The organism is Paenibacillus sp. LRG-1 (assembly GCF_057220305.1).
On record NZ_CM170126.1, the window covers coordinates 5438015 to 5495685 of the forward strand.

Below are 57671 nucleotides of genomic sequence, written 5' to 3' on the forward strand. Positions count from 1 at the left end.
TTGTTCCAAATCTGTAGACCAACCCATTTTAGTTCGATGCTCGTTAGAATAGTAGACATTGTTATAAAACCAGTCTAAATAGCCCTCTGTCGGTTGAGGATTCATAAACACTGTGCAGCATTCAGCACAGCGGTGCAGATTTGTCTCAAACCCATCATGACCTTGAATAGAATATAACTGAGAGAAATTAGATCCACTACAAACAGGACATTGTTTCATTAATTCCTTACTTTTATCTGCTTTGTAGGAATTGAGTTCTTTTTCTCTCGCATAATTTAGTTTTGAAGCAGTTACGATCTCGATTACTTCCATAGCTCTTTCCTTATAGGTATGTTTTGTAATAACATGCTCATAAAGTTCTTCCACAAGCTCTATCCTTTCCTTGGGATGGGTTAAGAAGTAATCACCTTTAATAACAAGCTCTTCAAGACTACCAAACGAGATTTCGCTCCATACATTAGGAAATATGAGTTTCATATCATCTTTATAGTCACTTAGAACAAAGGATTTAGAAGCAAAAACATCAAAAATTCTGTTATTAACTGAAGTCTCTAGCTGTATAGAAGAGATATTAAGATTTACCGCATAACTTTGATATAAGGAACTAAGCTCACTATAAGGTACTGACGGATGAAGAATAAGATGGTCACTTGCTATTTCCTTAGAACCATACACATGAATGTCAATTCCACTAATACTATTCAAAACATGCTGACGCAAAACAGCACTTCCACGGGCATGAATCGGCATATAAATATTTCTCCAAAATGCATATGGATGTTTTTCATATAGATATCGAATCGTTTCAAATTCTTTTAATAAAAAGGCTTCCCTGCATAGATCATAAGTAGGGATATTTATATGTTTTACTTTTTCATTAATAATAAAATTAACGAATCTTTGTTCCAGATTTTCTTCTAAAATCTTATGGTCAACTTTGGCTATATTACCAACGAACGCGATTTCGCCTTCTTTAGCCTTAATTTGAGGATTAGGATAAAACTTTAGCGGGTTAGTAGCAAGCATTATTGGATGTACATTCTTAATATTTCGTTCAATGAGCAACTGCAAGCAATATTTATCCCATACAAAATGGTAATAATACGAAGTATGCTCTTGAAATTCTGCTTCTAACCCTTCATCTATTGAAAAAAAAGGATTATCATAATGCAAAGAAACAAGGGGAATACCCATTTGGCGCAAAAGAAATTGTTTTCCATCTTGAAAGATCCCAACACTTCCATATGCAACAGCTATATCAGGCTTAAAATCCTTTATATTTTGAATTTCTGAAAGCCCGAATCCCTCTTCTAATCTAACATACAGTATTTCATGCCCCAATTGTTCAAATGCAACAGCATAATCGTCGGTGACATGAGGAGCAATAACACCGTTTCTCCTGAAAAGTACAATTTTCATGCCTTCTATCTCCCATCTGTATCAACTGGATAATATTATCCAATAAGTATCTTTAAGCTCTGCTACTGATTATTTTTAGTATCTGTTCAATGACAAACTTTTGACCTTCGACAGTCATATTCGTATCCGACGGTAAACAAATTCCATTCAAAAACAATTCTTTACTCACGTCTTTTTCTACATGATGTTTAAAGTAATTTGCCTCTGTAAACAAAGGCTGTATATGCAGTGGTTTCCAAACCGGACGCGATTCAATGTTGAACTTTTCCAGTTCATCAATAATCTCAGTAATGGTTGTCTTAATTTTTTTTGAATCGATCAACATTGTAGTTAACCATCGAGTTGATTCTCCAAATGTTGCTTCTGGCATAAACTCTATACCATCCACAACAGATAAAGCATCATAGTAGTTTTTAAATATTTCTCTCTTTTGAGAAATCCTTTTATCCAAAACCTGTAGTTGCCCACGCCCAATTCCTGCTAAGACGTTACTCAAACGATAGTTATATCCGATCTGACTATGCTGATAATGCTTGGCACGGTCTCTGGCTTGTGTGGCATAAAACCTTGCTTTCTCTAACAGAATTAGATCTTCTGAAACCAGCATACCTCCGCCAGAAGTAGTAATAATTTTATTTCCGTTAAATGAAAGAATGCCGAATTTCCCAAGCGTTCCACTCATTTGCTTGCCGTAAGTTGCTCCGAGTGATTCCGCAGCATCTTCTACAATTGGCACCTCGTAATAATCACATATTTTTTTCAACCGATCGTAGTCTGCACTCTGCCCATACAAATTGACTATAACTACAGCTTTAGGTTTCTTTCCCTTATCTGCATAAGTCTTGAATGCTCGCTCTAGTGCCTCAGGGGACATATTCCAGCTGTCTGGTTCCGAATCGATAAAGACAGGAATTGCACCTTGATATAAGATCGGATTAGCACTGGCAACAAAGGTAAGAGAAGAACAAAAAACAATATCATCCTTCTCCACACCAAGCAATATCAAAGACAAGTGAATTGCTGCTGTTCCAGAACTTAGGGCAACTGCGCCTCCACATCCTAAGTAATTTGCCACCTCTGATTCAAAAGCGTCTACATTTTTACCTAGTGGAGCAATCCAATTCGTTTCAAAGGCCTCTGCGATATATTGCTGTTCAAGCCCGCCCATATGCGGTGAAGATAAATAAATTCTATCTCGATTGGACATTTTGTTTCATCCCTTATCCTTATAGGTTTTTTATTACTTTGGCCGGACAACCCACAGCTATAACGTTTTCTGGCAAATCGCGGATGACACAAGAAGCAGCACCAACGATGGTATCGCACCCTACACGAACACCAGGTATAAGACTTGCACCTATTCCGATATGAGCACAGTATCCGATCTGAACTCCACCTGCCATATGTACACCTGGGGAAATATGCACGAAGTCTTCTATTCGGCAATCATGATCTATAGTAGCCGCCGTATTAACAATGACATGCTCTCCAACATACGCATCAGCGTTAATTACAGCATTAGGCATGACAACCGTCCCCTCGCTAATGAATGCGCTGGGTGCGACTACAGCGCTTGGGTGAACAGCAGTACCAAATTTGACTGAAGCAACTTTTAATTGACTTACAATCTTCCTTCTGGTTGTATTATCTCCGATTGCCACAACGAACAGCGCCTCTGGATACAGAGATAATAGTTGAGCAATCTGATTACGGCCCCCCAAGATCGGCAATCCGTTCCATGCTTCTTCTTTACAATGGTCATCCAGAATACCAATGATTTTTTCACCACAGGACCGTAAAATATCCACAATAACCTTGGCATGTCCTCCTGCTCCAAAAACAATATAGCTCAAGGCCGATCCTCCTTAATAGGTAATTGTCTTTTGTATAAGCTGCTCTGACTTGGATGTTCGGTTCAATATATCTACGATGCGAGAGCTTGTGTTATCTCTACTGTAAATATTGTCGGCTGCTTTAACAATTTGTTGGAAAGGCTCAGACATTGCGTACTCTATTGCAGAAGTCAATTCGAGCTCGTCATCTGCAATATCTATTGTGTTCACAGAACGCTCTCTGCCTGTCTGACGAGTTCCGATATTAATGACTGGAACATGAAAGGAGGCTGCCTCAATAATCCCCGATGAAGAATTTCCAATTAAAATTTTTGCATTTTTCAACATCGTCAGATAATCAAGTTGCTCAAAACTGGTTACAAGATGCATCCCTTTTCTTGTAGAAAAACGATTATATACATCAACGATCGCATCAGCTCCAGCATCCGAATTGGGCATCACACAAATTACCTCATTCTCCCCAGCCAAGAGAACTTCCATCATCTTACCAAGGATGTGCATATCCGCTTCTTCCGTGGTGACAGGATGATAAGCAAACAGCACATAATCTTTATCTATATTCAGATCGTATTTACGTTTCGTCCTCTCTAGCTCAGGCAGGGAAGTGTTCATCATCGTTTCAATTCTCGGAGCACCGACTACATGAATTCTCCAAGGTTCTTCGCCAAGCCTAATTAGGCGCTCTCTGCTTCCATTTGTAGCCACAAAGTGAATGTGGGCCAACTTACTAATCGCATGCCGTACAGACTCATCAATCGTGCCGGAGACTTCTCCACCATGCAAATGAACAAGCGGAATGTTCATGTGAGAGGACACAATCGCAGCTGCAAGCATTTCTCCCCGATCTCCTAATACAACAACGAAATCTGGTTCCAAAGCCTCTACGGCTTGTGTCATGCCCATGATTGCTATTCCAATAGAGCGAGACATATTAGCATGAGTAGATCCTTGCAGCAGACAGTCTACCTTAGCAGATACACGAAATCCGTCCTTTTGGATAGCGTCCAATGTATACCCATGCTGTGGAGATAAATGCATGCCTGTAACCAACAGGTGGAGCTCCAGAGCATGTTCTTCCTCAAGAGCCCGCAAAACCGGGTAATATATCCCATAATCAGCTCGTGTTCCGGTAATCACCAATACTTTTTTCATTGCACATCATCCCATGATAACAAATAGTCTTCATGTACATCCTTTAAAAGCTGCTTACCAACCAAGTCATCAAAATATTTAGGCTCTATTCCAGTGCCCGGACGCTTGATAACTAGATCTTCTAGTGTTAGCAACTGGCCTGTTTTTTTAGATGTTGCCACCACAATACTTTTTCTTGCAACAGCTCTTGTGCTTTCCTCAGAAGGCATACACCTTTTAACACCATCCCCTAGGGCCTGCTCCACATTACGAATCGCGAGAACCATTTTTGAGAAATCAGCAGGCTCCAGTGAAGCCTTATGGTCAGGACCTGGAAGATTTCGATCCAATGTAAAATGCTTTTCAATAATTCTAGCTCCCAGTGCTGAAGCCGCTATAGCGATCTCAATCCCAGCCGTATGATCTGAGTAACCTGTGACCTTATTAAAAGCTGTAGATATTGTCTTCATGGCCAGCAGATTTACATCTTCCAAAGGTGCCGGATAGTCGGAAGTACAGTGTAGCAATAGTACTTCACTTTTTTTAAATGCTTGTAACGATTCTCCAATTTCATCTAAATTAGACATCCCGGTCGATAGAATAATCGGACGCCCATAGCTATCAAGCTTCTGAAGAAAGGGGATATTGTTCATATCTCCTGATCCAACCTTGAATGCGTCAATATGAATTGAATTCAGAAACTCAGCACTTTCTTCATCAAAGGGTGTGGAAAGGAAATCTATCCCTTTATCCTCACAGTACTTTTTCAATAGAACAAAATCCTCAAAGCTCAATTCCAGCTGTTTTAACATATCTAGTTGGCTTTCAGCTGAATTGGTATTTTCCGTCTGGTAATTAGCCTTCTGGGCATACTTGGTTACCAGCTTTTCGCTTTTAAAGGTTTGGAATTTCACCGCATCTGCACCACATAAAATCGCTTGGTCAATACACTCGAATGCCAGCTCCAATGATCCATTATGATTGACTCCTACCTCCGCGATAATATAGATAGGGTGGTTTTCATTATTTGATAAGAGGTTTTTCATGTTATATTCCTCCCTCCTACTGCAAGGATTCCTTGTGATTGGATTGTCTCCAAAAAAGCTCTGCCATTTTTAAATCAAATTCGTCATCTATGTCAACAGATCGTTCTTTAGGCATAATATAGCCACAATTATTAGGCCCAACCAGAGTGTCACTATTCATCAACAGATCTCTTTTTACGATATAGATGGCTCCGTTTAGAGCATGTAGTTCTTTCAGATCTTGTCTCCTCAAATGCTCCCTTTCACCTTTCAGGTAGGGCGTAAGCCGCCCGTTATCCATTTCCCTTAGTAAATAGGGTTGCACTCCAGACAAAGTGACACTTTGAAGTGAATCAGCCTGATGATCTAAAAATATTTTATATGCTTCTTTAATGTCCATAGCATTTCGCAGTGGAGATGTGGGCTGCAGCAGCATAATAACATCAAAAAATTGATTTTGCGTCTGCTCATAAAATTCAACTGCATGCTTCAATACATCAATGCTTTTGGCCTCATCGGTAGCCAGTTCATCGGGCCTTATAAACGGAACAGCCGCTCCGGCTTGGCCCGACACACGAGCAATCTCTTTACAATCCGTTGAAACTATAACTTCGTCCACACAACCACTATTTAGGGCAGCTTCAATGCTATATTGAATGAGCGGTTTATCATGTAACAATCTTATGTTTTTACCGGGTAAACCTTTTGATCCACCCCGCGCAGGAATAATCGCCAAACATTTGTGATTGCTCATCATACAATACCTTTTGTGAATCCCAATCCGTTCAGTTCAATAAGCTCCCGAATGGCTTTCGGGAAAATCTGTGGTGCAGTCATCGAAGAATATTCTTGACGAATTGCCCTTTGAAAACCTTCATATTCTTGCTCTGCGGTATGAAATAACGAAGGAATGATATACATCTGTCCATTCTCCAACGCTCTTTCAGATTCCTCAAGCGTCATGAGTTCCTCATATAGCTTCTCACCCGGCCGGATTCCAGTCTCAATGATTTCTCCACGATAGGGTTTACCAACCGCCTCTTCATATGAATCAACCAAGCATTGGGCCAAATCCGTAATTTTGAGAATCGGCATTTTCAGTACAAATACTTCTCCACCTTGCGAATAATGCGCCGCATCTATGACCAATTGAGCGGCTTGAGGAATAGACATCATAAACCGAGTCATCTCTGCATGTGTGACCGTCACTGGTTTCCCTTTAGCAATCTGATCACGGAATAATGGAATAACAGAGCCCCTGGATCCCATAACATTTCCAAAGCGGACACAAGAGAAAATGGTACGTTTGCTCCCTTTATACAAGTTGGCGGCAGAAATTAAACGTTCTGATAGCAGCTTCGTGGCCCCCATCGTATTCGTTGGGTTTACCACTTTATCTGTGCTGATGGCTACTACTTTTTCTACATTATGCTCAATAGCCGTCTCTATCAGATTTTGTACGCCAATAACATTCGTTTTCACTGCTTCCATAGGGTTATACTCGCATGCTGGCACATGTTTGAGAGCAGCAGCATGAAAGATATAATCCACATCCTCCATAGCATAACTCAGTCTTTGCTTGTCCCTGATATCACCGATCAGATAACGGATATTCGTATATTCTTTTAATTCCTGCTGTAGATCAAACTGCTTGCTCTCATCCCTACTAAAAATCCGTAAGGCTTTAGGGTTATACGATAAAATATTACGTACAATCTCGCTTCCAATTGAACCTGTGCCGCCTGTAACCAGTACGATCTTGTTGGTAAACATAATGACCTCCGGAGTGTAAAACGAATAATTTATATATCTTTACGGATCACTGCATCGCTATCTGTTTTTTTATCTAAACGGTGAATCGATTCCGAAAACATTTCTTGGAGTATTGGGATTTGTGCTGTGATATCCTGTAGCAGCTTACCTAGATGCTCATAGATTAGATCAGACTTACGAGTCAACTGATGTTCTGTCACAATCACAGGGAGCACCTGATCAAAGCGCGCAATTTCGATAGGCATAATGGACTCGAAAATTGGCGAGAACCATTCCCTGTTGGCAATCAATCCCCACATTTGCTCTATGGATTCCACCATATTTTGAGCCTTTGCTGGTTTAGTCCTGCTAAACTCGCGTAGCTTATTCATAAGCTTCTGAATGGCTGCAATCTCAGAACGTACATTGGAAAGATCTCCGAGTGTCGCTATCAGCTTATCTCTGACATCCAGCACCTTATTCATATCAACAGCAATATTTATTTTGTTTATCAAATCGGCAATTGCATCATGATCAACAGATTCTGGTGCTAACAATTTATACATCTCTTCCATGGGCTTGAAAGGAGCCCCCTCAATCACTGCACCATTGCGGCTTGAATTGACGAATTCGATTCTTGGAAGTGCCATAATGAGATTTTCGAGTCCATTCTTCATCAAAGAGAAACTCTCGTCTGTAGTGTTGTATGTTCCCTTTACATTCAGTACTTTCTTAGGCGCTTCTTGCACTGTCTTATCAGTAGCTTCGGCTGCAAAATGTTCAATTCCATCTGCGTAAAATTTGTTATCAGGGAACGACAAATCCTGACCTGCAAGTATGATCCGTTTAGCCCCTAAACATGCTGCTGCTTGAATAGCCGTTCCTGCAACCGTTTCTGTGGGGGATATAAATAGTTCCTCTTTACTGAGCCCAAAGAAATACTGAGATACAGCATCACTTTTCATAATACTATGAATTTTCTCTGCGCAGTTCTGATCAGAGATTTCATAATAAGATGAGGAGGTAAACAATAAAGGCTGCTCCCTTGTTACAGAAGAAGCGAAGATTTTCTTATTGACAGGATGCCCATCCATAATGACAGCAAGGTGAGGCTGTATTCCATGCTTTACTAAAGCCTGAATGCTGGAGCCTGCTGAAATAATCAGTACATGAGGACGTAATTTTTTCAGCCATTCGATATCTTCTTGTAAAGATGGACCTGATGATACAACAACTACTGTTGCACCCTCAAAAGCATAAAAAAGTCGCTCAATGGAAGGAGTGTATAACACATCAGAAAGGTGATATAGATAATTCCGAGTCCATTCTTCTCGAAAACGATTCTCTGTATGTTTATCTACCAGGAAGCTCTGACGATATTCCTGAAATTGTTCCTTTACTTCACGCAATAAATTCATATCATCTGATAGATACTTGCGCAGTGCGATAAACCCCAAATCTTCCAGCATATAACTACTTAACATGTGAAACATCATATTGAGCTGAGACTCACCAACAGATAGCCAGTACAAATTAGGATGCCCCAGTAAAAGCCTAAGGTCATAGTCCGTTACTGCCTTCCGAAAGAGCTGCTCATCCGGCTCGTATACAAACAACCAGTGATTTGGGTACAATTCGAGGAGATCAACAATGCTAAGACCTCTTTCAAAACCATATACAAAAATAACTTTCCCGTTTCCAATAGCCCCTTCAACAGCATTTAGCCAAGCGATATCCCTTTCAAAGGACTCAGTAAACAAAGGTATAGATAAGTCATCATTCGGCAAGCTATTGATTTTGGTTGCAACATGAGGAAACCTCTGCTTTAGAATTGTATGGTTTATTTGTAGTTGAGACAAGGTAATACCACCGTTTCGCATTAATATTTGTTAATTAGTATATCGGATTTACTCTTAATGGAATGAACCTTTTCACAAAAATCCCCCCATTCTAAATCGAATAGGGGGTACGCTCCATAAAGCATTTTTTATTTGCGATGATCAATAAACAAACTGTCTACAGAATAAGCTTGCTGGTATGCATGCTGCTGCATACGAATGGCTCCGCGTTTCTCCATCCAGTGACCAGCCTCATCCTTTAGTACATGCATACGCTGCAAAATTACAGAATCGTTACTTAGTATGTCACGAATTTTCTGCTTATCATGTTCCGTTAACGATAATTGATAGGACTGCATCTGTTCTACAATGCGCTGCCTTTGATCTGCAAAGTGTTCAAACTCTTCCTCACTTATATTCAGAAGGTTAGATAACACTGCTTCTGTCCTATGTTGCAGCTCTTCAAGGAGTACTTGCATATTAGGATCTTCCATCACACACTACCAACTACACCAGGCATTTTCGCGGCTTCCAACCAAGCTTCCCGTAGGTCAGTCAAATGTTCCAGCACCTCTTGTGCCGGAGCGGCTATTTTGTGAACATTCGCCTCAATCAGCTCATGCAGCATATATTCATACAATCGCAATAAATCATGGGATATTGGATACTCAAAATTCAACGCAGATATCAACTCGTGTACAATCGCTTGCGCTTTACACAAATTATTATTTGCCTTCTCATTATCCTTATTCTCTATCCCCTCAATTCCCGCACGAAGGAAACGAATAGCCCCATCGTACAACATAATTAGCAGTTTAGGCTTGGAAGCAGTTTGCGCTTGAGTCTGCCGGTATTTCTGATAGGGTGTATTGATCAATTGTAAAACCTCCTTTATGACGACATGCCTGTAAGACTCGAAGATGTACTATTATACTTGCTGATTGCCGTCTCCATCGCAGTGAATTTTTTGTAATAGTTAGTTTCAATCATCGTTAGTCGACTAGTCATGTCACTAATTCGACGGTCCAGGCTCGACAATTGCTCTCCCATTGTGCTCGTAGTAATAAATGAAGCTGTTAGATCCTTACTCACTTTTGAAGTACCAGCTGTATCGGCCATTCTTTGAAGTGAGGTATTCGAAATCTTTTTAAGTTTAGCAAGAATACCGTCTTGCTGTGTATATTTATTAGTTAGCGCCGTGCTTGGATCCTGTTTCCCAAAAAAATTCGAGATAACATCTGGATCTTTTTCTACCGCTGCGCGCAATTTGTCTGCATCTAGAATAAGCTTACCTTTCGTATCATAAGTGCCTGTAGTAATTCCAAGTTCAGACATCATTAAGGGCATATTCTTACCATTTGCATCAACTCTGCCGATGTCTACACCTTGAATCATAGCACTACGCATTTCAGATAATGTATCCTGCAGGATAGGATCGTTTCTAAGCATGCCACTCTTGGCCTTGGTTGTCCAGAGCTTGGCTTCATCATCACTCATAGCGGCTCTTTGTTCCGTCGTAAGCGGGGCGTATTTTTTATATCTCTCCTCACCAACCTTGCCATTGAGTGTAGCGAGAACATCATTATATGCATCGACAAAGCTTTGAATATTTTCGACAATCTTATCGGTATCTTTGGTAGCTTCGATTCTTGTCGCAGCACCACCGGCTGTCTTCAGTGTAATATCAATGCCATTAATGGTAAAATTATTTGATGACTTTTTGACTTCAAGTCCATTTACCTTTAGCACAGCATCCGTTCCGTTTGTTGAAGACAATTTAAATTCACTACTAATTTGAGAATCAATATTGAATGTTTGCGACCCCGTAGTCTTACTAGTTAATGACAAACCAGATTTGGGATCGTACAGGGCAGTTACTCCTGTCTTACTGTTATCATTAATTTTTTTAACAAACGATTCAATGGTTTCGTTTGCATCCACATCAATGGTGTCCCCACCAACCTGAACCGTACGAGCTGCCCCATCGGCAAAGGCAAGCTCTGTGCTTGCCTTTTCAGACCATGAGCTGTCTGAGACAGATCTTGCGGCAGTAGCGAGATTGGTTACCGAGATATCCAATACTCCACTGGCAGACGATGAAGCCGATGCAGTCAACGCGTCACTATTTCCCGATACTGTTACTTTCTGCGGATTCATTGAAGCAGTACGGCTTAATGTCGTCAGTTTATCTTGTAGAAATGAAACAATTTTAGTACTGGACTCACGATAGTTTTCTCGTTTCCATTCCATTAGCTGCTTTTGTTGAGTCAGCTTATCGAGCGGTACACGCTCAGCAGTCATCAGCTTTTTTACTACTGCATCAATATCCATGCCAGAGGCAAGACCGCTTATTCTAGTTACCATAATTGTATATCCCCCTATACTTTTTTATCGATAATGATTCCTGCAATCTCCATCATTCTAGCCGCTATATCCAAAATTTTTTCTGGAGGTACTTCACGAATCAAATCACCCGTTTCCTTGTTCATCACTTTTATCATGATTGCATGCGTCTTCTCATGCACAGATATTTCAAACGTCTTCTGTGGACCTTGTATAGCATCAATTACTTTCTGTAGCTCCAAAACTGCTTCCTCATGTGTCGGTTGCTTCTGACCGGTATCACCTCTATTGGTTGTTCGGACAGCATCTTGTGTAGCAACATAATTTGTTTCGGCATCTGAAAAGGCTTCACGTTTTATTCCTGTTGATGGCTGAACCGGCAACAGATTCCCAGTGCTAGGGGGGATCATCGAATCCATAGAATAACCTCCATTCATAGTTTTAGACACAATAAAACCGTTCTATATTTGAAAAGCTAATACATTATATATCGGTAAATGAGTGCAATTATTTACGAAAAAACTAAAATAAAACAAAAAAAGATCCTGCAAGAAGCAGGATCTTTTTTTGTAACGGCTGTCGTTTAAAATTAACGAAGCAACGACAATACGCCTTGTGGCGCAGAGTTTGCTTGTGACAGCATGGATTGGGAAGCTTGCAGCAAGATGTTGTTTTTGGACAGAGCAACCATTTCTTTTGCCATGTCAGTGTCACGAATACGGGATTCGGAAGCTGTCAGGTTTTCTACAGTTGTGCCCAAGTTGTTGGAAGTATATTCCAGACGGTTTTGCATAGCACCCAAGTTAGCACGTTGCTTAGCAACTTTTTCAATTGCATTTGTTGTTTGAGACAAACTTACACCAGAAGTAAGACCACGGAATCCAGTGGAATCGATACCTTTGATAGTAATTACGAACTTGTCGTCATCAGCTTGGATTTTAACACCTGTTCCGCCGGAAATTGCAATACCGTTGAATTTAGTGTTGGACAGGATTGCGTCAATTTGACCACCCAATTGACCAAGCTCTGCTTTGATGTTGGATTTATCGCCAGCACTGTAAGTATCATTGGATTGTTGAACGCTCAGTTCTTTCATACGAGTCAGCATGGAGGATACTTCGTTCATTGCACCTTCAGCTGTTTGTGCGAAAGAGATACCGTCTTGAACGTTACGTTGTGCTTGTTCCAGACCACGGATTTGACCGCGCATTTTTTCGGAAATAGAGAGACCAGCAGCATCGTCAGCTGCACGGTTGATACGCAGACCTGAAGACAATTTCTCCATATTTTTGCTTGCTGCCGTGTTGTTCAATTGCATGTTACGGTGTGTATTTACTGCAGGTAAGTTGTGATTGATAATCATTTTAAATTTCCTCCCTGAAATGGTTTGATTCCCACGTCCTTGTGGTATAAGCGTCTTCACAGGTCGGCCGCCCTGAAGAATTACCGCTCTAAACTATATATCGACCCTTAAGCTAGAATTGTTTATAGCATTCAAGCTTTTTTTTGAAATATTTTCTTAGAAGTTTACGACTCGGTTATTTCGATTTAAAATCACCATTTTATATAGTGATGACCTTGCCCAAATCCAACCTGTCCTACCTAACTTAAGCCATCAAACAATAACCAGATGGAGATTTTCGGTATTACCGATAAACGCGGTAATACATGATTATATCAATTACTGTTCCAGATAAATAAGCATAAAATCTAGCCAAACAAAGGCCGACACTTTACTCGTGTCGGCCTTTCTCAATGAATGTGCACTACTATCATTGGTGGATCAGGACTTTCTCTTCTCCATCTCCAACATAGCACTTTGAATGGCATTGGAATCCATAACAGCGAATTGGTTATTTTGCTGAATAGCATCAAAGACTTCTTTTCGATAAATATCGATATCCTTAGGGGCAGAAATACCGATTTTCACAGTATCTCCTTCAACAGAAAGAACTGTAATAACGATATCATTCTGAATTACAATGGATTCACCCTTTTTACGTGTTAATACCAGCATTAGGATTCACCGCCTTTGCTGGACTCTATTTTATTCCACAAGGGATGCTTAATTGTATAGTTCGTATTTTGCAAAACAACTTGCTTTCCCGTCTGCTGTTCAATGTTAAAAATTAAAGGCGCAAGCAAATTAACTGTTGTTTTGGATTGATCACTGTTCCATGTACAAATACATCGTACTGATATCTGTTCCTGACTTATAATCCCAATGTCCTCTAGAGCATCATCGGATAACTCAAATTCATAATCTTCAAAGAAATCAAATGGATTTACGGTAATAAAAATAGTAGCTGGCTGCTCTACTGCACTGAAAAGACTAAATAATTCATTATGCTCCTGTAGTTGAAATTCCCGAAGTTGTTCAAATCCTGGTATTCCTTTCGGAAACACATAAAGACTAGTATTTTTATCTTGGTTCTCTTCATCTAATTTCTGTTCTGGGGTCATAAGTAACTCCTCCTATATATAGTAACAAAAAAGCTACGGACCACTCGTCCATAGCTTCAAATTATAAATGTCAAAGATAAAAATCAGCTCATAAAGTCCATCAGGGATGGCTGCATGATTTTAGCTGATGATTTCAGGGCGGCTTCGTAAATGGTTTGGGCAGATGTAGCTTGAATCATCAGACTAGCAACATCCGCATCTTCCGTTTTAGCTTGAAGTGTCGTCAAATTTAAATTCCGCTCTTCCAAACGGGATTGTATCAGTTCAACTCGATTCGTACGTGCACCCACTTCAGACAAACTTGTTTGCATTTTAGTAAAGCGGGACTCAATACCTGAAAGCTGACTCGATATTGCTGTACTATTTCCGCTGCTTAGTGCAGAAGATATAGCATCCATGACCTTAAAAACATTATCAGCATCTGTCGATTTCCCAAAAAAATCGCTACCGGACGTATTTACCCGAAATGCATCTTGGTCTCCAACTGCATAGCTGACAGCGGCTTGATCTGGATTGATCTGATCATAACTTGTTACCGTAGCAGATAGCTGATACGGCATCTGATCATAATTTTGTCCATTAAAAACATACTTCCCACGAAGCTGGCTGTTACCAATATTCATCATTTGTTCTTTTAACTGATCAACTTCTAGCTTAATCGAATCCAAGCCGGATTGAGGTAGTGTTTCACTTGAAGCCTGTACTGTCAACTCTTTAAGACGCTTCATTACATCACTGGCTTGTTGCATGGTTGTATCAGTGAAATCCAACCAGCTAACAGCAGCATCTGAGTTTGTCTTGTATTGTTCATTAGAAGCTAACTCGGCTCTGTAACGTAGCGCATAAGTTACCCCTACCGGATCATCTGAAGGCTTATTCAGCTTACGACCAGTCGAAATCTGATTCTCCATTTTACCCATATTATTATTATTTCGATTCAGGTTACTGAGCAGTTGCATACTGGTCATCCCTGAAGTCACTCGAATTGGCATGGCTTACTCCACCTTCTCATTATACTAGAGACCTACGCGGCCTGTACCATTAATCAGTTTGTCCAACAGTTGATCAAAAGTTGTCATGAACCGGGAAGCTGCACTGTAAGCATGTTGAAACTTGATCATGTTCGACATTTCTTCATCCAGTGACACCCCGCTGACGGATTGGCGGTTCAAGTCCACTTGCTCAGTCAACAGCTGCGCATTCTGCGATTGTCGCTCTGCTTCCTGAGTTTGGACACCTAATTGCCCAACAATTGCACTGAAGAAGTCATCTACAGTGGTAGTTTGCGCTTGAGTTGTATTAAAACCAAACTTCACATTTTTCAGGCTCGCCATAGACAATGCCAAAGCATTGTTACCTACAGTTACCTTTTCATTAGCTGTTCCCGTTCCATCTACACGCAAAGAACTGGCAATTTTATTGGGATCATCTTGAATATCCTTATTCAGCGTAATGTTACCGGCTGTAATAGCAGCTCCATCTTTCGAGGTGAAAAACACTCCTCCCTTTTCTGGAGTTGTGCCACTGAGTGTGTATCCCAATTGATGGAGTCCATTAATTCCTTGTACGGTTACTTTCAAATCCGCGGTCAAGGTTCTGTTGTTATTCGCATTCGAGTAAGTCACTGCTGCATTGTTGACACCTGAATTCAGTACCGTTCCCTCAGGTAGAACTGTACCTGCGGGTAAAGTAATTTCAATATCACCATTTGCCAAAGTATTAGCTAACTGGTCCATTTGGGTTTTGTAATCTGCTACATATTTATCTCTAGATAAAATCATACCGTACACTTCGCCACCAGTTAACGCTCCACCTTGATATGCAGCCTCAAGGCCAGCCGCCGTAATAGCAGTTACCTCTGTGCCTGCTACAGCTATCTGTCCTGCCACCGTTACCTGATAACCGTTATCCAGCTGAGTTACCTGCACATTCGCAAGCTTGGACAACTTATCAACTGCATAATCCCGCTGATCACGCAAGTCATTCGGATTATCCCCAAGTTGTTCTAACTTGTAAATATTACCATTCAAGTCCGCTACAGACTGCAATAACGAATTCATCTCGCTTGTTTTTAATGTAACGTTAGTAGTCAAATCAGAACTGAGTGCATCCAGTTGCTTGCTAGCCTGGTTCATCGCATCTGTCAGAGCAAGTGTAGTCTCTTTTACAATTTTGCGATTCGTGACATCCTGAGGGTCTTGGCTCAGATCGGACCATGCATCCCAGAAATTATCCATGACCTTACGGATACCTGTATCCGAAGGCTCATTCATAATGGTCTCCAGCTTGTTCAGTGTGTCATAGCGAATGTCCCATCCACCTTGAGAAGAACTTTCATTACGATACTGATCGTCCAAAAACGTCTGACGGACGCGTTCAATAGCAGTGAATTCAACCCCTGTACCCATTTGACCTCTTACAACGGAACGATTCAAACCGTAGGCTTCCATAGAATCTGAGGCCTTCATACTGACCACTTGTCTTGAGTAACCAGCTGTGTTGGCATTTGAGATATTGTGTCCGGTTGTATTAAGTGCTGCCGTTTGTGTGTTTAAGCTTCTTTTCGCTGTTTCTATACCATGAAATGTTGAGACCATATTTTCCTCCTTCAATTAGGCGCGTGTATCAAATAGTCCCGCTCGTACAGTAGAGGTACTTTTGTCAGCTGGACGCTGATAAACCGCTTCAGATTCCGCATAATATGACATACTCTCAATAGAAAAATCAATATAGGAAAGCGCCTGTTGTATAAGCTGTTGATTCAACTCATTTAATTTTTTCAATTCTACAAGCGTATCCGCTAGATTTTTTTGAATGTGAAGGAGGCGCTGCTTGTCTTCTACATCAAACACAAGACGAGACAACTCCGTAATATTAAGATTCAGCTTGGACTTAATACCACGTTCCTGCAAAAATTCATATGCTGCCTGCAGGCGTCGCTCATCCAGCTGTTCAATGTGTCTGGACATCTTCGATTCCTGGTTCATGACTAGAATGAGCTGATCTACCTTATTTGATATCAGTGCTTCTTTTTTTTGATTTCCTAATGCAATCAACTGCTCGTGAGCCTCTCTAAGCTGCTCCAGCACATCAATCAATCGATCTAAAGGCATATTCCTTCACCTAGCTTTCAGAAGACTGCTTGAAGTAAGGTAACAGCTTCTCTGCAATTTTATCGGCATCCACACGATAAGTACCAGAAGCTACTTGCTGCTTAAGCTCCTGAATTTTCTTAACACGGTCTGCATCACTGCTGCGGTTCAGCATTTCCATTGCTTCCGGAGAAATGGAAACCTCGTCCTTGCGGCGGGATTTCTTTTGTTCCTCTTGACGTCCTGTTTCAATATTGCGCTGATATGGATTAATAGCTCCGATGCGGTTGGTCTCGTTAATTTTCATAACTTCCACCTTCCTTAGTTATTTGATATGGTCAGAATGTATCAGACGACATAGCGTCGAACATGGTTCGTATTATGCCTCACTTCTTTATTTTGTGCATGGTTGCTAAAAATAAAAAAACCGATAAGCTCTATAAAGATTATCGGCGGTATTTGAAACTTTTTGAATAGCTGAATGCGTTTTTAATTCCCCTGTACTACTTTCCACGAAGTTTATCAATCGCGCTGTAGGTACCTGAGCCCATATTATTACTTTGATCCTGATTACTACTTTCGCGTACAGCCTGATGCAGGTCTTTAGTCAGACGTGTTCGACAAGAATCGCACATATGCCCTTCACGAATCGGTATCCCGCATACCTCGCAAGGATACGTCATATTGGGCGCATTAGCAATGGAAATACGTCCCTCACGTATAAATGTCGTGATTTGTTTTACGGATACCTCAGTAGCCTCTGAAAGCTCATGCATATGAATGCCCTTATTTTCACGTATATGTTTGACACAGCGTTCGTATTCAAATTCAATTTCCTTAATACAGTTCTGACAGATTCCCCTGACGTTCTTAATAAACAGCTTTCCACAGCGAGGACAGTTATCCAAATTCATCCTCTGTAGCGCCCCTTTCCAATTTCCGATCTTTAATTACTTTTATCCTTACATTAACTTATAATGAAGAGCCTCGTCTAGCAAATATTTCAAAAAAGATTTTCAGATTTTACACAATTGCACATCTTATAAGCTATCATATAAAAAGTATAAGAGAGAATGATCCATCAGTAAAAGTTTGTCTACATCTATATGCATCAATATGCAATGACATAAAATAAAGAAAGCTCATGGAAGCTAATAGTTCAGCCTATTGCATGTGTTTATTTATCGTCAAACATTGCTCCATACTTTAGATAGAAATAAAATAAGCGCCATTCCAGTTATTTTCGGGAATAGCGCTTCATTATACAATTAAAATAGCTATATATGAATATGAGTAAATGTAGAAATTAAATATCAAGATGAGGGAAAAACCGGGCGAAACAATCCTCAGAAGAATTCATGTTCACCTGTGCCCCGAATGACATCAAGAAAGCCCTGTAAATCCGGGGGAACGGCGCCCATACGAATGCTCCGCACATGGAGTGTGGGTATTCATAAATCTCATGGACCTAACATCATCTCAACTTATAACCTATCTTAAATCAAGCTAGATGCACCAGTGGAAATTTGCAGCCCAAAAAAACAAGCTATTTCACAAATAATTATTCAAAAAAGCATTGTTTTAATAGAGGCCTTCCCGTATACTATAGTCAAACGCTTGGTTTAAAAAACACATTTTATTGTACAGTTATAATGATAATTATTTATTTGTGTTTGTTTGCGGTACTTGCAGTTCTTGCCCTACTTTAACCAGGTTGTTGATTTTAACCAGTTCTTCAACAGTTACACCGTATTTTTCAGCAATAGAAGCCAGTGTGTCGCCTTCTTGAACATTTACTGTGATTGTATTTACAGCTGCTGGTGTTTCAGTTGTAGTCGTTGTTGGTTTTGTGGTTGTTGCTTGATTATTGTTCTCAGTAGCTGGTTGAGCTGGTGTTGTAGTTGCTGCATTTTCAGTAGTTTCAGTTCCAAAAAGTTTTGCTTCAAATGCTTTTTGGGCTTCTTCTTGTTGTTTGATGATCAGTTGTTCTTCAGCTTGATCCTTAATTTGGTCAGAGTTCGATTTTGCCATTACTTGACCTGTTGCAAGTGGACTCAACAAAGATACTGCACCTAAACTAACTGCCAACATGCTAGATACTGCTACTTTTTTCATTACGTTTTTCATGATTTTTTCTCTCCTCTTTTTAGCTTTAAATTTTAATTAACTGCTTTACTACTGAGCGAGACACTCCCAATGTCCGCTCTTTAGTCATTAGCTAATCACTTATTACCAATCATGTTAGCTATCAACAGATAGAAATTGTACTCCTCTTTTCCAAAAAAATCAACCTCTAAATTGAAATATTCTGTTTTCATCCCTCACTTCCTTACTTTTTGTTTGTCTCTATACTTTTATTATATACCTCTCTCTAGCTCGTTGTCAAATCCTGCTGATTGTATGGTTTAAATGGCTTCTGCTCTATCATCTAATTCTTCCATTAAGGGAATTATACCCTTTTTTCATAGTTTCAAGCAAAATAATCATGAGAAATACTGGAGATTTGGACTTATGATCTGGCTAAAGTCAGGCAAAAAATAGTCAAATGTATTCCTTGCTCTAATGCCTTTTCTCTCAATACACGTGCACACGCCTGCAATGTGCTCCCCGTTGTATAAATATCATCTACAAGCAAAACGGTAACGGAAAGCTTATCCTTCGTAACACATTGAGATTCAGCTTTTAAAATAAAAGACTTCAGCAAATTTGTCATATTGGGGTGGACAGAAAACGCATTATTCATTGTGTTCATGCGTTCCTTTTTTGATTTAAAGCTTTGTTTGCCTGTATCTTGTGGACGAGCAAGTAATGATAGGAAGGGGAGATTATTCCGCCTAGCGATCTCTTCTGCCAAGATCCGAGCCTGATTGAAGCCTCGCTCTGTCAGCCTCTTCTTACTTACCGGGACACAGGTCACTATATCCACACTCCACAAAGAACGCTTGAAACGAGAATGTTTAAGACTTGCAAACTCATACCTCATCGCCTGATAGGCTCGATTCATGATCTCACCCAGCAGGGAACCATACTTTTCATTCCCGCGATATTTGAACTGTCCAATCCATTCTCTCATCATCGGCGTATAGCTGGTTGCACTCCGATTGCATACAAAGTAACGTACTAATCGGTCAAATTTTACGCAATCCGGGCAAAACGTCGGACGTCCGCAATGAACACAACGAATGTTGTAAACCCAAGGAATTTGAAGCGAACAAGAAGTACATATCCCAGAGAATTCAGAAAAACGTCCTGTGAAAGTGCCGCAAGCGATACATGTTTGGGACTGACGTTGGAATAACCAATTCAAAAATAGACGGGTTCTTGGAATCATCCCCATACCAGAATGCACCTTTCTTGGTAGTTTACGTACTGACATTGTTTCAGGTTTCACATTTCCAAAAAAACTTTTTTTATTTAATACATTTAGTGCTTCACCTCCTTCAGGTACCCTTTTTTCCGAGCCAGTGCATTCATTCGTTTAATTTGTCTAATCGCTCTCTTTTGGCCTCGAGTCCATTGGGGCGATGTAAAAATAACACCTCCGCATGGATCATCCTTGGACCTTCCCGCGCGACCAGCCATTTGGACAAGAGAGGCTTCATCAAAAAGACTGCTGTCTGCGTCTAACACATACACATCACTCCGTGGAACAGTCACCCCTCGCTCCAAAATAGTCGTTGTGACCAGAACTCGTATTTCAGTAGCTCGAAATAAGCGCACTTTAGCGGTTCTTTCTTCATCCTGTGAGGAGGTTCCAGCAATAGGTACATCAGGCAATTGTTTAATCAGCAGCTCCACAAGTCCCTGAATATGTGAGATTCGTGTCACAAACAGGAAAACCTGTGCTCCACGTTGTATGGATACGCGTAGGCGTTGAATAAAGGATGCGGGAAGCCGACCTTTTTGCAGCCAATGTTGCACTGAAGCAGTCCCCAGGCGAAATGGGACAGGTAGGGGATGACGATGAAAACGAACGGGAACCTTGGCGTGTGGCAGTAGACCGCGTGCAGCCTCTTTCTGCAAAGCATGGGGTGGTGTAGCAGACAAATAGATAAACTTTCCCTTCGGCTTACATACTGCTCGTGCAGCAAAGGCAAGCATAGGATCATTGTGATAAGGGAACGCGTCAATCTCGTCAATCACAACCAAGTCAAAGGCTTGACGATAACGCAATAGCTGGTGTGTCGTTGCCAGTGTCAGCTGTCCCCTTTGCCAGCGTTCTACGCTCCCCCCATAGAGCGTCACCATGCTCACATTGGGAAAAGCAATGGCCAAACGAGGCGCTAACTCAAGTACCACATCGCGGCGTGGTGTTGCCACAAGTGCCGTCCCTCCGTGGTCCAACACATATTGCAAGAGCGGAAACATCATTTCCGTCTTGCCTGCGCCTGTTACAGCCCAGAGCAGAAAACGTTCTACCGTAATAACGTGCCCTTGCCGATCAGCGCTATACCTTGCACCTTCGCCAGGTTTCTGCGAAGACTGCCTGCTGCGGGCAAGGGGGCTGCCCTGCGAAGCGGCAGCACCTGATCCCCGGCACGCAACCATGTCGCGCCGGAACAACGCCCGGAGCCCACGGCCTTCCGGGCGAAAACGTCCCTGCACTTCGCCGTGCGGTGCGGCCAAAAAGCGCAGCGCCGCTTCGGCGGCGGCACGCTGTGCAGGGCTCAGCCTCCAGCGGTCGAGTTCCGTCGCCGGGGCTGTGCCTGCTGTGTGTGGCAGGGCGGGTTTCGCTGCACCGCGCAGCAGCAGCGAGCATTCACGGCTGCGCCCCAGCGCGAGACATGTCTCGCAGTAAGCGCACGCCTTACGTCCGCACGACGCACAGCTCGTGCGGTACACTATCCCGCTGCCACAACGGTTGCAGCGGAGTTCATGCGTACGCGCGGCAGACCATCGCGTACGTGGTGCTGGAGCGAGGCCAGCAGCAAAGCTGAGTCGGCCTTGCAGATATGCAAGCTGTGCAGCGGATCGCCAAGTACGCTCCAAACCTGGCGCTGCCTCTGCCAGTAGCGCTTCGGCTTCCGGAACGAGTAACTGGCGTCCTGACAACAAATTAACCAGCTCATTCGCTTGTCGTGTTAAACACTCCCTATCCAATCCATCAATTCCCGTGACGAGGCTCCTTTTTTGAATAGAACGTAAACCTCCGTTTGTTTCTCGTCCCTCATTCCTACTTTCTGTGCGAGAAGTCCGCCCTTGTCCACCATCCCAAATGCATATATTTTCTACTCCTCCAGATAAAATCCGTTCTCCGTCAAAAGGCTCAGGAGCCAGTTCACTTTTTAGCTGTGCGAGAATATAAGCCCACCACTGCCGTTTTCCCCATCGCTCCATATCTGCTAATTCCTTAAATGTTTCGCACAGCTTTGTCCCCCAGGACAAGGGAAGCTCATCTCCTAATAACACCCATCTTTCGACAACATTCTCTTGTCCCTCATCTTGATTCATCCACCATGTCATATCTACTCGAATATCCACAGATAATCGGAGAGTCCAATTCCCTTTATACTTCACTGCATATACTGCAATTTTCACCTTCCCCTTCTCCTCCCATTCATGATTTTTGCGGTTCTTGTCACCCCAGAGAACAGCAAAAAAGCACACTCCTATGGCTAATAGCCTGAAGTGTGCTTCACATCAAGTAGATCTCAATGAGATCCCTGTCGTCTTGCCTATGCAACTGTTTATAAACATTTATATCCGATTTTGACCACGATGTCCACAATCCCCTGTCGCTAAGGAACAAGTGGGGCGTCCGCCAACGACTTGACCGTTCTAAGATCAATAACAACCTGCTTTTCACCGCCTGACTTCGGTAAGACCGGGTTCCCCGGTGAAAAACGACTTGAAATGACTGAAACATCCATATGACTATAGCGCACTAACCGTGTCAGAATCGGTAGCGTATCGTCCATAGATTCATCATCCAGTACTGTCACATGTAGCGGCCTCCGGTGTAGCCAGGCAAGTATGTTCAGCGAACGCATCACCCATTCCACACGATCTCCGTCATTGGACGTAATCACAATATAGCGAGTCGCACGATGACCCGGAGATATTGCGCGTGAATCTTCACCATTGTGATAAGCCTGAACCGCCTGTCGTATATACATAAGATGAACGACTGCGGCTCCCACACCGTATATAAGCAATATCCAAACCAAGTGAGCCGTCACGAGGGTTCCACCTCCTCCTATAGCGACAATATATGCCGTATAACAGGAAGAGGTGTCACGGTTATGTACTGGGTTTCCGTATGAGCGGACATATCGCTCCAAAAGAAAGGCGGTACAGCATTCATATCTATTAGCAGCTACATCGTCTAATGCATGGAAAAACTACACTTTACAGCGTAACCCATCCATATTTGATTGAGTTAATAACTGCTTGTGTACGGTCATCAACCTCCATTTTTTGCAGAATGCTGCTGACATGGTTTTTGACCGTTTTCTCACTAATGAATAAATATTCACCGATCATCTTGTTGCTCTTACCTTCAGCCATCAGACGCAGCACTTCAGCTTCACGACGGGTCAATGGATTATTTTCACCTGCGACAAACTTCACGCCGGCTTCCTTGGTATGACCTTCAGCCATAGCCCCTGTTTCGTTCAAGTAGGTCATCCGGCGAAGCTGCTGAATGAGTTTACCCGTTACCTTCGGATGGATAAACGCATATCCTTCATGAACCGAACGAATTGCATTAATGAGGGACTCGGCCTCCATATCTTTTAACAAATAACCATTGGCTCCCTTGCGCAACGTCTCGAATACATAGCTTTCATCATCATGAATGGATAAAATGATAACTTTGACATCCGGGAACATCTCACGCAGTTTTTCGGTTGCCTCTACACCATTTTCAATTGGCATATTAATGTCCATAAGAACAATATCCGGTTTCTCTACGTTACAGAATTCCAACACTTGAATACCGTCGCCACATTCTCCGATGACCTCAATGTCGTCCTCCATATTCAAAATACGTTTAAGTCCTTCACGGAACAACTGATGATCGTCCGCTAAGAGAACTTTAATGGGTGCATTGCTAATTTCCTGATTTTCCATGTTGTTACTCCTTTCCCTTTTCCACGTTGGTTGGGATATGAATCACTATCTTGGTGCCTTGATTCTCAGCTGATTCGATCTCCATTCTCCCCTCGAGCAGTTCAACCCTTTCCCGCATACCAATCAGACCAAAATGCCCATGATCTTTGCTTTTTTGCTGAAAAAGCTCTGGCTTGAAGCCCAAACCATTATCCTGCACCACGATTTTTACAAGCTGCGCCTGATAGGTAATCTCAACAAGCACATAGGTAGGATAAGCATGCTTGGCAGCGTTGGTCAAAGCTTCCTGGATCAGACGGTAAATGGCTGCTTCCATCGCGGAAGAGAGACGGTGTTCCTTGCCCCTTGTTTCAAAAAGCGATCTAATCTTCGTTTTTTCTTCAAAATCCTGCACATATTTCCGGAGCGTCGGAATAAGTCCCAGGTCATCCAGGGCCATAGGACGCAAATTGAAAATGACCTTTCGCATTTCCTCAAGACTGGAGCGAACCTGTTTCTTCAAGTCTACTATTTCGTCCTGAACCATCTTAAATTCCTGCTTGGCGATCATTCTTTCCACAATTTCCGTCCTAAGCACTAGATGCGCAAGGAGCTGCGCAGGTCCATCGTGAATTTCACGGGATATGCGTTTGCGCTCCTCTTCCTGAGCTAAAATAATTTTCAGACCAATAAACTGCCGGTTTTTGGCCGATTCGATGATCCGCGTCACTTGTCCCAATTCGCCTGACAAATATTCCAGCACGACCCCCATCTGCGAACCGATGGTTTCGGCACGCTCGACAGAAGCCTCGACACTTTTGGCCCGCTTTTGAAGATCATCTCTTCTGGCTTTGAGATACATTTCCTTCTCACGGAAAATCATCACATCGAGTTGAAGCTGTGTTGCCTTCTCATAAGCCTGCTTGATATCCTCTTCCGAATAGCGAACGAAGTCACGGCTGACCTCAGTCAACCGAATGCGGGACCGCCGATAGTTCATTTCCAGCTGGTCCACCTTTTCGATCGTTTCTGCCGTTTCCTTCAAGACGCTCTGGAGCTCCTGATTTAACGTGACCAGCTCGGTCCGGGCCGTGTCCAATATTTCGAACATCTGATATTTGCTGTTCTCCATCACCTGGATGGCATTTTTAATGACTCGGTCTATGATATCGGCTTGAAAGTCCACAAATGTTCTACTCCAATCCTAGCATTTCAAGTATATATCATACCATATCATGACTGAAGGGTGATGGTCTTCGTTTCTTGTTCCCATTTTACAGTCATTCCTAACTGCTCAGACACGAGTCTCAATGGGACTAAAGTCCTACCTCCTAGCACAACGGGTGCAACATCAGTGCTTTGCCGCTTCCCGTTCAGAACAACTTCTTTTTTCCCTACGGTCAAATCCATCAGTACACCGCCGCGCATAATGGTGATCCGCTGATCGCCCGCATTCCATTTGGCTTGTCCGCCAAATGCGTCCAGCACATACTTGATCGGAACATACGTTGAACCATCGCGAGTCATCGGAGCGGCATCAATCGTGGTCGGCGTTCCGTTCACCGTCATTGATTTTTGTCCGATCGTCATCTGAGCTGTTCCCTTTTTGAGTCCTTCTGTGCCGACCGTTCCCGGTGTATTAAAAGAAATATTATCAAAAGCAATTTTGCCTGTTTTAGCGCGCTCGTCCTGACCCTCTGCCACATTGACCACATAAAGACGCTTCAGCTTCGCCGGATACGAAATATTCAAACCGCTCATATCTGCATTAATGGTTTTCCAGCCGTTCCAGTCGATCACTTTAGCGAGATCAATATATGCTGTTTTGCCTTGAGCATCCTCTAGCTCTGCACGCAGCCAGTTCAGACTCTTATCTCCTCTGACATCAATCGAGATGGAAGTAGCCGCCTGTTCAAGCGTTTTCCCGGATGTGCCGTTCAATTGAGCGTAAGCATACATTTTACCACTGCCGTTCGTCATATCGTAGTTCAGCTCTAGCACTTTGGAATTGGCATGGTCACCATCTCCTTGTACAACAGCCGCTGTGCCAGTAACACCTTCCACATTCGAAGTAAAATCAACCGGATACGAAACATTTTCGAAGTTCTCCCAGTTGTTTGTACTTGCTCCACCAGCAGACAGGAAGACGACAGCGCTGAAACCATCATAGCGACCGATGGCATAGCCCGTTTTTACGCCTGCATCCACCGTATTTACTGTAAGCTGATTGTCCTTGACACTTCCCTTAAAGCCGATGAACTCCCATTTGAGCGCATCGGACGTAATGCTGACACTCTGTCCATCTTTTGTCTTTGCCGTTACCGGTACAGCGATTTTAGCTCCAGCGGTAAGCGAGCCAGTTCCAGTGCCTGCGGTAAGTGATGAAATTTCATCTGCTCCAAGCACCGTGACCTTGGTTGTAGCGCTGGCTGAGCCACTGGATGCCGTTAAAGTAGCCGTTCCTGGTTTGGCTCCCTTTACAACGCCGCCGCTCACTGATACAACAGCCGGATTGCTGGATTTCCACGTCACTTGTACTTTCGAGGTATCAAATGGATTGTAGTAGTTGTCATAGCCTTTGAAGGAATAGCTTCCGGTCTGTCCAATCAGCAGCGTTTTATTGCCCTTGATGGTGAAGCCTTTGAGCGTTCCTTTAGGAGCATTGGTATATACCCCTACTCCATTTACAATACTACGTTGCTCTGTACCATATTCTGTATTGAACGTAAGCCCCGCTGTCGTATCTCCCAAATCACGTGTCACCATAGTGGTAGAGCCGCCCCCGTCAAGGTTCATCCCCTTCCAGACGCCAATATCCTTCATCAGCGTTTGCAGCTCGCTCAGGGATACACCAACGCTGTTCCCATTCTTCTCAACAGCAATGACATAAGCGTAACGCTTGTCACGAGAATATCCCAGAGCTGTACGCGCACGCGTCCCGCCTATGCTTGTTGTGCTCCGGGAAAAAGAGGTTTTCTGGCCGTCATTTACTAATATGGTATGTCCACCAATCATCATCTGAAGGTTAGAAGGATCTACTTCACTCCCTGTCGATTTAACACGAAGATGATAACTCGTTTCTACGGTTTGTCCCACGGTCAGATGCGCTTTGGCATAATCAGCGGCTTTACCATGAGTACGTAAAATATAGCCATCCTGCGGAACGGTCATATTCAACGTAGCATTGTCGGAGACTTGTGTAACTACACCATTTTGTACCAAGATCTCGGTGGGCGTTGTCGAACTGTTTTTGGGGCGCTCAATTGCTTTCCAAGCAGATGTATAAATATACATAGCATTAGAGTGACTATAGTTGCCCCCACTCGTCTCAGGGGAATACGAAGCCTTGTTCATCCCCGCCAAAGAGAAGGACGACCCATCTCCAGCTTTCACTGTACCTTCAAAAGTAAACTGCTCCACCATCGGAGAACCATCCTTGGTTACAGCAAAGGCATACATACCCGTTAAATCAGACGGAGTAGACATCAACACACCCTTGGATACTTGTCCACCGATCGGCGCTCCCTCGCTGGAAGTATTAAAATAATCCCCGTTTACACCAGCAACCGCCCCGGTCTCTTTTGCCATGCCACCTGTGCTCTGACGGGTCGTAAACTGTCCATTCTTCCCCGTCATGACATCCAGCTTAACGTACGGATTTTGCAAGTCCACTCGAATGATATCAGCCAGCGCTGTTCCTTTGGAACCTTTAAAACGATATTTCAATAATGTTGCACCCGAAGTAATGATCTCTTCGCCCAATTTTACAGTTGAACCAGAGGCTGCACTTGCGATTGGAGCAGACATCCAACCATTCAAGGGGATTAGAGCCCCAGTTCCAGCAACCGGACCGACCCATAATACCCCTGCCAGTGTTAACACGGCCCATCTTCTAGCCATTCCTCTGCCATTAACTTTCACTTCACTCTGTTTCTTATTACTTAAAAACATTTGGATAATAGCTCCCATCTTCAATGTATTCAAACGGTTTTGTTCCGCGCGTGTACTCTATCAATAAACAAAAAAATCCTCTTATGTTAATAGACTTATTATATAGGCAAAAGTTACGAAAATCCCGTCAACTAATTCATAAAATCTAAAACGATGAATTGACGAATGCAATATCGGCGCACTATAATACATTTGAACTTATTAGTTCAAATAATACTGGTTAGTTCACAACTCCAATTATGACTCTATCGGAAGGATTGATAATCATGAATAAACAACGGGCCATCATCATATTCACTTTATCCCTGAGCATCGCAATGACCGGATGTTCTACAGAAAAAAAAGATGCCGCTCTAGGTTCATCTGCACAGCCAACCGTTGTGCGCACCGCAATCGTCAAATCCACGCCACTTCATACGGCCTATAACTTGTCAGGCACTCTTCAGGCTTATGAGGAGAACACACTGGCTTTCCAAAATGGAGGCACTGTAGCCAGTGCATATCTCACTGTCGGTACTGCTGTACAGAAGGGCGCCGTTATTGCTAGTCTGGATGACGCTGACTACAAGCTTCAGGTGGCACAGGCGACAGCCTCCATCTTGGAGGCACAGGCTGGTATTGATAACGCACAGGCTAATTTACAGGCTGCTACCTCCGCGATTCAATCCGCCGATGCCGGCATTACAGGAGCTCGCGCGAATGTTAACAAGGTCAATAAAGGCGCACGTGCTCAAGAGAAACAACAAGCGCAAGCTACTGTAGATAAGGCACAAAGCGCTTATAACAAGGCCAAGACGGATAGCGAGCGTACACAGAAGCTGTTTGAGGCAGGCGCTGCTACCGCATCAGATAATGAAAATGCTCGCCTGAATGCTACCGCAGCCCTGAAAGACCTGGAACAAGCCAAGGAATCCCTGTCCCTTTTGCTGGAAGGGGCCACAGCCGAAGATCATCAATCCGCCCAAGCTTCCTTTCAAGATGCGCTTGCAGGTAAAAGCAAAGCCCTTGCGGCCAGTGAACAGGCTGCGGCTTCCCAAAAACAAGCCCATGCCAACTACGAAAAAGCCCTTGTCGCCAAGGGTCAGGCAGAGCTAGCACTATCACGCACCCGTTTAACCTCTCCCGTGAACGGCGTAATCTTAGACAAAATCGTGAATACAGGTGATTTGGTCGCGTCAGGGCAAGCCGTCTATCGCATAGGCTCCATCGACCGCCTCAAAGTAATGCTTCCTGTACCAGACAGTGAAATTAAGGATTGGAAAAAGGGTCAACAAGTAGAATTGGCGCTCTATGAAGAGACTCGTCAAGGTACGGTGTCTAACGTCTATCCTTCAACCAGCACCGACACGGGAAGGGTTAACGTAGAGATTGTTATAAACAATCCACAGCGAGACTGGTTACCCGGTCAGGTCATTAAAGCTGCTCAACAGGTGACCGACAAGAATGGGATTCTCGTTCCTGCCGAAGCAGTCATTAACACGGGAAGCAAGCCTTTTATTTTCAAAGACATTCAAGGAAAAGCTGTTAAAACCCCTGTGGAGCTTGGTAATCAGGTTGTAGATAATCAGTTGCAAATCGTATCGGGACTTCGTGAAGGCGAACGTATTATCGTTAAAGGGGCAGAAAACCTATTTGATGGAAATGCGATTCAGTCGGAAGAAGGCGGGCGCCCATGATTGAGTACATCGTAAAAAAACGAAAAATTACATTGCTGTTTTTTGTCATGCTGATTTTGGTCGGAATCTTCGGCTTTTTCCAGTTACCACAGCAGGAAATGCCGGATGTCACCATACAGAATGCTATGGTAACAACAGTCTACCCTGGTGCTTCACCACAAAAAGTAGAACAAACCGTAACTAAAGAGCTGGAGAAACGCATTAAGGAAGTTGAAGGTGTTAAAACGATTAGTTCGACTTCTGGTAACGGATTCTCCTCAATTTTAATCGAATCCAAAAACGGAGTTGATCCTCAAACGGTTTGGGATGATATGCGTAAAAAAGTGCAAGATGCACAAGCTGATCTTCCTCAAGGCGCTGAAGTGCCTGTTGTAAATGACAAACTAACCAGCTCTTTTATTGGCTCCTATGCCCTAACAGCTGACTCTTCCGCACCACTCTATAAACTAAATGATTTAACAACAACTTGGAAAGACCAGCTTAATACCATTTCTGGCGTATCTAGCGTCAAATTCAATGGTCTCCCTGATCAAGAAGTACGTGTCCATATTGACAATCAGAAGCTTCAGCAATATCAGCTGTCATGGGGTCAAGTAGCTCAAGCGATCCAGTCTCAAATTGATCGGGTTCCTACCGGTAATATTGAATACAACGGACGTACCTATCAACTTATTGTTCGCGAGTCCGAAAAAGCTGATGAATTGAATCAGGTCCTTTTGACACGCACCAAAGAAGGTAATCCTGTATATTTGAGAGATGTCGGCACAACGGAGCTGGCACATCCTAATACAGAATACTTTGCCTATGTAGAGGGTAAACCGGCCATTACGCTAAGTATTGGAGCAGAAACAGGCACAGACATCCCTTCTATGAGTGAAAAGGTCAATACCAAGCTCAAAGAGCTGGAGAAAACACTCCCCGCAGGTGTTCACTTTCAAACTCTTTTTGCACAAAAGGATCAGGTAAGCCATATCTTTGACGACTTAAAGCGTGAAACGATTCTTGCGATTGCGGCCGTTATTCTCGTTTGTATGTTGGGGCTGAATTTGCTCACCTCTGCATTTGTCGCACTGGCCATTCCTATTTCGGTTTCGATTGCCATTATCTTTTTGCCTATGTTCGGCATTACTCTAAATCAGATATCCGTTGTCGGTCTGATCATCGTACTGGGCATACTCGTGGATGATGCCGTGGTTGTAAATGATAATATTGAGCGTAGACTTACGGAATTAGGAGAATCGCCCTCAGTCGCAGCTGTAAAAGGTACCAAAGAGGTCATGCTTTCTATTTTGGTTGCAACTCTGGCCACCATCTCAGCTTTCGCGCCATTGTTGTTTCTTCCTGGAAATGTAGGTGCCTTTATTAAACCCATTCCTGCTATTGTCTCCCTGACCATGCTTGCCTCTATGATTATGTCGCTCACCATCATCCCTATTTTTCGAGAATGGTATGAGAAGCGCAGACAGGCTCGTCACCCTCAGGGTAAGTCTAAACCAGCAGGCTTGCTCGGCCAGCAGATTCATTCTTTAAATAAGCTCTATTCACAAAAACTGATGCCTAAGGTCATTCAGCGTCCCTTGTTGACAGCCATGGTCGGACTCATGCTTGGAACAGCCGCCTATGGATTAGTTCCCTTTACCTCAGTTGAACTTTTTCCTGAGTCGGAAGATCCTCATGTTGCACTAAATGTAAAAATGCCTGTAGGCACTTCAATTGCGGAAACCGACCAGGTCGTTAAAGACCTTGCAGGCTGGGTGAAAAAGCAACCTGAAACTTCCAAGGTCGTCTACAGCGCTGGAGGGACTGCCCCACAACTGTTTAGTGACATTAATAGTATGGGTGGAAATATTAGTTATAACGAAACGGTGGGGCAGATTGCTGTCGTCGGCAAAGAAAACGTATTCGATCTCAATACGACAGTTGATGCTTGGGAACAACATGTTAAGAAATCCTACCCTGGAGTTACAGTTACGATGTATGTTCCTCGTCTCGGGATTCCAGTGGGCAAGCCCGTTTCCATTCGTATCTCAGGTCAGAACCTGAATGAACTGCAAATCCTTGCCCAAAAAGCAAAGGAGCAGATCGCGACAGTAGAGGGCACAACAGGCATCGTGGATGATATAGGAATTGAACGATATGCACTGGAGCTTGAGGTCAACAAACAAACGATGGATCAGTACCTGGTAAGCTACACAGATTTGACTCGCACCCTGCTTCTATTAAAAGAAGGAGCCCAAGTCAGCCAATTTGATACTGGAAACAGTCTGGTAGATATTAAAATGTATTTGAATCACAGTGACGAGGAGCCAAGTAAGCTTTTCCAACAATTAAGTGTAGTTAATGCAGCTGGTAAGCAAATTCCATTAAACCAGCTCGTCCAGATTAAGCCGTCATTTGCTATTCAGCAAATCAAGCATTACAATATGGAGCGGACGATTACGGTGGAAGCCGATTTGAACGGACGAACTGCAAGCGAAGCGATGGTTGATGTTGAAAGTAAGCTGGCGCAAATGAAGTTCCCAGAAGGCTACAAATGGGAGGTTGGTGGGGAAACCTCTGACCAATCGACCATATTCAAGGACTTAGGACAGCTGGCGATCGTTGTAGTCTTGCTCATTTTACTCTTGATTACTATGCAATTTTATTCTCTCTCCATTCCTATTATTATTATGACGACCGTGTACCTGGCAGCAGCCGGCGGGATTATTGGTATTTTCTTGACCGGTATGCCTATCGGTTTTATGAGCATCATGGGAATTATTGCACTCGCGGGCATTGTTGTGCGGAATGGGATTGTGTTAATTGAATTTATCGAGGATGCACGACATGAAGGAATGGAATTAAAGGAAGCCGTAATACAGGCGGCCGCTGCTCGCTTCAGACCGATTTTATTGACATCTTTGGCAGCTATTGTAGGTATGATTCCATTAGCACTATTGGGAAGCCTGCTCTTTAAGCCACTGGCGTTTACCGTCATTTTCGGTTTGTTATTCTCAACCTTGTTAACCTTGTTTGTCGTGCCGTCCTTGTATATGATCATGGCCAAGCACAAGATGCGCCGTCAACTCAAAAAACAGCAGCACACAGTTATCACACGTGACCAACCTTTGTGATGTATGAAGTGAATTCTTATGCTGTCGAGTTGGTCGGTCCCTAGGGGGAAGTATGTATGGAAAGTAAAAAAAATGATATTTTACAGGCGGCCATTCGGCTGTTCTCCAGAAAAGGCTATTATTCAACATCTGTTGAAGAAATAGCCAAAGAAAGTGGGATGGCGAAAGCATCCTTCTATAAATATTTTCAAGGAAAAGAAGAACTTCCTCTAGAAATGTGTATCATTCTGGAAAATAACATTGAACAAGACATCCGGGCTCTCTACAGTAAACCTGATCTTTCTAAGCATGATAAACTACATGGTTTTATTGTACTTTACTTGAAAAATCTCGTTGAAAACAAAGTGTATCTCATGATGGATCTTCCTGAGCCTTCCATGCTTATTTTTCAGAATGAACAACTCAATTACGCATTCGAGAATCATGAATACAAATTGTACAAATGGGTTCGCGACTGCCTGATTGATATTTTTGGACCGAGCATTAAAGATCATGCATGGGATATGACCTTTGTACTTAAAAGCATTGTGTTTGAATATATTCGCTTCTTTGCCGATCGGATGAATGATGAAACGATTGAACATCTAACACAGTTTATTATCTTCTTATCCAGTTCCTTGGCAACCAGCCTGAACAATGCTGATTCAGCTCCACATTTGTTCTGGAGCAAGCAAGGCTGGTTACCTGAAAGTGCTCTAAGTAATCCCTTTGACCAAGGCCGTCAAATTAACAGCCTTCTCCACTCCTTGGAAGACAGTATACTGCTCTCTTCGTGGAGTTCAGAGGAGAAACAGGAGTGTCAGCAAATCTACGCTTATTTAAAGGAAGAGGCTCTGAAATCGAACCCTCAGAAAGGCCTCCTGAAAGCCTTTTTTGCGTATTTGGAGCAGTACAAGGAACTGCAAAAGGTTTGTCGTTTACTTAAAAATTTATTGGACCATGCACCGATATCCGAGTAGTCACTCAGTATTCGGTACATCAGAGCAAATTCGTACTTAACAGCGAAATACATCAAAAAAAGACTGTTCATGCAAAGCATGAAACAGTCTTTTTGGGTTATTGCTTTTATTTTGATAATATACGAGGAATTACAGCCCCGCTTGCTCTTTTAGAATTTCAGCTTTATCTACGCTCTCCCATGGTACATCCAAATCTGTACGGCCAAAGTGACCGTAGGCAGCAGTTTGCTTATAAATTGGACGACGCAGATCCAACATGCGAATGATGCCTGTTGGGCGCAGATCAAAGTTATTTCGGATCAATTCAACTAGCTTCTCATCGCTTACTTTACCCGTACCGTATGTATCGACGTTAATCGAAACAGGCGTAGCGACACCGATGGCATAAGCAAGCTGAATTTCCACTTTGTCTGCCAATCCTGCTGCTACGAGGTTTTTCGCTACATAACGAGCAGCGTAAGCAGCGGAACGGTCCACTTTGGTCGGATCTTTACCGGAGAATGCTCCCCCGCCATGACGTGCATAACCACCATACGTATCCACAATAATTTTACGGCCTGTCAGACCTGCATCTCCTTGAGGGCCACCGATAACAAAGCGTCCTGTCGGATTAATGTAATACTTGGTTTGCTCATCCAATAATTCGGCAGGGACAATTGGCAAAATAACCTTTTCTTTGATGTCTGCTTGAATTTGCTCCAAAGTAGTATCCTCTGCATGCTGCGTAGAAACCACAATAGCATCAATACGAACAGGTTTACCATTTTCATACTCTACCGTTACTTGGGTTTTACCGTCTGGACGAAGGTAATTCAGTGTTCCATCCTTACGTACTTCAGACAAGCGTCGTGCAATACGGTGAGACATAGCGATAGGCAAAGGCATCAACTCAGGTGTCTCGTTCGTAGCAAAACCAAACATCAAGCCTTGATCCCCAGCCCCAATGTTTTCCGTTTCTTTATCTACTTCAGCAGGATCACGGCTTTCCAAGGCAGCATTAACCCCTTGAGCAATGTCCGGCGACTGTTCATTCAAAGAAGTCAATACAGCGCAAGTATTATAGTCGAAACCGTATTTCGCACGTGTATAGCCAATTTCCTTAATCGTATTACGTACAATGGATGGAATATCCACGTATTCCGATTTGGAGCTGATTTCACCAATGACAAGAACGAGACCAGTAGCTACCGATACTTCACATGCTACCCGTGCATTAGGGTCATTAGCCAGAAAGGCGTCCAATACAGCATCGGATATCTGATCACAGATTTTATCCGGATGGCCTTCTGTTACAGACTCGGACGTGAACAAATGACGGCCTTTTACAGACATGAATTTCAACCTCCCACAATTAAAATACATGAGGATTTATAAAAAAATCCTGACATGGCAATGGTATTATTCAGATACCTTCAAGCCAACAAATGGCGGGAGATATCTTGTTACACCTGATTAATAAAAAATGAACCTTTTCCGGTAGGAAAAGGTTGCGTACAAGCCTCAAATGCCATGATATCCTATTTAAAACAAGGTGTCAATTCATACAGCCCAATTACAACTTTCGAAATTGAGGTAAGTTTACATGCAAACCATTTTCGATTCACATGTAAATAACCCCAGTTTATACGCTACTATATAATCAAAAACTGTAAAAATTATTGCAATTTACAATGTACCATATTCAGATAAGCTACGTTCAGCAGATTGTATCAATCGCTTAGTAATTTCACCACCAACTGAACCGTTCTGTCTTGAAGTTAAATCACGCCATGCTACATTTTCGCTCCCCGCAAACTCCCCCAATTCTGCAGCAAATTCACTGTCAGCCTTAGGTTGTATATGTGCATATTGGGGATTATAAACAGGCAGCCCAAATTCAGCAGCGATCTCATACTTCAAATCATCTAACCTGGCACGGCTTTCAGGAATTAATCGTCTTTGACCTCTTGATGCCATCGTATACACCCTCCACTAAACGTATTGTCTTTCATGGGGGTAGTGTGCAGCGATTAGGTTCAACTTAGCCAAGAACAATTTGCTATCCCAAGCAGTATTTAAGAAAAAGAGCCACCGAAAGCAACTTATATACAAAACAGTTTACTGAATAGTATAACCGCCTCGTACCATAACGACCAGACCAAACTTCTGACCTTCTTTTACTTGAATACCTCTTCCTTCTCTAGGAAACGATAATAAATGATTTTTCTCGACAGCCTGATTATGAACAATTTCCGTTCCAGAAGTAATATCAATAGCACCACTGGCATCCATACTATACACAACGGCATAACCATTACGTAAAATAAATTCCGAGCCTGCTTTGGCAATCAGTTTTTGACCAGGCTTTACATCAACAACCTTTAAAACCTCTGTCTGCTCTGGTGTGGAAGCTTTTCCTGCACTAGAAGTTCCTGACGCCGTTGTGTTAGAAGTAGTATTTGTTGCTGGAGCATTCGAACTAGTCGTTTTACTACTCGTGTTACTTGCTGGTACTCCACCTTTAATTGCCTGAGCAATTTTTTGGTCGACATAGCTTTTGGTTACGACTGGATCATCAGCTGTACCAGGTTGTCCAGAACTGGAGGCACCATTAACTGAATTGTTCATTAAGGAGCCAGCAACAATTCCTCCTCCAAGTAAAACAGCAGCCAACGATACTTTATAGCGTGATTTCATGAAGTCCTCCTACAGCAGGTTATAGCAAGTATAGGTTAAGCTTTAATTATTGTGCGCTAGCTCCAGAAGAACCCTGCATAGCCCAAGGCTTATCAAAAGCCAACTTCAAAGTATCAATATTTGTAACTATATCTTCAGCCTGTTGCTCAGCAGTAGTCACTTTCAAATTAGCTTCATAAACCTGAAGCTCTGTAGCCAACCCAACATCAAACTGCTTCTTAGCCATATCAGCTGCACTTCTTGCACTCACCAAACCAGCTTGAATCTGTGAGTACTGGCTTTCTAATGCTTTGATGTTGTTATAGATTGTTCTTACTGCTTCTTCGAGTTGTCTCTTTGTGCCTTCTGTTGCATACTGAGCTTTTTCAACATTAAGTTGCTCAGCTTCGTAAGGTGTGTTTCCTGGCGTACTAAAATTGTAGAGCTTCAGGCTCAATTCAGCTAAATCCACTTTTTGCTCGCTCAGCCAAATGGCCGTGCTGCTAGTAAGTACTTGGCTTACTTTTGTCTCTACATTATCTTTAAATTCAGAATAGACAGGCTTATCCTTCAATTCATAACGTTGCTCCGGTTTGTAGCCAATCACTTGGTTCAACGACACATAAGCACTATCTAGATCTTTTTTTGCTTTTTCTAAAGCAGCTTGATTTTGAGTCAACTGATTGGTTGCTTGTGTAACCTCATAATCACTCGACATTTGATTATCTCTTTTAATTTGTGCGACTTTTAGCTTGCGCTCCGCATCTTCGATATTCAATGCAGCTAGCTTGACGGCATTCTGCTTTTGAAGGAGCTTGTTATAAAGATCCTTTACGTTATATTCAATACCTTCTTTGGTCATATCCAAGTTCTTTTTAGCAGCCTCGTAGTTAAGGTTCGTTTGAGCATAACCTTTGAAAGCTTTATCAGAAGCCTCATCACCTGCTTCTGCTGGAACAAAGTTAATATCCTTGCCCGCTTCTTTCATGATTTTTCCAGCCTGATCGATATTCGTTGCTGCTGTTTTAACTGAAGTACTATCAGCTACGGCCAGTTTAACTGCATCCTTATAGGTCAAAGAATCATTATAGTAGGTATCATAAGTAACTTGAGTCACAGGAGCTGCGAGAGGCTTACTAGACAAGCTATTGGCTTCGCCAGTTGTACTTCCATCTGCTTGGTTTGAAATAGTAATTGTACGTGTACTTTGATCCCAATTTACTTTGGCGCCTAATGATTGGCTCACAAAACGTAGAGGAACAAGTACTTGACCCTTTTGAATTTGAGTTGCCGCATCGAGTTGTACAGGAGCACTATTCTTATAAGCAAGCTTGGAACCAACATTCAAAGCCAATGTATCTTCATTTTTAGAAGCAGTTACTTTTTTAGCTTTGCTGTCCCAATCGACTTTCGCACCCAAGCTTTCAAAAACACCACGGAGAGGCACCAAGGTTGTATTTTGGCTAACAACTGGGGACTGGGTATATTGCTGAGTTACACCGTTAATAATAACCTTTATATCACCTGCTTGAGCTCCTGCAAAATTGGCAAATGCAGAAGAAAGAACTAATGTAGAAAGTGCTGCCACTCCAAAACGTTTCATAATTTCTCTCCTTTGTCAATATGACTAATAAAAGAAAAGGGCTCCAAAAGGAACCCTCTTCTCATCTAATTCAGTTAACTCAAAAGAGTTGCTCTTAAATTAGTTGTTGTTTTCAACAGTTACTGTTTTAGCAGTTGCATCATAGTTGATGGATGCATCCAACGCTCTGCTCACCCAGAAGATAGGCAGTACAGTACGGTTTTTGTTAGTTACAGCTTTAACGTCCATACGAATCACAGAACCGTTAACAGTCAACAGGTTAGTGTTCAGTTTGATTTGAGCAACGCGGTCACCTTTAATCAGGGTAACTGTGGAAGTTGCTTTGTCAAACAGGATGTTTTGTGGGGATACACCCAAAGCTTCAGCTGCATAACGTACTGGCAAGTAAGTGCGTCCGTTTTCAGCATAAGCAGCTACATCAGAAGTTTTACTTTCGCCGTTCACAGTGTAGGAAGTGCTTCCCAGTGTGAAGACAGCTTTAGTTTTAGTAGCACCTGGAGCTGGAGTTCCAACAGTTGCGATTGCTACTTCAGCAGCTGCAGTGTTGTTGTCTTTCCAGTTTTGAGTGTTGTCAGTTGCGCCTTTGTAAGCAGTGTAAGAAACTGCGCTACCTTTCAGCTTAGCAACGATGTCGCCTTGAGCTACAGTACGGTCAACAGTCAGCTTAGGAGCCGAGATTGTGATTGTACTTGGAGTAGCACTTTCGCTATCGATGTAGAAGCTCAGACGGCCTTTGTTGCTTTCGCCGTAAGTATCAGTAGATACGCTCTTCACTTTAACGTCACCAGCTGTAACTTTTACTTCTGGAGTAGAAGCAAAACGTACGCCTGTTGGCAATTCCAAGATTACTTCACGGCTACCGTCTTTCTTAACGAAAGCTTCTTTAGCAGCTTCAGTGATTGTGATATCGCCAACTTGTTGGTCGCCCAGACCGATTGTCAGGGTTGGTTTGGAAGCAGCAGCCAGAGTAACTGCTTGTTTCACAGTTGCAACCTTAACAGTACCGCTCAGACCTTGGCTACCAGCAACATCAACGTTCAGATCGCCAGAGAAACCTGGTTGCGTAGCAACTTCAACGTTTTTCAATTTCAGACTACCAGCATCAGTTGTGCTGTTAGCGTTGTTGAAAGTCAATTTCAAAGTACGTTTGTCAGAGTCAGTATAGGAAACCTCTGCTCCACCCAAACCGTTAGTGTTCTCCATAGAACCGGAGAAGTTGCTTCCTGGGTTATTGCTTTCAAAAGTTGACTGCCAACGAGCACCTTCAGGCAGACGCAAAGTTACAGTACGTCCTTTTACGAAAGAACCAGCAACAGTTTCTTTAATTGTAACATCACCAATTTTTTGCTCATCATGACCAGCAAGAATTGTTGATGGAGTAGCAACGGAAACGCCACCACCGATTTGACCATAGCTACCAACTACGAGGGAGCTAACATCAGTTGTTGCATTACCAGAGATACTAACTGTAACGTCGCCTTCTTTTGCACTGTTTTCATCATCAACATAGAATCCTACAGGCAATTGGAAAGATGTTTGAGCGTCACTTACTGTTTTCAAAGACAAAGTAAGCGTATCGCCATCAGTAGAGTAGTTCACATCTGAAGGTTTAATTGCTTTGTCTGTCTTAGAAGTAAACAAAATAGTGGCTGGGCTTTTAGGAGCGGAATCCCATTTGAAACCACTAGGCAATTTCAACTTAATGTTGCTATTGCCCAAAGAACCAGCTGTTTCTTCTTTAACTTTCAAAGTTGCAGTAAAGTTCTCTTCACTGGAAACTGTATCAGCAGCAGACAAAGATACTTGACCGGAAGAAACTACGTTTGCAATTGTTGCTTCACCGCTAGTGAAACCACTTGCAGAAGCTGCATCAAAAGTAGCTTTTACAGGTCCATTGCTAGGTCCGTTAACGTTAATTTTACCAAAGTTCATGTAAAGGTCAACGCTATCTTTAGAGTTAGTAAAGTTGAAAGTCACTCTTGCAGAGTTATTAGTAAGCTTCTCTACAGTCAAACCTTCACCCGGAACGTATCCAGTTTCTGCACGAGCTGCAGCATCATCATTGTTATCGCCTGGATCAATGTAAACACCCAAACCATAAGTAGAATCAATAGCAGTAGGGACAATACCAGGATCAGTAGCGAATTCAAAACCTTTAGGCAATGTAACAGTGAAAGATTCACCCTTGCCAACAGAAGCTTGGCTTACGTTAACTTTTACTCTACCCAAAGTAGTGTTAGTAGTTTGGCTTGAACCAATGCTAGGAGTATTAACAGCAGAATAGCTAGAAGCTGCATGAATTGCAGTTGGTGCAGTCAATGCTGCGATTGGAGCTGCAACACCAGCAACCAATGTTGCTGTTGCCAGCACGTTGATCATTTTTTTGTTAAACTTTGTCATAACCTTTTTTTCTCCTCCTTGAATATAACCAGAAATATTATTTTTGTCTTTTTGTCGGATCTTGTCACTCATCAGTCGTTACACCTCCTTTCCGAGCTTTATGAGAACCCTTATAAAATGATATCTGTGACAATATCACAGAAGCTTGGAATCTAGTTGAAAGAAAGCGTCCATTTATGACGTACTCCAGTATTATACAATGTGATAACAATGCAGTAAAGATTTTTTTTAGCGAATTTTGTCTTTACGCTTTTGTACCCCTTTGTTTCATACTCACCCAATTAGACGTAGCATGGGTTCAAAAAGTTGCGTCTGTTTCAAAAAAAATTTTTTATTTTTTTTGATTATGTATTCCGCTTCCCACAGTAATAATTATACTATTGAACCTGTTCCTCCGTCATCCTACAACTTTTACCTTATCAACCTTAAATGTACAAGGATTATTTTCGTACATTTAAGTCGGTCTTTAATGGAGTATATTCGTTAAGAATTATCCATAGAATATATAAAGCACATAAAGTCTATAGATTCCCTTGAAATCTAATACTCTAATACACTTTAAGTAGTAGGAATGACGGAGTAACAGTGATTTACGGTAAATATAACCGAGACAAATTACTTCACTACATTAATCTTCGCGCCATCCGTAAGCAGACTAACGCCCTTAACGACAACATTTTGTCCTTCAGCAAGCCCCTTGGTTACTTCAATCTGTTTGGCACTTTCCTGGCCTGTCTGCACCTCTACCCGCTTAGCCACTGTTCCTTCCACTACATAAGCATACTTTTTCCCTGCCTGCTCCGTAATGGCATCCTGCGATACCAAAATGTTTTTAGGAGCTTCTGATTTCATGTATACAGTTACAACCATCCCTGATTTTAATTCACCAGAACCATTAGGAACTGAAATCTCGACAGGATATGCCTTGAGATCATTATCCATTACCGGATTGACGGCCGATACTCTGGCCTCAATTCGCTTATCTAAGGAGTCCACACCTACAGTCACAGATGAACCCACCTGCAACTTAAGAAGCTCAGATTCAGAAACGTTAACTTTAGCAATAATAGGATTGGTATTCGCTATTGTAGCAACCGCGGATTGTGCACTAACCATTTGCCCCTGGGTTCCTGTTACTACCGATATCGTGCCGGAAATCGGAGCTTTGACTACAGCATCCACCAGTTGACTACGTGCTGTGTCTAAACTGGACTTAGCTTGATTGACAGAAGCACGAGCTACGTCAATGCCGGTTTTCTGTTGTGCAAGACGTAATGATTTTTGAGCATTGCTATATGTTGTTTGTGCACTTTCCTTGGACGTTTGCGCATTGTGAAGTGTGATCTGTGCATTCTCCACCGCAGTCAAAGCTCTTCTATGCGCTATTTGAGACTGCTCTAACTCGGATTGAGATAGAGCGCCCGCACTAAACAACTGTTGGTTGCGATTGAGCGTATTTTGAGCATCACGCACGGAACTCTGAGCATCGACCAGACTGGTCTGAGCTTGGGTGATAGTGTTGTCTTGCTGTACAAGCGCACTTTTCGCTTGATCCACGCTGGACTCTGCCTGTTGCACCGATTGCGCTGCGCCTGACTCAGCCTGCTTTAAATTGGCCAGGGCAACCTGGTACGATTCCTGGGATTGCTTAATCGAGTCCCGCAAGTCCTTTTGGTCTATAGTAAACAATGTGTCGCCCTTATTTACTTTTTGCCCCACTGTAAGGTTAATGCTTTGAATTTTGCCACTAATTTTCGGAGACACCTGAGCCGTCTCTTTAGGAGCAAAGCTTCCAATAATACCTGTTGAATCGTTAATACTACCTTTGGTCACTTTTGCCACTTGGACCGGAGTGGCTTGCTGCGCCGTAGTCGGTGCGGCAGGGGCCTCCCCCCCACCGCAACCCGCTAATGCAACTGATAAAAGCAAAGTTGTAGCAATCAGAGCACTTTTTTTATTCATTATGTTTCTCCACCTCACCTTATATATGAACACTTTTTTGTAGTTTCGCTTCTTTTTTTAATTCTCTCTTCGCTTGTCTTTTTAATTTCCGATTCTTACGTTTTTCTATCATATTATCCATGATGACGTAGACTACCGGAATAAGAATCAATGTTATAACAGCTGCGAAGGATAACCCGAACACAACAACAACTGCCATCGGTGCTTGTGTCTCGTTACCACTGCCTGTAGCAAATGCCATTGGGAGCAAAGCTAGTACAGTAGCCAGCGTGGTCATCAAAATCGGACGCAACCGCTCAGACGCTCCATGAATAATAGCTTCATCCCGATCTTGGCCGTCTTTTCGGAGCTGAATTATAAAGTCAATCATAACAATGGCATTGTTGACGACCAAACCAACGAGCATGATATAACCGGTCAAAGCTGATACGCTAAGACTCGCTCCTGTAACAACCAAGCCAATAAGCACACCTATTAATGTAGGCGGAACCGAAAACATAATAACAAAAGGCGTAAGCAAAGATTCAAACTGACCTGCCATAACCATATAAATGAGCACAACAGATAGCAGTATAGCTATTGCCAGATTTGTAAAGGACTCCATCATTTGCTCATTTTGTCCGCCTCCTGTATCTGCACTATAACCTTCAGGGAAATGAGTGTTTTTCAAGAGGGCATCTATTTTTTGGTTAATGGTAAGAATGTCTCCTGTTCCATCTACGTCAGCAGTAATTTGCACTTGACGCGTTTGGTCTTCACGAGTAACAGTATCCGGTACAGTCCGTTTATCAATACTTACTACGGAAGACAAAGGCACATCAATACCTTGTGAAGTAGTGATCCGTAAGGCCTGAAGATTTGACAAATCATGGCGATTTTGCTCTGGTAACGATATCTTCACATCAATCTGATCTTCGCCTGTACGATAGCTTGTGGCGACTGATCCATTAAAAGAAGTATTCACTGCAGATAAGATTTGAGTTGCTGATAAGCCATATCGACTCGCAAGCTCACGATTAACGGTAATCTCATATTCTTCGCGAACGGCACTCAAGCTACTTTTCACATTGACTGTACCTGGTATCTTTTTCACGTCCGCAACGAGATTGTCCGAGAGTTCTCTCAGGACGTCAATATCGTCACCTTTTAGATTAATGTTAACAGCCGCTCCACTCGAAAGGCCCGTTGCAGACGCCAGTGTAATCTCTGCATCCGGAATACTATCAAATTTCTTACGAAGGCCCTCAACTACACCATCTGTTGGCTGATGTCCATCCTTCAGCGTTACGCTTAGATCCGCCGAATTGGTTGGAGCTGCACCTGAAAAGGCCGAATTTCCACCAGAACCAACCGTTACTGTCATTTTATCCAGATCAGGAACTTTCAAAATTTCTTTTTCTATATCTTGAACAACCTTTTCCGTTTCTTCCAAGACCGTTCCATTAGGAAGTTTCACGTTAACTGTGAATTCACCAGTATCGGATTCCGGGATAAATTCAGCCTTGACCAAAGGAATCAGAGCCCCTGCTGCTACAAACATTAATAAAGTAATGATTAAAACAGATTTTCTATGGTTAATTCCCCACTTCAGTATACGTCGATACCCACCCTTAAATTTCTCGAAGCCGATATTAAACCATACAATAGGGTTAATACCTTTATAAGTACCTGAAGAGTATATGGATTCATCCGGTATGGTAGGTAACCAACGTGAGCCGAGCATTGGTACAATTAGAAGCGATACAAACAAGGCTGCAATATGGGAAAAAATAACAGTTAACGCCAGCGGTTTAAATAGAACTCCCGCAATTCCATCAACAAAAACAACTGGCAAAAATACTACGATCTGTGCAAGTGCAGACGCCATAACGGCATTCCCCACCTGCTTGGAGCCATCAATAGCCCCTTGTAGCATGCTTTTCCCTTCATGTCGCTGCCTAAAAATATTCTCAATAATAACAACGGCAAAGTCGACAAAGGATCCTAACCCCAGAAGCAAACCGCTCAATGAAATAACATTAATGGTTTGTCCGGTGAAATACATCATCATAAACGTAGCTACGAAAGAAATTGGAATAACGATAGCAGCAATAATGGTAGAACGTATACTATTCAAAAATAAAAGCAATACAATGGCTGCGATAATAAGCCCCAATATAGCATGCTCTACTAGTGAGTGTACGGAGTCGCTAATCGGTTTGGAAGCATCTGTTACCATCTCCAATTGAGTTCCTTGAGGCAATTCCTTCCGTATCGAATCTAAACTATCCTTCACAGAATTGGCGATTGAAAGGGTATTCCCCCCTGTAGCTTTAGTAACAGAAATATTGACACTTGGCTTTCCATTAAAGGTAGAAATGGTTGTAATATCATCCAAGGAATCTTCAACTGTCGCAATGTCCTTTAGCTTAACGCTCCCCTTCCCTACTGGAATTGGCGTTTCACCCATTTCTGAAACAGCTTTATATTCACCCTGAACCCGAAGTTGGATTTCTGTATTGCCTCGGTACACTGAACCAGCAGAACCAGCTACGTTATTAGACGATAGCGCTTGGCTGATTTGATCCAGCGTAATACCATAGCTTTGAAGCTTGGCTTGATCTACAGTAATCTTCACAAGCCGTTCTTGCCCGCCTGACATGCTGACTGAAGCTACTCCCGCAATTCTTTCAAGCCGCGGCTGAATAATATCCTCAGCAATAGGCTTCAGCTTGTTAACATCCTGGTCCCCTGTAAAAGAGAGTGTAATAACCGGCGTTGCGTTAAGATCCAATTTAAGTACGCGCGGTGAATTTGCCGCCTTTGGAAGAGACCCTCGAACTCCATCAATTTTATCTCGCATGTCGAGGGTTGCTTGATTTATATCTACTCCCCAATTAAATTGAATTATGACCATAGATGATCCTTCTGAAGACTCAGACTGGATCGTATCCACATTCTCAATAGAAGCCAGACTCTTTTCAATAGGTTTGGTCACCAATTCCTCAACTTCTGTCGGTGTCGAGTTCGGAATACTGGTCGCTACCACAGCGATAGGCAACTTCATATCCGGCATCTGCTCGACAGGAAGCCTTAACGCAAAAATACCGCCCCCGATTAACAAAACAAGAATTAACATAAATACTGTTACAGGACGGCGTATTGAAAACTGAGACATCTCATCACTCCCCACTCACTTCTCTATGTAATATTTAAGCACACACATCCTCTACTACGATGAAATAGGCGTAAAGTTTCAGATAAATGTGCAAAAAAAACATATAGAAAAATAATAAACACATTTTGAGATAAATACTTAAAAAAAAGCAATTAATTACAGACGTTTAAGCCAAATCCAAAACCAAAACCATTGTAAGGCTAATCCACAATTTTTACCTCATTGATATTATGGCATAGGCCCTTAATCCCAGTCAAATAGCTGATTTATAAAAAACATCCCTCTCATGTATATGAAAGGGAATTACCATTTCGCATGGAGGGATGTTTAATAATTTCAGGTGTTTTGTTGATTAGATTTTAGGAAGCAGCTTTTTATCAGCCATAACTTTAGCTACAATAATCGCTGCATCTCCGCGCAAGGTCAAGGAAGTAGGATTAAACATATATCCCTTTTTCAGATCGCTTGCATCCACAGGTGACCCTGTGATAAAGCCTTTTTTGGCAATAGCCAATATAGATGCTTGCGCATAGTAATCAATCTTGTCCGCATCTTTAAAGGTCTTAGACAGGTTCTTCATGATCTTGTCATGATCTGTTTCCAGCTTCAAATTCAATGCCTTGGCAATAATGACTGCTGCATCTTGGCGTGTGATTACATCTTCCGGCATAAAGATTCTTGGTTGCGAACCTTTGACAATACCGGCGCGTGCAGCTGTTTCAATATAACGATAATCATAGAGCGCATCTGCTGATATCGTATTTGGAATAGACACGTCGTCGAAATGCTTCGCTCCGCTGAAATTAAGCGGAATTTGCAGACCTTTGACGATCATAGACGTAAATTCGCCTCTTTTAATGTAGCTGTCTGGTCCAAAGCTATTAATTGGATCCATTGGGTTCATAACACCTTTAGCCAAGATGGCTTCGATGTAATCTCTGGCGTATTTATGCTTAATGACATCACTATACGTTTCTCCAACTTTAGCAACTACATAGTAACCGAAACGATCAAACGGTACCTTAATGGTATGTTTTTTCGGATCCACCACACCACCAATGTTCTGCCAATCTTTAAGATCAGAATCAAAATAGAACACCGTCATTTGTTTCCCTGCATCCTGAGCGATACTGTTATCATACGTCAAAGTTAATGTTGCACGCTTGGATGGTACTAATTCATTAGAAGGATCACGCCAGTAGAAGTTTTTAATCTTGCTACTGTCATTTTGCGACTTGTTAGCCAATTGATAAGGATCGGCACCATAAGTTACCGGATCGTAATCATCTGTTTTAATATCATCTGCTGTACCTGGATCAATCCAGAATACTGGACTTGACTTGGTAAAACGATTTGGGAATTCTCTGTTAAAGTATCTACTTCCATCTGCAATCAAGCTCTGCATATCCGACAATGCTTTTTCGGTTTCAAATTCATGACGATCGACTACACCATCTTCGCTATTTGCTATCGCAAAGTACAAAGTGTGACCAGAGAAAACCTGGTTTTTGAACTGTTGCGGTTGATCGTAATCCCGACGAATCAGACTCGTTCCCTTTGCAAAAGCAAGTGTAAGATTGCCATCGAACACTTTGTGCGATGTTTTCATCGCTTCCATGTACTGCTCACCAGGAATATTAGTAGGCACATATTTAACAGTAATGGTCTGTTTCAATTTTTCTTTACCAACAGTAACCACTACGTCAATTTTATTATCTTTGTTGGCTTTTAGACCTGTAACGATAGCTTTGTAAGTAGATGGATAATCAATGGTACCATCATAATCAGAGTCGAATCCCTCTTGAACTGCTGTTTCTTTACCTACCATAACACTATCTGCATTACCTGCGTTTACAACAACTTGCACAAAGTTTTGATTCACGATTCTCTTTTCAGGGAGCGGACGCAAAATATCAAAAGATGTGGATTGACCGGATACTTGCAGTCGGAAAGTAGCAAATGGTCCGCTCTTGCCGCTATTGTACAAGGTAATGTTATAAGCTACTGGTGTTCCATCTTGCGAAATAGTTTGGTTTTTCAACACAAAGCTGAAATACTTTTTGTCCGGATGGTAGTACACAAGCAGGTCTTTTAAATCTTTATTTGTAAATTTATCTGTAGTAGAACCGGAATTGTATGTTGTCTTAGCATCTTCTGCTGAGAAAAACTCGTTACTCAGCGTCCAGTTGACTTCACTGTCATCCGATCCCTTAATCTCCAAAATATATTGATCTTTATTAGCAATATCACTTAACGAACCATTTACCTGATCTGCTTTACCCAAATCAGCAATACTGAAAGTACCAAATACATTGATATTTTTCAGGGATGTATTGTAGTTGGTGTCATCCACTTTGGTGAAATTAGCATCTTTTGATTTCGGAGCAATTTCGCTATATTTCGGCGTATTGCTCAAGCCGCTAACTGGCGTAAAAGGGATGATTCCTTGTGTGTTTGGAACAGGAATTACTGGAATATTCGTCTGTGTAAAGTTTACTTTTACCGTATTGCTATACTCAATACCTGGCTTGTATACAAACTTGATTTCATTATTCCCGTTCGCCAAGGCATTGGCTGCGGCTGTCTCTGAGGAAGCAGCAAGCTTGAAGTCCGCTCCTGAACCATCCAGATCAACCAATACATTATTAACATACAGGAATACATTTCGGTTACTCCCAGTGTAATGAATATCTGCTGCGTTGCTCACATCAAGCAATTTACCTTTAAAGTAGCCCAGTTGAGTCAATTTATAGGTGTTCAAGTTTGAGCTGGATGTATTCAACGGAATTTGTTGCCCATCATAAATCGTATCGTATTTCATGAACGGACCCTGCAACAGATTCACCGTTGCTTTAATTAACTTGGTCGAGTCACCATTCAGATAAAAATTCAGTACATTTTGTCCTTCTTTAGGCAAAGTGTCTACATAAGCAACAATTTTCTTCACTTGCGTTGACTTACCATTGATTGTACGAATTACATCTTGAGGAGACCCTACAGTATGAACCGATACTCCGGAAAGCTCATTAATTGAAGAAGGTGCGCCATTAACAACGATAAACTCCATACCTACAGGTACAGATGCAGCATCTGTAGTCTTGTTCTTCATAGAGCTACCTGTTAATTTCATAGCTTCATCTAGAGCAGCTGCCTGATCAGACCCGCTTCCATTAATTCTGTTCAACAATTGAGTATTAAAATCAGGAAGATAGTTAACATCATCAATATACGGCTGAGTGCTACTGCGCAATGTAAATTGGACAGCCGATGGAGCTGGAGGTGTACTGCTATCCGTATAAGTTATGCCCAGGGATGCCCTGGTCAAATGATCAAGTACAGCTTCCGAAGGTACAGTCACCTGAAATGGATATACTTTATAGCCATTTGATGTAACTATATTTGCAGTATCAATTGTGGCATCAACCCCAGTTGCACTACCCACAGCACTACCATTGTTACTCACATCGGTAAAACGTGCATTGATTGTGGCCACTCCTGGATCGGTCGCACCAGCTGGTACCAAAACGTTACCTTTTAAAACCACACCACTTGTAGACGATACAGTAAAGTCAGGCGAAGTGGTCAGATCGGCAGAAACATTCCCATCCTTGTTCAAGGTCAAATCAGAGAATTCCGGTTTACCCGTATAAATCGTAATTTCACGTGTAACTGTGAGGGCCTGAGTTCCGTTGCCCACTTTAATAGTCACTATATTTTTACCTGGACTGAGTACCACACTACCTGTTAATTTATATGCGGTATAAGAGTTAACTGTGTACGTATTACTGCTTTTTGCAGACGTGAGCGTTACACTGTCAGCATTAGGAGCCGTACCTTGAATGACTACTTTTACATCATCCGTACCGCTATTGCGTGCGTCTGTCAGCACCGCTGTCTGATTCTCTAGCAACTGCTCGGTTGCACCATTCAGCGTAGCAGATAGATCATAAAGCTTAGGTCCATCCTGATACTCAATGTAAATGGAGTCCTTCATATCAGCCGAATTTTGGCTACTTTGAAATGTAATCCGGTTCAAACCAGGAAACAGTTTAATGTCTGTAACTTTAAGCGTAGAGCCACTGACCGTAATTCCGCCTTTTTGACTCTCGTTCTTATTAACTACGTTAAGGTTTGTTCCATTTTTAGAGAGTTGGAATACACTATAAGATATAGTACTTCCGTTCACTCCGTTAATCGTACCGTTAACTGTAACTCGGTCAGTGTTTACCATTCTAGCCGAATCCACATCATATTTTTCACTTGGAAAAATAAAATAAGTTCCCGTCGCAGCATGAGCCGTACCTACCAGGGCCGCCGGCACCAAGCCAATGATGAGACCAACCGTCAGCAACATGGATAGCAATCGTTTCAAATCATTGTCCTCCTTTGATTCTGTCGCACCTTGGGGTACGTAATCATTCAATACTTTTTTTATCGGTAGTAAACATACAAAAAATTAGTAAATTCTCAAAAAAGGAGGGAGTTTTTTTACAGCAAACATCAAAAAAGCCTTCAAACCCGCGGTATACCGCCAAGCTTGAAGGCTTACTTTTAAATTAAAATTATAATTTCGAACGTGTTTGGGAATCTGGCTTAGCCAGCAACCGAATCAGTGTGTTAATAACTGGGCGTTTGGTCTTGCCAACAAGACCAATAACCTCTGCACCGATCTGTAGGAAGAACATCATAATACAAATCACGACAAAGGTGACCCAGTTCGCTTCATTAAGCGCAGCAGACGATTGAATCACGGCCAATACACCGAAAAATGCAGCAATACCGTAGATAATCAACACCGTCTGTCTGTGACTGAAACCTAGTTCGCGTAAGCAGTGATGCAAATGACCTTTATCCGGAGAGAAAATCGGTTTTTTCTGCAACTTGCGACGAATGATAGCAAAGAATGTATCTGACAAAGGTACACCGATAATAATCAATGGCGTAATAAAAGATACGATAGCAATTTGCTTGAAACCAAGCATGGATAGCATGGCCAGACAGAAACCTAAAAATAATGACCCTGTATCACCCATGAATATTTTCGCAGGATGAAAGTTGAAAAATAAAAATCCGATAATGCTGCCCAGCAGCACAAGACAAAGCATAGCTACCATGTAATTGCCCATCAATACCGACATCACAAAGATAGTTCCAATCGCAATTCCTGAGACACCTGCAGCCAGTCCATCCAGACCGTCAATCAAATTGATGGCATTCGTTACACCTACGATCCAGAAAATCGTAAGCGGAATGGAAATCCAGCTTTCCAAAGATGAGTATGCATCCTGAAAAGGTACATTTACAAAATCTACACGAATATCAAAAGCAAACACGACCATACACGCAACGGCAATTTGAGCCAAAAATTTCAATTTTGCATTGAGATCAAAACGATCATCGAGAGCACCAATCAGTGTAATCAGCGTACCGCCAATCAGAAAGGCTGCAATAAAGTTAATATCCCGAGAGGACAGCATTCCGTCAGGCACAAAAGGTAACACCGCCAATAAGGACAACAGAAATGCCAAGAAAATCCCCAGTCCGCCAAGACGCGGCATAATTCGGGTATGTACTTTTCGGGCATTCGGTACATCGACGGCTCCAACCTTCACAGCGAATTTCTTGACGAGCGGTGTCAGTAACAGCGCAAGTCCCAGTGCCATGATGAACCCAATAATATAGATCAATAACATTTGATCATTCGACCCCCAATTTTAAAGCAATCCCTTTTCAGATGTAACCGCATTGAATTATACTCTGATCAAAAATAAATACCAAGCTTCATATTCTGGCAAATTAGCGGGTTTTGTAGGCAGATTCAAGCTATTTATCACACTTTTGTGACGTTTTCTTTTTCGCGCATCACTTTCGCGGCGAATTTCGGCAGCGCAAGCATTCTTTTGTAACGGCTTGGCTCTTTGAGGAGTCTATATAACCATTCAGCCCGTAGCTTTTGAAACAATTTAGGTGCGCGTTTGGTTCTGCCTGATATAACATCGAAGCTACCGCCAACCCCCATCATCACCGGTACACCCAGCTGTTCCTTATATTTACCAATCCAGGGTTCCTGCGTGTCCGCTCCACGTGCTACAAACAACAAATCAGGATTTGCTTCACGAATGGCTGCAATCACGGCTTCATCCTCTTTAGGTCCAAAAAAACCATCACGCTTGCCACAAACCGTAATTGCGGGATAAAGCTCATGTACCCGCTTTGCGGTCGCTTGAATCACCTCAGATGTTGATCCCAGTAAATAAACCTTCCAATGATAGTTTTCTCCAGCTGCAAGTAATTCATGTAACAAGTCAAAGCCCGCTACCCGCTCAGGTACAGGATGTCCTACATAGTTTGCAGCCCAGACCACGCCAGTCCCATCCGGAACAATCAACTCTGCCTGTTTCATCACGTTCATGTACACTGGATCTTCCAATGCAGCCATTACCATAATCGGATTGGCAGTGATCACTTGATGGGGCTGGCGAGACTCCACTGCTTGAATTAATATATTTAATGTATCTTTCATATTAAGCCTTGATACCGGAACACCGAAAATCGGGACGGTAGGCACATTCGTAACCTTATCAACTGTCACTGTATCCATCATCCTTTGCGACACAAGTAATTAACGATATGCTGTGCCGGTAAGCGAGCCTCACTTTTTAACAAAGCAATGGCCGCTCCCTGGCTCTCGATCCATTGACTTCGCTGATCTAGCAACCGCATAGACTCATTAGCCAGTTTTTGTCCATCCAGTGCCTCTGTAGTGCCTACAGGCTGGCTACCGACACGGCTGAGGAAATGGTCAATTTTAGGATCGTAGGATATCCCCAACGGAGGCACCTGGTGGGATGCTGCATAGATCAAGCTGTGTAATCGCATCCCGATCATCAAACTGCAACGGCTGACTTCCAAAAGCATCTGTTGAGGATCGGTGACTTGATCACACATGCTGACAAGGCTCCCCGTCCCCCTAATATCCCCCAACAAATCCATTACCATCCTTGAAGCCTGCTCGTCATCAGGCAGATGGAAAGGTAAAAAGCGTAAGTGTACACGGCGCTCAGCAGCTAATCTTTTTAAGCCGTCCGCAATAGCCGTTAAATCGCGACGTTCCTTATCCCAATAACGTACAGATACGCCAACGATCGGAAGTTTATCCATATCAGTCTCAAATGCTGCTTTATGCAGCTCGGAACCCGGGGGCAATGGAAGCCCCATTACCGGATCAGGAACAACTTCGACAACCGGGCGCTTCAGTTTCATAGTACCCAGCAGTGCGGCAGACTGCTCATCTCTTACAGAAACATATTCACAGCGCTGAAACACAGAACGGATCATAGGATAAAATATCTTCCGTTGTACCGGACCAATGCCCTGAGCATATACAAACGTCGGCTTTCCAGCCCATTGGGCCAGTTTCAGAATCGCCAGATAATACGGAATGCTTTTAGGGCTTGTTGCATCCTGGAGCAAACTCCCGCCGCCACTTATTAGCCCATCGCTGTTTTTAATCGCTCTACGAACTTCCCCCAGACTCATCCGCTCTACAGCTTCTACCCCGTACATTTTCTGTGTCCAGGCGGGGTCAGAAGACAGAACAACAGGCTTGATTGTAATCCCCGCCTGACGACTCTCCTCCTCTAAAGCTGTCAAAATCGACTTGAGCACCGCCTCATCTCCACTATTGCGAAAGCCGTAATAACCCGAGATGATTATCGTTTGAGCTGTGGTGACCATTTCTTCCAACACCCTTCCAGCACTTGCCACACGACAATTGCGATGATTCCCAGCACCAGACCGAAGCCCAATCCTAACAGCCCGCGACTAAGCGACAGTGCCGCTGGAGAGTGAATGTGAGCAAAGGTATCCACCATAGAGGCTTGGCCAATAGCAGCTATAATCAGTAAATAGATTGCTTTGCGATATTTCAAAGCCAGGAACGCCCCTGCAATAAACAGTGGGTGAGCCATCAAAAATTCCTTATTGCGCGGACGTACACCAAACGCATTTTCAAGGAAGTTCCGGAAAACCAGCTCCGTGTTCGACACCGTACCCGCATTTCCGGTACGAGTCAAATAGTAATAGCCTGCGGCTGCGATAACAGCCAGTGCGATCACCCACAATACAGTAATCGGCGTACGTAGCAGCTTGGAAATTTCCTCCCGTATAGAAACACCACGATAAAAGAAAATATATATCGCTGCTAAGAAGATCGGCAGAATGTGAAGCAAGCTTACACCTCTAAATTGGTTCAGCACAAGGCTGTAAGCAATACTATTCAACAGAGCAATAACAAAAGGCACTGCAGCCAGCGACAAAATCGCTGTCTGTACGTACAGTATAAGCGTTTGAATCAAACGCTGACCTACAGAAAGTTCGGACCCCTGTTCACGTTTAATTCTAATCGTACGCACGGCGATAATCATTGCAACCGTAGGTCCGCTAATCGCCGCGAGTAGGGCTAGACCTTGCTCCATCAAGCTGGAGTTCAAAACATAAAGTCCTGCTGAACCTACCAAACCGAGTGAAAATGCCAGCAAAGTCAATGCCGGGACGAAATAGGACACCATAATGGAGAAGAATGCCAGTGCACCCAGTACGACAATCATTTTCAGATAGCGCTGAATGGACGAATCGACGACTTGGAACGGTTCAGCCTGTCCAAGTTCAAACCCCTTTTTCTCCATCCGTTGTACAGCGTTACCCGGCTTGTCCAAGCTGTGGATTAGGTTATCTACCGAATCCTTCACCTTGGCTTCAGCAATACTACGGCTAGGCGCGGTATTCAGATACAACATGCGAATATTACGATCCTTGGTAGCCAATGCAAAACGATCGGCCAACGTTTCCACATCGAGCGTTGAATCTTTATCGCTCAATGAGTATAAACGCACAACGTTATAGTGGATATCGTAAGCGAGCTTATTGAAGCCTGCTTGCGGTTTTTTTAAGTTTTCGATAGCAGCTAGGCCAATATCGTATTTGTTCAGCAATTTAGCAAATGCCGCCAAGCTATGCTCTTTCTCGTTATCAGTGAAGCCTTTGACTGAATCACCTTCAAACAAAATGCGTTTTACACCATTCTGCTGAAAGGAAGCAAGCATCTCTTCCGTCAACTCCTGGTTGTAAGGAAGACTGTCGCTCATCCGTGGAACAATAAAAAATCCTTTGCTCCGAAGCTGCTTCATCGCAATCGGGTCAGGCTGCATGGGCTTGAGATACGCATCCTCTGGAGATGTTTCCACAACTAACCCTTCCTGTCCCTGATAAGTCCAAGGTTTTACATTGATGTCCAGGCTTGTAAACGTACGTAAAATTAACGGCTTTAATGCCTCGGCATTTTCTTTATCAGCGAAAACAATATACGTAAAATTCTCATTTGCAGGTGAAAGCCGTTTTTCCATATCGGCAACGTTCTGAGTCGTATAGGTTACGACGCGACCCGCTTTACGGAAATCATCCAACGTACTTTCATACATAGCCATGCTGTTCACACCCGCTTGCTGTAAGCGGTCAAGTTGCTCATTCAGATAGTCCTGCGGGTGAGCCTGATACGAGGCTGCCTCCGTCAAATCCCGATAATCGAATACAATCTCTACTTTTTTACTCGAGGATTCTGTCTTCACACGATCGGCGATGACCGGAATGGAAGCCAGCAAGCCGACAGCCACCAAAATCCATAACCATTTTCGAGAAGCCGTATTCCAATACTGCCATTTCTGATACACCAAAGAACCTCCTTAATATTCGGGATTTTGCAAAATTCAATGCTGCCCACCTTGCCGTACTCAGCCTTTTGGTAGGTCACTCATTGAATTTTGCAAAATCCTCCGTTGCCGGAATAAGCCTATTTTCCCAAAGCCTCTTCCAGGTTATTCTGCAATACAGAAATGACCTCCACGGCGTACTGCCCTTTGCCGTGAGAGGTCACCGATTACTATATCTTATCCAATTACCTTAACCTATTCTATTATAAAGGGATTTTTCTCAAGCGTCTACGCGAGCCATAACAGCATCGACCAGGTGGCTGATTCTTTGCTCCGCGTCTGACAGCGAGGAACCGCGTACCGCGAAGTATACTTTGATTTTTGGCTCCGTTCCCGAAGGGCGCAGGCAAAACCACGAACCGTCCTCCAGTAAAAATTTGAGTACATTTTCCTGTGGAAGTCCGTCCAGACCTTGTGAGTAGTCCAGTACCTTGTCTACCTTCACGCCTGCAATCTCTTGAGGCGCGTTGCTACGCCAATCGGTCATTTTGCCCTGAATTTGTGCCACTCCATCCTTACCCTTAAGGGTACGAGACTCCAGCTTCTCAAGGAAGTAGCCAAACTGCTCATACAGCTCTTGTAAAACATCATAGAGCGTCTTACCTTGTGTGCTGTAATAAGCAGCAGCTTCAGCGATCAGCATAGCCGCCAAGACAGCATCCTTATCGCGAGCATAATTCCCTGCCAAATAACCATAGCTCTCTTCATAGCCAAACAGGTAGGTGTACTCGCCAGTTTCGTCAAACTGGTTCATTTTCTCGCCAATATACTTGAAGCCAGTTAGCGTGTTAAACACAGTTGCTCCAAAATGTTCGGCAATGACTGCGCCCATTTCGCTGGTTACGATGGTTTTGATAACCGCCCCATTATTCGGAAGCTTGCCTGTTTCTTTCAGCTGATTCAACAAGTAGTAAACCATGATCGCGCCAGACTGATTACCGGACAATACCACATATTCGCCATCACGGTTTTTCACAACTGCACCCATACGGTCAGCATCAGGGTCAGTTCCGATCAACAGATCCGCACCAATTTTCTCACCCAGCGCGATTGCCAGTTTAAACGCATCACGTTCTTCCGGGTTTGGCGACTTGACAGTCGAAAATTCAGCATCTGGCAGCTCTTGCTCAGGCACTATATGCACCTGTTCAAAACCGATCTTCTTCAGCACACGACGAACCGGTTCATTTCCAGTACCATGGAGAGGTGTAAACACAACTTTGAAGTTTTTGCCTGGTCCGGCTGCAATCAGCTCATGGTTCACACTCACACTGGCTACCGTATCTACAAACGCTTCATCTTCCTCTTCTCCAAGCCAAACCAACAATCCCTGTGCCTCTGCTTCCTCACGTGTCAAACTGCGAATGTCGGCAAAAGAAGGAACCTCACGGATATAACTAATTACCTGTTCAGCCTGATCTGGAACAAGCTGACCCCCTTCATCGTTGTATACCTTGTATCCATTATACTCAGGAGGATTGTGACTCGCTGTCACAACGATCCCTCCACTGGCTCCCAAATGACGTACACTAAACGAAAGCTGTGGCGTTGGACGCAAGGAAGGGAACAACTTAGCCACGATACCATTGCCTGCCAGCACCAAAGCTGCATCCAGAGCAAATTCCGGTGAAAAATGACGCGAATCATGTGCAATGACAACCGAAGGTTTGCCTTCTTTACCAGCATGCTGTTCTAAAATATAGCGAGCCAGCCCTTGAGTCGCACGTCCAATGACGTAACGGTTCATCCGGTTACTTCCTGCCCCGATCACTCCACGCAGACCGCCTGTACCAAATTCCAGCTCTTTGTAAAAGCGATCCTCCAGTTCCTGCTCGTTGCCTTCCAATGCGCGCAACTCCTGTTTGGTCTCTTCATCAATATAAGGGTCTTGCAGCCAGCTCTCAATGCCTTCTAATGCTTTTTTACTCAACTGCGTCATACGGAATTTCCCCTCTCCATTTTTGGGTTGTCAAAACAGGATTTCTATGTACACATGCACTCAGTTCAGACGTCGTGCTTATGTCGGCAGAGCTTTATTTATTGGGGAGGGTCAGATAAAGCAAACATAATTTCGCCCTCAGCTACTACCGTATCGCCTACTTTAGCCGTAGCTTTCCCTTTGCCAAATGCGCCTTTGGAACGAGTGATTTCCACTTCAAGCGTAAGCGTATCCCCAGGAACCACCTGTCCACGGAAACGGAAACCATCCAACCCTGCCAAGAACCCGATTTTGCCACGATTGCTCTCTAGATGCAGTAATGCGACAGCCCCAACTTGAGCCAGTGCTTCGGTGATCAACACACCAGGCATAACGGGATACCCCGGAAAATGTCCAATGAAATGAGGCTCATTCATCGTTACATTTTTAATGCCCACTGCTCTTTTCCCTTCCTCCAACTCAATAATACGATCTACCAATAAAAATGGCGCTCGATGTGGGATAATCTCCTGAATTTGATTAA

The 57671-nt window shown here is 42.9% G+C and carries 44 protein-coding genes (2 of these 44 running past the window's edge); 3 read left to right on the plus strand and 41 right to left on the minus strand.

The window, feature by feature from the left end; genetic code table 11:
• The 27 genes from ACUUJN_RS24075 to ACUUJN_RS24205 all read right to left on the minus strand — a co-directional run.
• Positions 1-1419, minus strand: the 5' portion of a protein-coding gene (locus ACUUJN_RS24075; RefSeq protein ID WP_484668997.1) for a methyltransferase domain-containing protein. The gene continues 564 nt to the left of window position 1, outside the view; 1419 of the gene's 1983 nt are visible here — the first part of the coding sequence; it begins with the start codon at positions 1417-1419; the stop codon falls past the left edge of the window.
• Between the two features lie 52 nt (positions 1420-1471).
• Positions 1472-2626, minus strand: a complete 1155-nt coding sequence (locus tag ACUUJN_RS24080; RefSeq protein ID WP_484668998.1) for an aminotransferase class I/II-fold pyridoxal phosphate-dependent enzyme — start codon at positions 2624-2626, stop codon at positions 1472-1474.
• A 19-nt stretch (positions 2627-2645) separates the two neighbouring features.
• Positions 2646-3272, minus strand: a complete 627-nt coding sequence (locus tag ACUUJN_RS24085; protein WP_484668999.1) for an acetyltransferase — start codon at positions 3270-3272, stop codon at positions 2646-2648.
• A gap of 12 nt (positions 3273-3284) precedes the next feature.
• Positions 3285-4424: a UDP-N-acetylglucosamine 2-epimerase gene (gene neuC / locus ACUUJN_RS24090; RefSeq protein ID WP_484669000.1), complete on the minus strand. Its 1140-nt coding sequence runs from the start codon at positions 4422-4424 to the stop codon at positions 3285-3287.
• Entirely contained in the window at positions 4421-5449 is a 1029-nt protein-coding gene (gene neuB, locus ACUUJN_RS24095; protein WP_053326236.1) for an N-acetylneuraminate synthase, read from the minus strand. Before neuB ends, neuC begins: the two co-directional genes overlap by 4 nt.
• 16 nt (positions 5450-5465) lie before the next feature.
• On the minus strand, positions 5466-6185 hold the full coding sequence (locus ACUUJN_RS24100) for an acylneuraminate cytidylyltransferase family protein (protein WP_484669001.1): 720 nt from the start codon (positions 6183-6185) through the stop codon (positions 5466-5468).
• Complete coding sequence (locus ACUUJN_RS24105) at positions 6182-7201, minus strand: UDP-N-acetylglucosamine 4,6-dehydratase family protein (RefSeq protein ID WP_484669002.1); 1020 nt, start codon at positions 7199-7201, stop codon at positions 6182-6184. The genes ACUUJN_RS24100 and ACUUJN_RS24105 overlap by 4 nt, the downstream gene beginning before the upstream one ends.
• A gap of 29 nt (positions 7202-7230) precedes the next feature.
• Positions 7231-9039: a motility associated factor glycosyltransferase family protein gene (locus ACUUJN_RS24110; RefSeq protein WP_484669003.1), complete on the minus strand. Its 1809-nt coding sequence runs from the start codon at positions 9037-9039 to the stop codon at positions 7231-7233.
• A gap of 128 nt (positions 9040-9167) precedes the next feature.
• Complete coding sequence (locus tag ACUUJN_RS24115) at positions 9168-9497, minus strand: hypothetical protein (RefSeq protein ID WP_341162933.1); 330 nt, start codon at positions 9495-9497, stop codon at positions 9168-9170.
• A gap of 14 nt (positions 9498-9511) precedes the next feature.
• The gene (gene fliS, locus ACUUJN_RS24120; RefSeq protein ID WP_339201040.1) at positions 9512-9895 is read right to left on the minus strand and encodes a flagellar export chaperone FliS; all 384 of its coding nucleotides are present in this window, start codon (positions 9893-9895) and stop codon (positions 9512-9514) included.
• Positions 9896-9909: 14 nt separating this feature from the next.
• Positions 9910-11382: a flagellar filament capping protein FliD gene (gene fliD / locus ACUUJN_RS24125; protein ID WP_339201041.1), complete on the minus strand. Its 1473-nt coding sequence runs from the start codon at positions 11380-11382 to the stop codon at positions 9910-9912.
• A gap of 14 nt (positions 11383-11396) precedes the next feature.
• Complete coding sequence (locus ACUUJN_RS24130; protein ID WP_339201042.1) at positions 11397-11780, minus strand: flagellar protein FlaG; 384 nt, start codon at positions 11778-11780, stop codon at positions 11397-11399.
• Between the two features lie 170 nt (positions 11781-11950).
• Positions 11951-12724 (minus strand): flagellin N-terminal helical domain-containing protein, encoded by a 774-nt coding sequence (locus ACUUJN_RS24135; protein ID WP_322158809.1) that lies wholly within the window; start codon positions 12722-12724, stop codon positions 11951-11953.
• Between the two features lie 420 nt (positions 12725-13144).
• Positions 13145-13378: a carbon storage regulator CsrA gene (gene csrA / locus ACUUJN_RS24140; RefSeq protein WP_341162932.1), complete on the minus strand. Its 234-nt coding sequence runs from the start codon at positions 13376-13378 to the stop codon at positions 13145-13147.
• Positions 13378-13824 carry a flagellar assembly protein FliW gene (locus tag ACUUJN_RS24145; RefSeq protein WP_053326245.1) on the minus strand — a complete coding sequence of 149 codons (447 nt, stop codon included), beginning with the start codon at positions 13822-13824 and terminating at the stop codon, positions 13378-13380. The genes csrA and ACUUJN_RS24145 overlap by 1 nt, the downstream gene beginning before the upstream one ends.
• An 83-nt stretch (positions 13825-13907) precedes the next feature.
• A complete protein-coding gene (flgL, locus tag ACUUJN_RS24150; protein ID WP_053326246.1) occupies positions 13908-14816 on the minus strand; it encodes a flagellar hook-associated protein FlgL in 909 nt (302 codons plus the stop codon).
• 24 nt (positions 14817-14840) lie between these two features.
• Complete coding sequence (gene flgK, locus ACUUJN_RS24155) at positions 14841-16421, minus strand: flagellar hook-associated protein FlgK (protein ID WP_076294042.1); 1581 nt, start codon at positions 16419-16421, stop codon at positions 14841-14843.
• 15 nt (positions 16422-16436) lie between these two features.
• Entirely contained in the window at positions 16437-16937 is a 501-nt protein-coding gene (locus ACUUJN_RS24160) for a flagellar protein FlgN (protein WP_068938901.1), read from the minus strand.
• 10 nt (positions 16938-16947) lie between these two features.
• Positions 16948-17223, minus strand: a complete 276-nt coding sequence (gene flgM / locus ACUUJN_RS24165; protein WP_013312286.1) for a flagellar biosynthesis anti-sigma factor FlgM — start codon at positions 17221-17223, stop codon at positions 16948-16950.
• 196 nt (positions 17224-17419) lie between these two features.
• Positions 17420-17830 carry a TIGR03826 family flagellar region protein gene (locus tag ACUUJN_RS24170; RefSeq protein ID WP_023990675.1) on the minus strand — a complete coding sequence of 137 codons (411 nt, stop codon included), beginning with the start codon at positions 17828-17830 and terminating at the stop codon, positions 17420-17422.
• A 745-nt stretch (positions 17831-18575) separates the two neighbouring features.
• Positions 18576-19043: a LysM peptidoglycan-binding domain-containing protein gene (locus tag ACUUJN_RS24175; RefSeq protein ID WP_028542157.1), complete on the minus strand. Its 468-nt coding sequence runs from the start codon at positions 19041-19043 to the stop codon at positions 18576-18578.
• Positions 19044-19425: 382 nt separating this feature from the next.
• Positions 19426-19920: a ComF family protein gene (locus tag ACUUJN_RS24180; protein WP_258043382.1), complete on the minus strand. Its 495-nt coding sequence runs from the start codon at positions 19918-19920 to the stop codon at positions 19426-19428.
• Between the two features lie 419 nt (positions 19921-20339).
• Entirely contained in the window at positions 20340-22454 is a 2115-nt protein-coding gene (locus ACUUJN_RS24185) for a helicase-related protein (RefSeq protein WP_484669004.1), read from the minus strand.
• 200 nt (positions 22455-22654) lie between these two features.
• Complete coding sequence (locus tag ACUUJN_RS24190; RefSeq protein ID WP_025719114.1) at positions 22655-23095, minus strand: hypothetical protein; 441 nt, start codon at positions 23093-23095, stop codon at positions 22655-22657.
• 169 nt (positions 23096-23264) lie between these two features.
• Positions 23265-23987, minus strand: coding sequence for a response regulator (locus ACUUJN_RS24195; RefSeq protein ID WP_007432713.1), 723 nt, complete (start codon positions 23985-23987; stop codon positions 23265-23267).
• 4 nt (positions 23988-23991) lie between these two features.
• Positions 23992-25152, minus strand: a complete 1161-nt coding sequence (locus ACUUJN_RS24200; protein ID WP_013312293.1) for a sensor histidine kinase — start codon at positions 25150-25152, stop codon at positions 23992-23994.
• A gap of 47 nt (positions 25153-25199) precedes the next feature.
• Positions 25200-27917 (minus strand): stalk domain-containing protein, encoded by a 2718-nt coding sequence (locus tag ACUUJN_RS24205; protein WP_484669005.1) that lies wholly within the window; start codon positions 27915-27917, stop codon positions 25200-25202.
• A 266-nt stretch (positions 27918-28183) separates the two neighbouring features.
• Between ACUUJN_RS24205 and ACUUJN_RS24210 the strand changes: the two genes are divergently transcribed.
• Genes ACUUJN_RS24210 through ACUUJN_RS24220 form a run of 3 tightly spaced genes read left to right on the plus strand, consistent with a single transcriptional unit; the run spans position 28184 to position 33665 of the window.
• The gene (locus ACUUJN_RS24210; protein ID WP_053326254.1) at positions 28184-29593 is read left to right on the plus strand and encodes an efflux RND transporter periplasmic adaptor subunit; all 1410 of its coding nucleotides are present in this window, start codon (positions 28184-28186) and stop codon (positions 29591-29593) included.
• Complete coding sequence (locus ACUUJN_RS24215) at positions 29590-32706, plus strand: efflux RND transporter permease subunit (RefSeq protein WP_023990683.1); 3117 nt, start codon at positions 29590-29592, stop codon at positions 32704-32706. Before ACUUJN_RS24210 ends, ACUUJN_RS24215 begins: the two co-directional genes overlap by 4 nt.
• Before the next feature lie 56 nt (positions 32707-32762).
• Entirely contained in the window at positions 32763-33665 is a 903-nt protein-coding gene (locus ACUUJN_RS24220) for a TetR/AcrR family transcriptional regulator (RefSeq protein ID WP_025722448.1), read from the plus strand.
• A gap of 129 nt (positions 33666-33794) precedes the next feature.
• On the opposite strand, the gene metK is transcribed toward ACUUJN_RS24220, so the two are convergent.
• The 14 genes from metK to fabZ form a co-directional block, all read right to left on the minus strand.
• A complete protein-coding gene (metK, locus tag ACUUJN_RS24225) occupies positions 33795-34997 on the minus strand; it encodes a methionine adenosyltransferase (protein ID WP_023990685.1) in 1203 nt (400 codons plus the stop codon).
• A 333-nt stretch (positions 34998-35330) separates the two neighbouring features.
• The gene (locus ACUUJN_RS24230) at positions 35331-35621 is read right to left on the minus strand and encodes an alpha/beta-type small acid-soluble spore protein (protein WP_023990686.1); all 291 of its coding nucleotides are present in this window, start codon (positions 35619-35621) and stop codon (positions 35331-35333) included.
• Positions 35622-35762: 141 nt separating this feature from the next.
• Entirely contained in the window at positions 35763-36341 is a 579-nt protein-coding gene (locus ACUUJN_RS24235) for a hypothetical protein (RefSeq protein WP_484669006.1), read from the minus strand.
• 46 nt (positions 36342-36387) lie between these two features.
• A complete protein-coding gene (locus tag ACUUJN_RS24240) occupies positions 36388-37923 on the minus strand; it encodes a stalk domain-containing protein (protein WP_484669007.1) in 1536 nt (511 codons plus the stop codon).
• A 99-nt stretch (positions 37924-38022) separates the two neighbouring features.
• Positions 38023-40395 carry a copper amine oxidase N-terminal domain-containing protein gene (locus tag ACUUJN_RS24245; protein ID WP_484669008.1) on the minus strand — a complete coding sequence of 791 codons (2373 nt, stop codon included), beginning with the start codon at positions 40393-40395 and terminating at the stop codon, positions 38023-38025.
• Between the two features lie 543 nt (positions 40396-40938).
• Positions 40939-42285 carry an efflux RND transporter periplasmic adaptor subunit gene (locus ACUUJN_RS24250; protein ID WP_339201053.1) on the minus strand — a complete coding sequence of 449 codons (1347 nt, stop codon included), beginning with the start codon at positions 42283-42285 and terminating at the stop codon, positions 40939-40941.
• 19 nt (positions 42286-42304) lie between these two features.
• Positions 42305-45442, minus strand: coding sequence for an efflux RND transporter permease subunit (locus tag ACUUJN_RS24255; protein ID WP_338532910.1), 3138 nt, complete (start codon positions 45440-45442; stop codon positions 42305-42307).
• A gap of 352 nt (positions 45443-45794) precedes the next feature.
• Positions 45795-49814, minus strand: coding sequence for an S-layer homology domain-containing protein (locus tag ACUUJN_RS24260; RefSeq protein ID WP_484669009.1), 4020 nt, complete (start codon positions 49812-49814; stop codon positions 45795-45797).
• 190 nt (positions 49815-50004) lie between these two features.
• Positions 50005-51135 carry a glycosyltransferase family 4 protein gene (locus tag ACUUJN_RS24265; protein WP_013312307.1) on the minus strand — a complete coding sequence of 377 codons (1131 nt, stop codon included), beginning with the start codon at positions 51133-51135 and terminating at the stop codon, positions 50005-50007.
• A 137-nt stretch (positions 51136-51272) separates the two neighbouring features.
• Complete coding sequence (locus ACUUJN_RS24270) at positions 51273-52034, minus strand: WecB/TagA/CpsF family glycosyltransferase (RefSeq protein ID WP_023990693.1); 762 nt, start codon at positions 52032-52034, stop codon at positions 51273-51275.
• 8 nt (positions 52035-52042) lie between these two features.
• Entirely contained in the window at positions 52043-53179 is a 1137-nt protein-coding gene (csaB, locus tag ACUUJN_RS24275; protein WP_340959038.1) for a polysaccharide pyruvyl transferase CsaB, read from the minus strand.
• Complete coding sequence (locus ACUUJN_RS24280; protein WP_025724240.1) at positions 53155-55170, minus strand: DUF5693 family protein; 2016 nt, start codon at positions 55168-55170, stop codon at positions 53155-53157. The genes csaB and ACUUJN_RS24280 overlap by 25 nt, the downstream gene beginning before the upstream one ends.
• Positions 55171-55429: 259 nt before the next feature.
• Positions 55430-57148 (minus strand): phospho-sugar mutase, encoded by a 1719-nt coding sequence (locus tag ACUUJN_RS24285; RefSeq protein ID WP_053326263.1) that lies wholly within the window; start codon positions 57146-57148, stop codon positions 55430-55432.
• A gap of 98 nt (positions 57149-57246) precedes the next feature.
• Positions 57247-57671, minus strand: the 3' portion of a protein-coding gene (gene fabZ / locus ACUUJN_RS24290) for a 3-hydroxyacyl-ACP dehydratase FabZ (RefSeq protein WP_013312312.1). The gene runs 22 nt beyond the window's last position; 425 of the gene's 447 nt are visible here — the last part of the coding sequence; its start codon lies off the right edge, out of view; it ends in the stop codon at positions 57247-57249.

Coding starts and splice junctions, on each gene's coding strand:
- ACUUJN_RS24080 (WP_484668998.1), bottom strand. CDS start 2,626: ATGTCCAATCGAGATAGAATTTATTTATCTTCACCGCATATGGGCGGG.
- neuC (WP_484669000.1), bottom strand. CDS start 4,424: ATGAAAAAAGTATTGGTGATTACCGGAACACGAGCTGATTATGGGATA.
- neuB (WP_053326236.1), bottom strand. CDS start 5,449: ATGAAAAACCTCTTATCAAATAATGAAAACCACCCTATCTATATTATC.
- ACUUJN_RS24100 (WP_484669001.1), bottom strand. CDS start 6,185: ATGATGAGCAATCACAAATGTTTGGCGATTATTCCTGCGCGGGGTGGA.
- ACUUJN_RS24105 (WP_484669002.1), bottom strand. CDS start 7,201: ATGTTTACCAACAAGATCGTACTGGTTACAGGCGGCACAGGTTCAATT.
- ACUUJN_RS24115 (WP_341162933.1), bottom strand. CDS start 9,497: ATGCAAGTACTCCTTGAAGAGCTGCAACATAGGACAGAAGCAGTGTTA.
- fliD (WP_339201041.1), bottom strand. CDS start 11,382: ATGGTAACTAGAATAAGCGGTCTTGCCTCTGGCATGGATATTGATGCA.
- ACUUJN_RS24130 (WP_339201042.1), bottom strand. CDS start 11,780: ATGGATTCGATGATCCCCCCTAGCACTGGGAATCTGTTGCCGGTTCAG.
- ACUUJN_RS24135 (WP_322158809.1), bottom strand. CDS start 12,724: ATGATTATCAATCACAACTTACCTGCAGTAAATACACACCGTAACATG.
- csrA (WP_341162932.1), bottom strand. CDS start 13,378: ATGCTGGTATTAACACGTAAAAAGGGTGAATCCATTGTAATTCAGAAT.
- ACUUJN_RS24145 (WP_053326245.1), bottom strand. CDS start 13,824: ATGACCCCAGAACAGAAATTAGATGAAGAGAACCAAGATAAAAATACT.
- flgL (WP_053326246.1), bottom strand. CDS start 14,816: ATGCCAATTCGAGTGACTTCAGGGATGACCAGTATGCAACTGCTCAGT.
- flgK (WP_076294042.1), bottom strand. CDS start 16,421: ATGGTCTCAACATTTCATGGTATAGAAACAGCGAAAAGAAGCTTAAAC.
- ACUUJN_RS24160 (WP_068938901.1), bottom strand. CDS start 16,937: ATGCCTTTAGATCGATTGATTGATGTGCTGGAGCAGCTTAGAGAGGCT.
- flgM (WP_013312286.1), bottom strand. CDS start 17,223: ATGAAAATTAACGAGACCAACCGCATCGGAGCTATTAATCCATATCAG.
- ACUUJN_RS24170 (WP_023990675.1), bottom strand. CDS start 17,830: ATGAATTTGGATAACTGTCCTCGCTGTGGAAAGCTGTTTATTAAGAAC.
- ACUUJN_RS24175 (WP_028542157.1), bottom strand. CDS start 19,043: ATGAAAAACGTAATGAAAAAAGTAGCAGTATCTAGCATGTTGGCAGTT.
- ACUUJN_RS24180 (WP_258043382.1), bottom strand. CDS start 19,920: ATGAATCGAGCCTATCAGGCGATGAGGTATGAGTTTGCAAGTCTTAAA.
- ACUUJN_RS24195 (WP_007432713.1), bottom strand. CDS start 23,987: ATGGAAAATCAGGAAATTAGCAATGCACCCATTAAAGTTCTCTTAGCG.
- ACUUJN_RS24205 (WP_484669005.1), bottom strand. CDS start 27,917: ATGTTTTTAAGTAATAAGAAACAGAGTGAAGTGAAAGTTAATGGCAGA.
- ACUUJN_RS24210 (WP_053326254.1), top strand. CDS start 28,184: ATGAATAAACAACGGGCCATCATCATATTCACTTTATCCCTGAGCATC.
- ACUUJN_RS24215 (WP_023990683.1), top strand. CDS start 29,590: ATGATTGAGTACATCGTAAAAAAACGAAAAATTACATTGCTGTTTTTT.
- ACUUJN_RS24220 (WP_025722448.1), top strand. CDS start 32,763: ATGGAAAGTAAAAAAAATGATATTTTACAGGCGGCCATTCGGCTGTTC.
- metK (WP_023990685.1), bottom strand. CDS start 34,997: ATGTCTGTAAAAGGCCGTCATTTGTTCACGTCCGAGTCTGTAACAGAA.
- ACUUJN_RS24230 (WP_023990686.1), bottom strand. CDS start 35,621: ATGGCATCAAGAGGTCAAAGACGATTAATTCCTGAAAGCCGTGCCAGG.
- ACUUJN_RS24235 (WP_484669006.1), bottom strand. CDS start 36,341: ATGAAATCACGCTATAAAGTATCGTTGGCTGCTGTTTTACTTGGAGGA.
- ACUUJN_RS24240 (WP_484669007.1), bottom strand. CDS start 37,923: ATGAAACGTTTTGGAGTGGCAGCACTTTCTACATTAGTTCTTTCTTCT.
- ACUUJN_RS24245 (WP_484669008.1), bottom strand. CDS start 40,395: ATGAGTGACAAGATCCGACAAAAAGACAAAAATAATATTTCTGGTTAT.
- ACUUJN_RS24250 (WP_339201053.1), bottom strand. CDS start 42,285: ATGAATAAAAAAAGTGCTCTGATTGCTACAACTTTGCTTTTATCAGTT.
- ACUUJN_RS24255 (WP_338532910.1), bottom strand. CDS start 45,442: ATGTCTCAGTTTTCAATACGCCGTCCTGTAACAGTATTTATGTTAATT.
- ACUUJN_RS24265 (WP_013312307.1), bottom strand. CDS start 51,135: ATGTTATTGATCTATATTATTGGGTTCATCATGGCACTGGGACTTGCG.
- csaB (WP_340959038.1), bottom strand. CDS start 53,179: ATGGTCACCACAGCTCAAACGATAATCATCTCGGGTTATTACGGCTTT.
- ACUUJN_RS24285 (WP_053326263.1), bottom strand. CDS start 57,148: ATGACGCAGTTGAGTAAAAAAGCATTAGAAGGCATTGAGAGCTGGCTG.